General features: G+C 70.4%; 52 protein-coding genes (1 of these 52 running past the window's edge). 18 read left to right on the top strand and 34 right to left on the bottom strand.

The window, feature by feature from the left end; all coding sequences use genetic code 11:
* The 7 genes from D474_RS0107805 to D474_RS0107775 form a co-directional block, all read right to left on the bottom strand.
* Positions 1 to 144: the 5' end (the start) of a GNAT family N-acetyltransferase gene (locus D474_RS0107805; RefSeq protein ID WP_017613027.1), read on the bottom strand. Its footprint begins 444 nt before the window's first position; only the first 144 of its 588 coding nucleotides appear in the window; the start codon lies at positions 142 to 144; its stop codon lies beyond the left edge, outside the window.
* A gap of 228 nt (positions 145 to 372) precedes the next feature.
* On the bottom strand, positions 373 to 2,841 hold the full coding sequence (locus D474_RS0107800) for a PEP/pyruvate-binding domain-containing protein (protein WP_017613026.1): 2,469 nt from the start codon (positions 2,839 to 2,841) through the stop codon (positions 373 to 375).
* Positions 2,842 to 2,908: 67 nt separating this feature from the next.
* A complete protein-coding gene (locus D474_RS0107795; RefSeq protein ID WP_017613025.1) occupies positions 2,909 to 3,574 on the bottom strand; it encodes a class I SAM-dependent methyltransferase in 666 nt (221 codons plus the stop codon).
* Positions 3,571 to 3,942, bottom strand: coding sequence for an STAS domain-containing protein (locus D474_RS0107790; protein ID WP_040703144.1), 372 nt, complete (start codon positions 3,940 to 3,942; stop codon positions 3,571 to 3,573). Before D474_RS0107790 ends, D474_RS0107795 begins: the two co-directional genes overlap by 4 nt.
* 320 nt (positions 3,943 to 4,262) lie before the next feature.
* Entirely contained in the window at positions 4,263 to 5,300 is a 1,038-nt protein-coding gene (gene meaB / locus D474_RS0107785) for a methylmalonyl Co-A mutase-associated GTPase MeaB (RefSeq protein ID WP_040703143.1), read from the bottom strand.
* 73 nt (positions 5,301 to 5,373) lie between these two features.
* Positions 5,374 to 7,596 carry a methylmalonyl-CoA mutase gene (gene scpA / locus D474_RS0107780; RefSeq protein WP_017613022.1) on the bottom strand — a complete coding sequence of 741 codons (2,223 nt, stop codon included), beginning with the start codon at positions 7,594 to 7,596 and terminating at the stop codon, positions 5,374 to 5,376.
* Entirely contained in the window at positions 7,593 to 9,521 is a 1,929-nt protein-coding gene (locus D474_RS0107775; RefSeq protein ID WP_017613021.1) for a methylmalonyl-CoA mutase subunit beta, read from the bottom strand. Before D474_RS0107775 ends, scpA begins: the two co-directional genes overlap by 4 nt.
* A gap of 264 nt (positions 9,522 to 9,785) precedes the next feature.
* Between D474_RS0107775 and D474_RS27950 the strand changes: the two genes are divergently transcribed.
* Positions 9,786 to 10,457 (top strand): hypothetical protein, encoded by a 672-nt coding sequence (locus tag D474_RS27950; protein WP_017613020.1) that lies wholly within the window; start codon positions 9,786 to 9,788, stop codon positions 10,455 to 10,457.
* Between the two features lie 210 nt (positions 10,458 to 10,667).
* On the top strand, positions 10,668 to 11,351 hold the full coding sequence (locus D474_RS0107765) for a hypothetical protein (RefSeq protein ID WP_017613019.1): 684 nt from the start codon (positions 10,668 to 10,670) through the stop codon (positions 11,349 to 11,351).
* 116 nt (positions 11,352 to 11,467) lie between these two features.
* Here D474_RS0107765 and D474_RS0107760 read toward each other — a convergent pair whose 3' ends face one another.
* From D474_RS0107760 to D474_RS0107720, 9 genes are all read right to left on the bottom strand, one after another.
* Entirely contained in the window at positions 11,468 to 11,911 is a 444-nt protein-coding gene (locus tag D474_RS0107760; RefSeq protein WP_017613018.1) for a hypothetical protein, read from the bottom strand.
* Positions 11,908 to 13,398 (bottom strand): serine/threonine-protein kinase, encoded by a 1,491-nt coding sequence (locus D474_RS27945; RefSeq protein ID WP_026118263.1) that lies wholly within the window; start codon positions 13,396 to 13,398, stop codon positions 11,908 to 11,910. Before D474_RS27945 ends, D474_RS0107760 begins: the two co-directional genes overlap by 4 nt.
* Positions 13,399 to 13,557: 159 nt before the next feature.
* On the bottom strand, positions 13,558 to 14,151 hold the full coding sequence (locus D474_RS0107750; protein ID WP_239647016.1) for a hypothetical protein: 594 nt from the start codon (positions 14,149 to 14,151) through the stop codon (positions 13,558 to 13,560).
* 81 nt (positions 14,152 to 14,232) lie between these two features.
* Complete coding sequence (locus tag D474_RS0107745) at positions 14,233 to 15,156, bottom strand: hypothetical protein (RefSeq protein ID WP_017613016.1); 924 nt, start codon at positions 15,154 to 15,156, stop codon at positions 14,233 to 14,235.
* 48 nt (positions 15,157 to 15,204) lie between these two features.
* A complete protein-coding gene (locus D474_RS0107740; RefSeq protein ID WP_017613015.1) occupies positions 15,205 to 15,849 on the bottom strand; it encodes a transposase family protein in 645 nt (214 codons plus the stop codon).
* Between the two features lie 181 nt (positions 15,850 to 16,030).
* Complete coding sequence (locus tag D474_RS0107735) at positions 16,031 to 16,492, bottom strand: hypothetical protein (RefSeq protein ID WP_017613014.1); 462 nt, start codon at positions 16,490 to 16,492, stop codon at positions 16,031 to 16,033.
* A gap of 174 nt (positions 16,493 to 16,666) precedes the next feature.
* Entirely contained in the window at positions 16,667 to 18,124 is a 1,458-nt protein-coding gene (locus D474_RS0107730; RefSeq protein WP_017613013.1) for an outer membrane protein assembly factor BamB family protein, read from the bottom strand.
* Positions 18,125 to 18,264: 140 nt separating this feature from the next.
* On the bottom strand, positions 18,265 to 18,885 hold the full coding sequence (locus D474_RS0107725) for a YigZ family protein (RefSeq protein WP_017613012.1): 621 nt from the start codon (positions 18,883 to 18,885) through the stop codon (positions 18,265 to 18,267).
* A 126-nt stretch (positions 18,886 to 19,011) separates the two neighbouring features.
* Positions 19,012 to 20,616: an SLC13 family permease gene (locus D474_RS0107720; RefSeq protein WP_017613011.1), complete on the bottom strand. Its 1,605-nt coding sequence runs from the start codon at positions 20,614 to 20,616 to the stop codon at positions 19,012 to 19,014.
* Between the two features lie 275 nt (positions 20,617 to 20,891).
* Here D474_RS0107720 and D474_RS0107715 point away from each other — a divergent pair, with 275 nt between their 5' ends.
* Entirely contained in the window at positions 20,892 to 21,506 is a 615-nt protein-coding gene (locus D474_RS0107715) for a superoxide dismutase family protein (protein WP_017613010.1), read from the top strand.
* 84 nt (positions 21,507 to 21,590) lie between these two features.
* On the opposite strand, the gene D474_RS0107710 is transcribed toward D474_RS0107715, so the two are convergent.
* Positions 21,591 to 22,307 carry a YidC/Oxa1 family membrane protein insertase gene (locus tag D474_RS0107710; protein ID WP_017613009.1) on the bottom strand — a complete coding sequence of 239 codons (717 nt, stop codon included), beginning with the start codon at positions 22,305 to 22,307 and terminating at the stop codon, positions 21,591 to 21,593.
* A gap of 155 nt (positions 22,308 to 22,462) precedes the next feature.
* The gene (locus D474_RS0107705; protein ID WP_017613008.1) at positions 22,463 to 22,762 is read right to left on the bottom strand and encodes a DUF6412 domain-containing protein; all 300 of its coding nucleotides are present in this window, start codon (positions 22,760 to 22,762) and stop codon (positions 22,463 to 22,465) included.
* Positions 22,763 to 22,977: 215 nt separating this feature from the next.
* On the opposite strand from D474_RS0107705, the gene D474_RS0107700 reads away from it, so the two are divergent.
* Positions 22,978 to 23,292 carry a hypothetical protein gene (locus D474_RS0107700; protein ID WP_017613007.1) on the top strand — a complete coding sequence of 105 codons (315 nt, stop codon included), beginning with the start codon at positions 22,978 to 22,980 and terminating at the stop codon, positions 23,290 to 23,292.
* A 160-nt stretch (positions 23,293 to 23,452) separates the two neighbouring features.
* Here D474_RS0107700 and D474_RS0107695 read toward each other — a convergent pair whose 3' ends face one another.
* Entirely contained in the window at positions 23,453 to 25,054 is a 1,602-nt protein-coding gene (locus D474_RS0107695; protein ID WP_017613006.1) for an N-acyl-D-amino-acid deacylase family protein, read from the bottom strand.
* A 327-nt stretch (positions 25,055 to 25,381) separates the two neighbouring features.
* Here D474_RS0107695 and D474_RS0107690 point away from each other — a divergent pair, with 327 nt between their 5' ends.
* Entirely contained in the window at positions 25,382 to 25,711 is a 330-nt protein-coding gene (locus tag D474_RS0107690; RefSeq protein ID WP_017613005.1) for a hypothetical protein, read from the top strand.
* Between the two features lie 27 nt (positions 25,712 to 25,738).
* Here D474_RS0107690 and D474_RS0107685 read toward each other — a convergent pair whose 3' ends face one another.
* Positions 25,739 to 26,344, bottom strand: coding sequence for a TetR/AcrR family transcriptional regulator (locus D474_RS0107685; protein WP_040703137.1), 606 nt, complete (start codon positions 26,342 to 26,344; stop codon positions 25,739 to 25,741).
* 407 nt (positions 26,345 to 26,751) lie between these two features.
* Here D474_RS0107685 and D474_RS0107680 point away from each other — a divergent pair, with 407 nt between their 5' ends.
* A complete protein-coding gene (locus D474_RS0107680; protein ID WP_193373979.1) occupies positions 26,752 to 28,266 on the top strand; it encodes an MDR family MFS transporter in 1,515 nt (504 codons plus the stop codon).
* Positions 28,267 to 28,341: 75 nt separating this feature from the next.
* Here D474_RS0107680 and D474_RS0107675 read toward each other — a convergent pair whose 3' ends face one another.
* Together D474_RS0107675 and D474_RS0107670 are read right to left on the bottom strand one after the other, a co-directional pair.
* Entirely contained in the window at positions 28,342 to 28,791 is a 450-nt protein-coding gene (locus tag D474_RS0107675) for a GNAT family N-acetyltransferase (RefSeq protein WP_017613002.1), read from the bottom strand.
* 179 nt (positions 28,792 to 28,970) lie between these two features.
* On the bottom strand, positions 28,971 to 30,230 hold the full coding sequence (locus tag D474_RS0107670; protein ID WP_017613001.1) for an ATP synthase F0 subunit B: 1,260 nt from the start codon (positions 30,228 to 30,230) through the stop codon (positions 28,971 to 28,973).
* A gap of 399 nt (positions 30,231 to 30,629) precedes the next feature.
* Here D474_RS0107670 and D474_RS0107665 point away from each other — a divergent pair, with 399 nt between their 5' ends.
* The 3 genes from D474_RS0107665 (at position 30,630) to D474_RS0107655 (ending at position 32,469) form a co-directional block, all read left to right on the top strand.
* Positions 30,630 to 31,178, top strand: coding sequence for a gamma carbonic anhydrase family protein (locus tag D474_RS0107665; protein WP_017613000.1), 549 nt, complete (start codon positions 30,630 to 30,632; stop codon positions 31,176 to 31,178).
* A gap of 203 nt (positions 31,179 to 31,381) precedes the next feature.
* Positions 31,382 to 31,621, top strand: a complete 240-nt coding sequence (locus D474_RS0107660; RefSeq protein ID WP_017612999.1) for a hypothetical protein — start codon at positions 31,382 to 31,384, stop codon at positions 31,619 to 31,621.
* 107 nt (positions 31,622 to 31,728) lie between these two features.
* Positions 31,729 to 32,469: a hypothetical protein gene (locus tag D474_RS0107655; protein ID WP_017612998.1), complete on the top strand. Its 741-nt coding sequence runs from the start codon at positions 31,729 to 31,731 to the stop codon at positions 32,467 to 32,469.
* 53 nt (positions 32,470 to 32,522) lie between these two features.
* Here D474_RS0107655 and D474_RS0107650 read toward each other — a convergent pair whose 3' ends face one another.
* The 6 genes from D474_RS0107650 to D474_RS0107625 form a co-directional block, all read right to left on the bottom strand.
* On the bottom strand, positions 32,523 to 33,695 hold the full coding sequence (locus tag D474_RS0107650; RefSeq protein ID WP_017612997.1) for a sensor histidine kinase: 1,173 nt from the start codon (positions 33,693 to 33,695) through the stop codon (positions 32,523 to 32,525).
* Positions 33,692 to 34,933 carry a sensor histidine kinase gene (locus D474_RS0107645; protein WP_017612996.1) on the bottom strand — a complete coding sequence of 414 codons (1,242 nt, stop codon included), beginning with the start codon at positions 34,931 to 34,933 and terminating at the stop codon, positions 33,692 to 33,694. Before D474_RS0107645 ends, D474_RS0107650 begins: the two co-directional genes overlap by 4 nt.
* 31 nt (positions 34,934 to 34,964) lie before the next feature.
* Complete coding sequence (locus D474_RS0107640; RefSeq protein ID WP_017612995.1) at positions 34,965 to 35,819, bottom strand: ABC transporter permease; 855 nt, start codon at positions 35,817 to 35,819, stop codon at positions 34,965 to 34,967.
* Between the two features lie 44 nt (positions 35,820 to 35,863).
* A complete protein-coding gene (locus D474_RS0107635) occupies positions 35,864 to 36,862 on the bottom strand; it encodes an ABC transporter ATP-binding protein (RefSeq protein ID WP_017612994.1) in 999 nt (332 codons plus the stop codon).
* A gap of 110 nt (positions 36,863 to 36,972) precedes the next feature.
* Entirely contained in the window at positions 36,973 to 37,275 is a 303-nt protein-coding gene (locus tag D474_RS27940) for a TetR family transcriptional regulator C-terminal domain-containing protein (RefSeq protein WP_161628664.1), read from the bottom strand.
* A 189-nt stretch (positions 37,276 to 37,464) separates the two neighbouring features.
* Complete coding sequence (locus D474_RS0107625) at positions 37,465 to 39,684, bottom strand: (Fe-S)-binding protein (protein ID WP_026118261.1); 2,220 nt, start codon at positions 39,682 to 39,684, stop codon at positions 37,465 to 37,467.
* 554 nt (positions 39,685 to 40,238) lie between these two features.
* Here D474_RS0107625 and dnaK point away from each other — a divergent pair.
* The 5 genes from dnaK to clpB all read left to right on the top strand — a co-directional run bounded on the left by dnaK (position 40,239) and on the right by clpB (position 47,548).
* Positions 40,239 to 42,092, top strand: coding sequence for a molecular chaperone DnaK (gene dnaK / locus D474_RS0107620; RefSeq protein WP_017612991.1), 1,854 nt, complete (start codon positions 40,239 to 40,241; stop codon positions 42,090 to 42,092).
* Positions 42,093 to 42,129: 37 nt separating this feature from the next.
* Positions 42,130 to 42,906 carry a nucleotide exchange factor GrpE gene (grpE, locus tag D474_RS0107615; RefSeq protein ID WP_017612990.1) on the top strand — a complete coding sequence of 259 codons (777 nt, stop codon included), beginning with the start codon at positions 42,130 to 42,132 and terminating at the stop codon, positions 42,904 to 42,906.
* A 189-nt stretch (positions 42,907 to 43,095) separates the two neighbouring features.
* Positions 43,096 to 44,268, top strand: coding sequence for a molecular chaperone DnaJ (dnaJ, locus tag D474_RS0107610; protein ID WP_017612989.1), 1,173 nt, complete (start codon positions 43,096 to 43,098; stop codon positions 44,266 to 44,268).
* A complete protein-coding gene (locus D474_RS0107605; RefSeq protein ID WP_017612988.1) occupies positions 44,265 to 44,759 on the top strand; it encodes a heat shock protein transcriptional repressor HspR in 495 nt (164 codons plus the stop codon). Before dnaJ ends, D474_RS0107605 begins: the two co-directional genes overlap by 4 nt.
* A 110-nt stretch (positions 44,760 to 44,869) precedes the next feature.
* On the top strand, positions 44,870 to 47,548 hold the full coding sequence (gene clpB, locus D474_RS0107600) for an ATP-dependent chaperone ClpB (RefSeq protein WP_017612987.1): 2,679 nt from the start codon (positions 44,870 to 44,872) through the stop codon (positions 47,546 to 47,548).
* Between the two features lie 19 nt (positions 47,549 to 47,567).
* On the opposite strand, the gene D474_RS27935 is transcribed toward clpB, so the two are convergent.
* The 3 genes from D474_RS27935 to D474_RS0107585 all read right to left on the bottom strand — a co-directional run bounded on the left by D474_RS27935 (position 47,568) and on the right by D474_RS0107585 (position 50,843).
* Positions 47,568 to 47,852: a hypothetical protein gene (locus D474_RS27935; protein ID WP_017612986.1), complete on the bottom strand. Its 285-nt coding sequence runs from the start codon at positions 47,850 to 47,852 to the stop codon at positions 47,568 to 47,570.
* Between the two features lie 136 nt (positions 47,853 to 47,988).
* Positions 47,989 to 50,112 carry an acyltransferase family protein gene (locus D474_RS0107590; protein ID WP_017612985.1) on the bottom strand — a complete coding sequence of 708 codons (2,124 nt, stop codon included), beginning with the start codon at positions 50,110 to 50,112 and terminating at the stop codon, positions 47,989 to 47,991.
* Positions 50,113 to 50,222: 110 nt separating this feature from the next.
* On the bottom strand, positions 50,223 to 50,843 hold the full coding sequence (locus D474_RS0107585) for a suppressor of fused domain protein (RefSeq protein WP_026118260.1): 621 nt from the start codon (positions 50,841 to 50,843) through the stop codon (positions 50,223 to 50,225).
* 184 nt (positions 50,844 to 51,027) lie between these two features.
* On the opposite strand from D474_RS0107585, the gene D474_RS0107580 reads away from it, so the two are divergent.
* The 3 genes from D474_RS0107580 (at position 51,028) to D474_RS0107570 (ending at position 55,220) form a co-directional block, all read left to right on the top strand.
* Positions 51,028 to 51,855: an aldo/keto reductase gene (locus D474_RS0107580; protein ID WP_017612983.1), complete on the top strand. Its 828-nt coding sequence runs from the start codon at positions 51,028 to 51,030 to the stop codon at positions 51,853 to 51,855.
* Positions 51,856 to 52,120: 265 nt separating this feature from the next.
* Positions 52,121 to 53,155: a hypothetical protein gene (locus tag D474_RS0107575; protein WP_017612982.1), complete on the top strand. Its 1,035-nt coding sequence runs from the start codon at positions 52,121 to 52,123 to the stop codon at positions 53,153 to 53,155.
* Positions 53,156 to 53,402: 247 nt separating this feature from the next.
* Complete coding sequence (locus D474_RS0107570; protein WP_017612981.1) at positions 53,403 to 55,220, top strand: acyl-CoA dehydrogenase; 1,818 nt, start codon at positions 53,403 to 53,405, stop codon at positions 55,218 to 55,220.
* A 389-nt stretch (positions 55,221 to 55,609) separates the two neighbouring features.
* Here the strand turns inward: D474_RS0107570 and D474_RS0107565 are convergent, their stop codons facing one another.
* The 3 genes from D474_RS0107565 to D474_RS0107555 are packed head-to-tail and all read right to left on the bottom strand — an operon-like array spanning position 55,610 to position 56,655.
* Positions 55,610 to 56,026: a PIN domain nuclease gene (locus D474_RS0107565; protein WP_017612980.1), complete on the bottom strand. Its 417-nt coding sequence runs from the start codon at positions 56,024 to 56,026 to the stop codon at positions 55,610 to 55,612.
* Complete coding sequence (vapB, locus tag D474_RS0107560) at positions 56,014 to 56,244, bottom strand: type II toxin-antitoxin system VapB family antitoxin (protein WP_017612979.1); 231 nt, start codon at positions 56,242 to 56,244, stop codon at positions 56,014 to 56,016. The genes D474_RS0107565 and vapB overlap by 13 nt, the downstream gene beginning before the upstream one ends.
* 15 nt (positions 56,245 to 56,259) lie before the next feature.
* A complete protein-coding gene (locus tag D474_RS0107555) occupies positions 56,260 to 56,655 on the bottom strand; it encodes a hypothetical protein (RefSeq protein WP_017612978.1) in 396 nt (131 codons plus the stop codon).
* 118 nt (positions 56,656 to 56,773) lie between these two features.
* On the opposite strand from D474_RS0107555, the gene D474_RS27930 reads away from it, so the two are divergent.
* On the top strand, positions 56,774 to 57,178 hold the full coding sequence (locus D474_RS27930; RefSeq protein ID WP_239647015.1) for a Scr1 family TA system antitoxin-like transcriptional regulator: 405 nt from the start codon (positions 56,774 to 56,776) through the stop codon (positions 57,176 to 57,178).
* Positions 57,179 to 57,197 lie beyond the last annotated feature (19 nt).

The following is a 57,197-nucleotide window of genomic DNA, read 5'->3' as shown; positions in this document are numbered from 1 at the left end:
GGTGCCGGTCAGGCGGCGCACGCGCGGGTCCATGTCGACGAACTCGCGGACCAGGTGCTCGCCGGTTCGGGCGTCCAACGGTTCCAGCCGCACACGGTTCCCGACGAGGGCCGGTTGGTCACGCAGAGCGTCGGCAGCGATCATGCTCGCATGAGAACAGAAACGGAGGGCCGGGGCAACGGTCATTCGGGGCAGGACGGCGCACCAGAGCGCTCCGCTCGACCGTTGACAGCCGTAGCGGTCCTGGCCAGGCCAAAGGCACTGTTCGCCCATCCGCCCAACTCCCCCTCCGTCCCCGGGAGACCCCATGAGCGACTACCACCCCGGCCTGGAGCACCTCTCGGCACCCGCTGAGCAACACGCCAGGAGCCGTCAGGAGCGGGGCAGGTCCTCGTCGTGGGGCCGGACTGTGCCGGCGTAGCCGTCCACCGTCACCGTCTGCCCGTCGCTCAGGGTCTCGGTGGCCCCGCGCAACGAGATGACGGCGGGGATCCCGTACTCGCGAGCGACCGTGGGACCGTGCGCGACGGTCGATCCGGTCTCGACCACGAGCGCCGACGCGGTCATGAACAGCGGCGTCCACCCGGGATCGGTGGTGGGCGCGACCAGCACGTCGCCCGGGTCGAGGGTGGCGCCCAGCGGATCGTGGATCACACGCACGCGCCCGGTCGCGGTTCCGGGCGCCGCGGGTACGCCGAGCAGTAGCCCGTCCTCCGCCTCGGGCTGCGGCAGCGCGGCTTCCAGGTCGGTCCCGTCGGACAACAGCAGCGGGGGGATGTGGCGGCGCCGCAGTTCGCGGCGGTACTCGGCACGGCGCCGAGCCACCGTCTCCCGCAGGTCCTCCCCCCGGACCGCTCGCCCGGCCTCCGCGAGCTCGAGGAACATGATGTCCTCTGCACCTTCGAGCCTTCCGCGCTCGACCAGGTCGGCGCCGACCCGCAGCAGCTCCCTGCGGGTCTCACCGATCGCGTAAAGCCACACGAACTTCGGGTACTCGCGCAGGCCGCCGATTCTCCGGGACCGGTCGAACAGGAAGTCGGCGACCGCCCCGCGCCACGGGGAACTCCGGCGGGCGCGGGCCACGAGCTCGGCGCGGGTGCGCTCGGCCTCGTGGGCGGCGCGCTCGAATCGCCGGTCCGGTGCCTCGTCGGAGTCGGTGACCCGCAGGTAGTTGGCCAGGAGCCCGAACACCGGTGCCGGGTCCTCGGCCCACCGGGGCACACCGACGTCGACCTCGGCGGCGCTGCGCTGCCCATAACGCTCGAGGAAGCCTTCGAGGCCGATGTCGGGCAAGCGGCCCTCGTGATACCAGGCGGCGAGCTCGTCGGCGTCGTACCCGAGGAAGAGGTCGCTGTGATCGGCCGCGCGCCGCGACACCCGCCACAGGTCGAGGTCCATCTGGGTGGTGACGTTGTGCGGCATGCCGCGCAGGACCGCCTCGACCTCGCCCTCCTCGGCGATCCCGGCGAGCACTGTTCGGGGCAGCTGCGCGACGGCCAGGGCGGTGTAGACAGGGCCGAGCATCCGGATGAGCCTGGCCAGCGCCCGGTGTTGGAGAGCCTCGGCACGGTCGAGGCGGGCCGGCGCGTCCCCAGGCTCGGACGGATCGCGCACGGTCTCGGCCCGCAGTTCCTCCCCCACCTGCAGAAGGTGCTGACGGGCCCCGTCGGGGTCGACGAGGGAGGCCACTGCGCCGCGCACGATCCCGGCCACGCGCGGGAGGCTGCGCACGGCCACCCGCGCCACGGTGGTCGGGGACAGACGCAAGGGCAGGGGCGAGAACCGCGGGTCGGACAGCAGGCGTTCGAACGCGCGCCCGGCCCTGGGTCCGTACAGCTCCATGGAAGCGGGCAGGGAATCACGGATCCAGCGCGTGCGCACCAGGCGGGTCACGTCGAGGTAGATGCGTCCCCCGATGTCGAGGAAAAGGGAGGGGGCGTCCTCGGTGCTGCCGTCACCGAGTCCGACGGTGGCGGCCCAGCGTCCACCGACCGACCTGAGTACGGACATGCCCATCGGGGTGAAGGGCCGGAGCATGCCCTGCATGTGGCCGCCCTCGAAGTACACGCGGGCCCCGTCGTCGGGCCGTGGCGGGATCGGGAAGAGCGTGGTGACGGCACGGGACTGCAGGATCCACCGCGTTCCGTCCGGACCCAGGGCCCACTCGATGTCGCGCGGCCCGTTCTGGGCCTCCTGCAGTCGTTGTCCGGCCTCGTGCAGGGACTCGACCTCGGCACGGGTGAGGCAGCCGTCGTCGGGGCCGGTGGTACTGCCGTCGGGCGCGCGCACGTAGTGGTCGGGCTGAGCGGTGCCGTCGACGACGCCGGTTCCCCGGCCCGGTACGGCGTCGACGACAGTGGTGTCCCGGGTCCCGGTGACGGGGTCGGCGGTGAACAGGACACCGGCCGTGCCGGGTTCGAGCATGCACTGGACGACCACGGCCATGCGCACGGAGTCGTCGGGGATGTCGAAGTCGCGGCGGTAGGAGACCGCGCGTTCGGTCCACAGGGAGTCCCAGCAGCGCCGGATCGCACGCACGATGCCTTCGGTGCCCTCGACATCGAGGTAGGTGTCCTGTTGCCCGGCGAACGAGGCGTCGGGCAGGTCCTCGGCGGTGGCGCTGGAACGCACCGCGACCGGCCCGCCGCCGAGCTGTTCGTAGGCGGCCGCCACGGCATCCTCGGGGATCTCGCGTGCGTGGTGGGCCGCGGTGGTCACACAGAAGCCCGGGGGCACGTTCTCGCCGGCGCGCAGGACCTCGGCGAGCCCGGCGGCCTTGCCTCCGACCAGGCCCCGCATCCCAGGGGTGATTTCGTCCAGGGCGACGACGTACTCGCTCATGCCCCCATGATCCTCGGCGACGTCCGCGATGCCCAGCCCTCGGCCCGGGCGCGTCCGGGCGGCCGGCTCAGGCGGGGCGGGTCCACACGAGGCTGTAGCGCCAGAACAGCAGGCGCCGGACCTGCGCCCCGGGCAGGCGGCGGGCGGCCTCGGCACGGACCTCCGGCAGCGTCAGCACCGGGTCGCACACTCGCATGGGCGCCTCGGGCACGCCGGGCGGGCCGGGCAGTCGGGACGGCGAACCGACCAGACGCAGGGTGGCCCCCATGAACCACTGCGGGAGCAGGGCGGCGCCCGTCGCGGCGAAGTCCGCGGGGTGGGCCTCCCGGTACAGGCCAAGGACGGCGAGGGTCCCGCCCGGTGCGACCGCGTCGGCGAGTCGGTCGAGGGCAGGGCCCAGAGGCATGTGGTGGAGCACGGCCACGGCGGTGACGGCATCGTAGGCGCGATACCCGGTGTCGGCCTCCTCGAGGGGAACCGCACGGTAGCCCACGCCCAGGCGCGCGGGGGTCAGGGCGCGGGCGCGGGCGATGGCGTCGGGATCGGCGTCGAGGGCGTCCACCCGCAGTCCGCGGACGGCGAGAGTGCGGGCCAGGCGCCCCTCACCGCAGCCGACGTCGAGCACGCGGACGGCGTGCTCGGGGAGTCTGCGGATCAGGTGGCCGTGGTAGTGGCTGTTGTGGTCCCAGGCGAGGGGGTCGGCCCGGGCGGAACGGGGAGGCCCGTTGCTCATCCGGCCTGGCTCTTGGCCTCCAACGCGTCCATGGCGCTGACGGCGGTGGCGACGTTCTGGTGGACGGGCACCTGCCGGTGCAGCCCGACCAGGCGCACGACCTTGGTGACCCGTTCGTTGAGTGCGGCCAGCGACAGGGCTCCGCCGGCCTCGCGCACCGAACGGTAGGTGCTGATGATGACGTTGAGTCCGCTGGAGTCCATGAAGTCCAGCGCGGACAGGTCCAGGATCAGCCATGGCCCGTGCGCGTCCATGGCCTGCTGGACGTGTTCCCGGAGGTCGTCGGCGGTCGCGATGTCGAGCTCTCCCTCGATCGCGACGATCACGCTGCGGCTCTCCACCCGCGTGCTCAGTCCGAGCCTGTGCACGTTCACTCCTCCCGGCCCCACGTGGCGATGTTGAGGGGTCCCTTGCTTCACCCTATGCAGACCGGGCGACCACGCCCACCGGGACCGGATTCCACTCCCGCCTCGTCGGCCCCGGTGCGGGGAAGCGCTCGGCGTGCCCGCTCGATCTGGTAGGTCGTCGGACACTCACGGTATAAGCGAACCGCCGCTTCGGGAATGGTGTCCCGGAAGAATTTTTCGCCTCCTGGGCACGAACCCCCGACCGAGGGGTCCGGTATCGCCTGCTCACCGTGGGTCATTTCACGACATGACGCCCGCCCTCGCGGATACCGGACAGTATTTCAGCCCGCTTCGACCTGTCCTGTACCGGCCCCGCCCCCAGCGGTCCCCGACCCCTGTGCACCGTCACGTTGAGTGAAGGCTTCGAGCAGCCGGCGGGCGGCGAGCGTGGCGGTCGTCTCGCCCGAACGCACCTCGTCCTCCGCCCCGGGGATGAGGGCACTCACGTCGGGGTCGCGCAGGAAACCGTCCATGAGCTGGTCGCGAACCTGGTCCCACATCCAGCTCACCCGCTGGCTGCTGCGCCGCCGGTCCAGCTCGCCCGAGGCCGACAGCACGTCGCGGTGCTCCTCCACGGTCGACCACACCCGCTCGNNNCAGTCCGGGTGCAACGGCTGCAGCAACCGCAACGCACGGGAGAGCTCCCGGGCGGCCTTGCGGGCGTCGTCGGCGTGCGGGCCGTCGGCCTTGTTGACCGCCACAACATCCACCAGTTCCAGGACCCCCTTCTTGATCCCCTGGAGCTGGTCGCCGGTGCGGGCGAGGGTGAGGAAGACGAAGCAGTCCACCATGTCGGCGACGGTGATCTCCGACTGACCGACGCCGACCGTCTCCACCAGCACCACGTCGAACCCTGCCGCCTCCATGAGCAGCATCGTCTCCCGGGTCGCGCGTGCCACACCGCCGAGGGTGCCCGCGGTGGGCGAGGGCCGGATGAATGCGTGGGGATCGGTGGCCAGGCGCTCCATCCGGGTCTTGTCGCCGAGGATGCTCCCGCCGGTGCGGCTGGACGAGGGGTCCACAGCGAGCACCGCGACCCGGTGGCCGTCCGCGGTGAGCATCGAGCCGAACGCGTCGATGAACGTGGACTTGCCGACCCCGGGCACCCCGGTGATACCCACTCGCTGCGCCTTGCCCGTGTGCGGCAGCAACCGCACGAGCAAGTCCTGGGCGGCCCGGGTGTGGTCGGGGCGGCGCGATTCGACCAGGGTGATGGCCCTGGCCAGCGTCGGCCGGTGCCCGGACAGCACACCCTCGGCCAGTGCAGGCACGTCCACGGCACGGCGCCGTCGCGGTGTGTTCGGCGTGGAGGCGGCCATGCTCACTCCCCTTCCCTGTCGCTCGCGGCCGGCGGACCCCCGCCCGGACCCCCGGCCTTCGGCCCCGGGGTGTTCAGGCCTGCTCCTCGGCCTGCTGGTCCAGCTGGTCGAGGAGGTCGATCGCGGCCTCGGCGATGACGGTCCCTGGCGGGAACACCGCCGCGGCTCCGGCCTCGTGCAGGGCCTCGACGTCGTCGGGCGGGATCACGCCGCCCACCACGACCATGATGTCGGGCCGGTCCAGCTTCGCCAGCTCCTCGCGCAGGGCCGGAACCAGGGTCAGGTGCCCCGCGGCCAGGGACGAAGCCCCGATCACGTGGACATCGGACTCCACCGCCTGGGTGGCCACCTCCTGCGGGGTCTGGAACAGGGGTCCCACATCGACGTCGAAACCCAGGTCGGCGAAGGCGGTCGCGATGACCTTCTGCCCGCGGTCGTGCCCGTCCTGGCCCATCTTGGCGACCAGGATGCGGGGGCGCCGTCCCTCGGCGTCGGCGAAGTCCGCGACCCGCTGCGTGACCCGGTCCATGAGCCCTGCGGTGTCGCTGCTCTGCGCGGCCTCGTCCTTGTACACACCCTGGATGGTACGGATCTGTCCCGAGTGGCGGCCGAAGACCTTCTCCATGGCATCGGAGATCTCGCCGACCGTGGCCTTGGCGCGCGCGGCGTCCACGGCAGCGGCGAGCAGGTTGGACTCCAGGCTCTCGTCGGCCTTCGACTCGCGCGAGGCCGCCTCGGACAGCGCGTTCAGGGCGGCGGTCACGGCGTTCTCGTCGCGTTCGGCGCGCAGGCGTTCCAGCTTCTCGAGCTGTTCGGCGCGCACCCGCGAGTTGTCTACCTTGAGCACCTCGATGTCGTCGGGGGTGTCGGGAAGGTACTTGTTGACGCCGATCACGGGCTGGCGTCCGGAGTCGATGCGCGCCTGGGTGCGGGCGGCCGCTTCCTCGATGCGCATCTTCGGCAGGCCCGCGTCGATCGCGGCGGCCATACCCCCGGCCTTCTCGACCTCCTGGATGTGCTCCCAGGCCTTGGCGGCCAGCTCCTGGGTGAGGCGCTCGACGTAGTAACTACCGCCCCACGGGTCGACCGTGCGGGTGGTGCCCGATTCCTGCTGCAGCAGGAGCTGGGTGTTGCGGGCGATGCGTGCGGAGAAGTCCGTGGGCAGGGCCAGCGCCTCGTCGAGGGCGTTGGTGTGCAGCGACTGGGTGTGCCCCTGCGTCGCCGCCATCGCCTCCACACACGTACGGGTCACGTTGTTGAACACGTCCTGCGCGGTCAGCGACCACCCGGAGGTCTGCGAGTGGGTGCGCAGGCTCAACGACTTCGGTTTGCTGCCGCCAAGGTCGCGCACGAGTCGCGCCCACAGCAGGCGGGCGGCACGCAGCTTGGCGACCTCCATGAAGAAGTTCATGCCGATCGCCCAGAAGAACGACAGACGCGGCGCGAACACGTCCACGTCCAGGCCCGAGCTCTGCCCGGCGCGGATGTACTCGACCCCGTCGGCAAGGGTGTAGGCGAGCTCTAGGTCGGCTGTGGCCCCGGCCTCCTGCATGTGGTAGCCGGAGATCGAGATGGAGTTGAACCGCGGCATCCGCTGCGAGGTGTAGGCGAAGATGTCGGAGATGATCCGCATCGACGGCTGCGGCGGATAGATGTAGGTGTTACGGACCATGAACTCCTTGAGGATGTCGTTCTGGATGGTCCCCGACAGCTTCTCGGGGGGAACACCCTGCTCCTCGGCGGCGACGATGTAGAGCGCCAGGACCGGCAGCACCGCGCCGTTCATGGTCATGGACACGCTCATGCGGTCCAACGGGATCCCGTCGAACAGCTGGCGCATGTCGTAGATGGAGTCGATGGCCACGCCCGCCATGCCGACGTCGCCGGACACCCGCGGGTGGTCGGAGTCGTAACCGCGGTGTGTGGCCAGGTCGAAGGCGACCGACAGGCCCTTCTGACCGGCGGCGAGGTTGCGCCGGTAGAAGGCGTTGGACTCCTGCGCGGTGGAGAACCCGGCGTACTGGCGGACTGTCCACGGCTGGTTGACGTACATGGTCGGGTACGGACCCCGCAGGTACGGGGCGATACCCGGCAGGCCGTCCACGAAGTCCAGGCCCTCGCGGTCGGCGGGCGTGTAGAGGGGTTTGACACCGATTCCCTCGGGGGTCTCCCATTCGAGGGCATCGGGGGCCTTGCCGGTGCCGGCCTCGACAGCGGTCTTCCAGTCGGCGGTGCTCGCGGCGGAACCGGAGGACTCCGGCGGCTCCGCGGCCACCTGGGACAGGTCCGGGATCATGCCTTCTCCCCCTGTTCACGCACGGGCTGTGCCGGCGGGTCGGTGTGCAGCAGGTCCACGATGTCGGTCAGGAGTTCCACGGCGTCGCAGCCCTGATGGGCGAAACCGTCCACCCCCGCCTGGCGGTACACGTCACGGGGTTTTCCGGCGAGCAGCACCCGGCGCGCCCCGGCGCCCTTGAGTGCCCGGGCGGTGTCCTCGGCGTGCTCGTCGTAGAGATCGTCGGAACCGCACAGGACCGCGATGCGCGCCCCCGACTCGGCGAAGGCGTGTGCAGCGGTCTCCGCCCCCTCCAGCGGACCGGGATCGATCGCGGCCACTCCTCCGGCGGCCAGCAGGTTCGTGGCGAACGAGGCACGGGCGGTGTGCGCGGCGACCGGGCCGAGCGTGGCCAGGAAGGCAGAGGGCCGCTGCCCGGTCGTGCGTTCCTGGGTGTCCGAGCGGTCGCGCAACGATTCGAACTCCTGGGCGTAGCGGCGCTCGGGGAGACCTCCCGGCTCGGGTGTGCGGGACGGGTCGGTGGGGCGTTCCAGCGGGGTCTCGGCGGCATCGGGGAACTCGCTGACGCCGGTGAGCGGGGCGCGGCGGTGGGCGATGTCGTCCCTGCGGCGCTGCCACACGTCCTCGACCCCCGCGCGCAGCACACCCTCGTCGAGGGCGCGGGCGGCGCCCCCGGCTGCCTCGATGCGGCGCAGGAACGCCCAGGCCGCCTCGTAGAGGTCCTTGGTGAGCGCCTCGGCGAAGAAGGAGCCGCCGGCCGGGTCGATGACGCGCGCCAGGTTCGATTCCTCCTGGAGGATCGCCTGGGTGTTGCGGGCGATGCGGCGGGCGAAGTCGTCGGGCAGGCCGACGGCGGAGTCGAAGGGTTCCACGGTGACGGCGTCGGCTCCCCCGATCCCGGCGGCGAAGCAGGCCACGGTGGTGCGCAGCATGTTCACGTGCGGGTCGCGGCGGGTCATCATCGCCTCGGACGTGGTGGCGTGGACGCGCATGGTGCGGTGGCGCGGGTCGAGCCCGCCGGCGGCCAGGACCTGGTTCCACATGGCACGGGCTGCGCGGAGCTTGGCGATGCCGGCGAACTGGTCGGCGCCCACGGCGAGTCGGAACTCGATGCGGCCCGCGGCGTCCTCGGGGCCGACCCCGGCCTCGTGCAGGGCACGCAGGTAGGCGGTTCCGGCGGCGATCGCCCACCCGAGTTCCTGGGCGTCCGATCCCCCGGCGCCGTGCACGGGGGTGCCGTCGGCGACGAGGAGGCCCAGATGGGGGCGCTCTCGCGCGCGGTCGACGGCGAAGCGCACCGGTTCTTCCACGTCGCAGGCCTCACCGGTGCGTGCCGCGGTGCCCAGCGGGTCGATGCCCAGGTGGGAGATGACGCGCCCGTCGGGGACCTCGGCGTCGGCGTGCGCGGTGAGCAGGACGTCGGCGGCCTCGGCGTACTCGTGTCCGGCGGACAACAGCACCGGCGCGAGGTCGAGGTGGACGTCGGTGAGGGCCTCGCCGAGGCGGTCGGCGGGCAGCCCCTGGCCTCCCACTGAGATCCACAGAGACCCGGCGCCGTTCATGAGGTCGGCGAGCACGCGACGGCGCAGGGCCGCCGGGTCCGCGTCGGCGTGGCGAGCGCGCACGTCCCAGCCGGTGGTGACGTTCCCGCCGGCACGGTACCCCCGAGTGAAGGGGGCGGTGCCCGGGAAACCGGGATCGGCAGCGGGCGGCTGCGAGGTGTAGAGGGGGTCGATCCCGAACCCGTCGTAGGAGGTGGCGGCCAGCACCGCCTCCGGCGCGTCGGCGAGCCGTTCCTCGTCCACACCGCTCTTGCGCAGCACACCCGCGACGAGTTCCCGCCACTGCGCGGTCGTGGCTTCGGGGAACCCTTCGGCCAGGTTGGGGGCGCCCGCTGCGGCTGCCCCGCTCTCAGGGAGGTCCATACTCCGGATGGTAGAGAATCACATTCGGTTTCGGGACCGCGGGGTCAGTGCTGACATCGATCCGCAGGCCACCGGTGCGCCACGGGACCCGCGTGTGACCGCCCTGCGGACGCCCCGAGAAGTGGGGTGCGTCATACCGCTTCGCGTCAACCGAACCCCGCGTTCGGGGGTCCCACACCACGCCGCGGGCACGACGAGGCCGCCCCCGCTGCCTCTCTCGGCCCGCCCCCCGGAACACCCCGCGACCGAGAGACGAACACGAGCATGCCGACCCCCGAACACCGTCACCGCCTTCCCCTGGCCCTGGCGGCCGTCGGGACCGCCCTGGCACTGGCCGCCTGCGGCACCGACGAATCCCACGACGAGAACGGCGCCGCCTCCGAAGAGGAACAGCAGGAGGCGAGCGTCGACTCGATCGACTGGCGCAACGCCGAGATCCCCGCCGAAGAACCCGGTGTGCCCGGAGAAGAGCTCCGGGAGCTCCTGCCCGAGAGCGACGACGACCTCGCCGCGTCCCTCGGTGCACGGGCGACCGAGGAACTCACCCGCATGGCCGGCGTCGTGGATCCGGAGGCCGCATCGGAGTGCCCGGACTTCCAGCACGAAGAAGGTGAGGAGTTCACCTGCACCGTCACGTTCCTGGGCGAGGACTTCGACTACGACGTGGTCCTCGGCGAGATCGGGGACTTCACGACCCAGTACGAGAGCGGCCTGTCGGAGATGCCTGTGGTGCGCGAGCACGTGGAGGACTCGATCCGCCACCAGGCCGAGATCGAGGACGTGCACTGCGACATGCGGGAGTTGGAGCGCGTCCCCCAGGACGAGCGCGACGAACTCGGCATCGACTGCCATGCCCTGGTCGATGACGAGGCCGAGGAGTGGGTGGTCGCTCCGCACATGTCCGGCGGGATCGTCGTCGCCCCGGACTACGGCTGAGCACCGGCCGTATCCCGGTTCGGCGGCCCCGCCGCCGAACCGGGGCGCACGCACCCTGCGTAACGCCCCGGTGAGGCCCGGAAACTAATCTGGGTCGTGCGGCAGAACCCGTGACCCGGTCATCGGGTCGGCCGCACACCGGCCACCGCACCCACCACGGTCGCCCCCGGCCGTTCTCCATCCCCTTCACCAGACAACGAGAGGTCCCCCATGATTCAGTCCGCACGCCGACATCGTCTCGCCCTCGGGCTGGCCGCCGCCGGTTCCGCCCTGGCCCTGGCTGCCTGCGGCACCGACGAGTCCGCCGAGCCCGACGACGGCGCCGCCGAGGAGGCCGCGGCCGAGGAGGACGAGGACACCGACGCCGACTCCGGCGGCGACGGGTGGAACACCGCCGAGGTCCCGACGGACCCGCCCCGCCTCGACGAGGACGAGCTGCCCGACGAGGAGCCCGACGGCGAGGACGAGCTCTCCGACCAGATCGCGTGGGAGGCCTTCACGGACGTCGCCGAAATGGCCGTGGTGGTCGACGAGGACGCCGACTGGCAGTGCCCCGACATCGAGAACGACGAGGGCGAGCAGGTCACCTGCACCGTCACCTACTTCGGTGAGGACTACGACTACGAGGTCACCATGGAGGGCAGTGACGGCTTCATGATCAACTACGAGGCGGAGATGCCCGAGGGCCCGCTGGCGCGTGAGGCCGCCGAGGACGCCGTCCGCTACTCCTCCGAGGCCGAGGAGGTGCGCTGCGACATGGACGAGGTCGTGCGCACGCCGCTGGACACCGACGACGTCGCCCGGTGCGAGGCGCGTGACGACGACGGCGAGACTCTCGACTACACCGTCGACGTGACCGTGTACGGGACCGTGACCGCCACGCGCGACCACTGACCCCGGTTTCAACAGCAACGGCCCTGCCACCGCGGCGGGGCCGTTGCTGTTGCAGTCCTGTAGCGGTGTGTTGCGGAGGTCGCCGGAGGTTGCGTGGGACGGGTGCCGCCCCGGGCTCACTCGCCGCAGTTGGTGCCGTTGCGCACGACCCAGTCGTCGCCGATCACGCCGCCCCAGTCGACGCACTCCCCCGCGGCCTCCAGGTACACCGGCCCCGCGTAGGTCGTCCACTGCCCCGGGTCGCGCTCCCACTCGGTCTGCGATCCCACCTTGAGCACGGCGTCCATGGCCATCTCCTCGCCCACGTCCTCCCGGATCACGACCACGCAGTTCTCCCCGTTGTCGTTGTTGTAGGTGAGGTACACGGTTCCACCCGGGACCGCGGCGCTGTTCACCACGCCGTAGCCGTCCCCGCAGACCCCGTTGTACGGGACCGGGGCCTGGTCCTGCGGGGAAGGGGCGTCGGGGGACGGGGCCGCGCCGACCACAGCGGTCACCGCGGCCAGGGCGATACCGGCTCCGGACCACCGGGCGAAGGGCCTGCGCACACGACGGTTCACTGTTCCTCCCAGGGCGGGGTTCCGGTACCGCTGGTCTCATGGTGCTCGACGATCTCGGAGATGCTCGCGGTCCCGTCGGCCTGCTCGGTGTAGGTGACCTCGGCGGAGATGGTGCGCGTCCCGGTGTTGACGTGCTCGGTCAGCGCCGCCGGGTCGGAGGGCACCGTTCCCGCGTCGCCGTTGCCGATGCTGCCGCCCTCCTCCTGGCAGAAACTCCACGCGCACAGCACGGTCGCGTCGTCGGCCACACCGAACTTGCCCTCCCCGTCGGCCGGCCGGAACGCGACCACGTGGGTGCCGTCCGGCGGCGATCCGTCCGCGTCCACACCCGCGCCGACGGTCGCGACGGTGGTGACCGGTTCGGAGTCCTCTCCCCCTCCGCCGAACCACGCGATCGGCGGGGCACCGCCGCCGTCGGACAGCAGACTCGCACCCAGCACGCCCGCCACCACCAGCACCGCCGCCGCGGCGGCCGACACCACCGCCCGGCGCCGCCCACGGGACACATTCCGGGGGCTCGGCGCCACCGTTACCTCGCGCTCCTCGGGCACCTCCACCCCGTGCCACGTGGCCTGCAGCGAGGCGGCCACCGCACTGCCCGCGACGCCCGGCGACTCGATGGGCCCGGCCGGCCGGGCCAGGTTCGCCACCTGCATCACGCCGATGACCAGTGCCATCGCGCTGGGCCGCTGAGCCGCGTCCTTCGACAGCGCCCGCGAAGCCAGATCGGCGAGCGGCCCGGTGAACCCCTCCATGTCCGGTTCCTCGCTCAGCACCCGGTGCGCCACGGCCGACGGGTCCCCCCGCCCGAACGGGGGCCGACCCGTGGCGGCGTAGGTGACCAGGGCGCCCCACGCGAAGATGTCGTCGGCGGTGCTCACCGGCTCGCCCCGGTAGTGCGCCGGACTGATCCACCCCGACGACCCCAGAACGGAACCCGTGCGGGTCAGCGCGGTCTGGTCGAGTGCCCGCGCGATACCGAAGTCCAGTACCCGCGGTCCTTCGGGCGACATCACGACGTTGGCCGGCTTGAGGTCCCGGTGGACCACCCCCGCGGCGTGGATCTGCGCCAGTGCCTCGGCGATCCCCACCGCGACCCCGTGCAGGAGGTCCTCCTGCAAGGGGCCCTTGTTCTCCCGCAGGTAGGCGCTCAGGGTCATCCCCCGAACCAGAGGGGTGGCCAACCACGGGCGCTCGCCCCCGGTGTCGGAGTCCAACAACGGCACAGCGCACGCGCCGCCCACCCGCGAGAGCATCTCGACCTCGCGGGAGAACCGGCTCCGGAAGTCCGGATCCGCGGCGTACTCCGGGTGGATCACCTTGACCGCGACCAGCGACCCGTCACCCGCCTGCGCCCCGTACACGACACCCATGCCTCCCGCACCCAGCCGGTTGACCAGGCGATACGGGCCCATCTCGGCTGGGTCGGCAGGCGTGAGGCCGGTGGCCGTCGCCGGCATCTGCACGGAGGTGTGGACGGGGTTCATGGGTCTCACAGATCCGGTGGATCGTCGGAGTAGGGGACGCGGACCGAGGGGCCGGGCGGCGGGGACCGAATCGTACGCCCCCGCCGCCCCGGGCTCCCCGTCAACCTTCCCCCGGAAGCCGCTCCGGCTCCCGGATGTGGCCGGATCCGGCCCCGCGGCTCAGCCGTTCTGGCCGCGCTGCTCCCGCTGTTCCCGCTGTACCGAGTCGGCATGCTTGTACTTCACGGCGTCGACGGGAAAGGGGACCTGGAGCGCGCGGGCGTCCATGCCCTCCTCGACCAGCGCGGGGAAGAGCTCGTCCATCGTGTCGCACCGTGCCGTGATGTACTTGCGGTCGCCGGTGACGATCTCGATGCCGGTGCCGCGCTTCCCATTGGTGAGGTTCTGGCCGAGGCGCCACACGTCGCGCCGCGTGAACTCGGCACGGCCGATGTAGGCGATCGCGCGGGTCGGGATCTTGAAGGTGCGGCGCCCGTTGCTGACCTCGAGAACGCCGCGCTTCAGTTTCACCTCGACGGCGGTGCAGACCAGCATCACGCCCAGGAGCATCACCGAGACGAAGATGACGAAGAACATGAACCACCAGGGTGCATCGTCGTCGGTGAACACGATGTAGGTGCCGGCCAGGAAGAACAGTGCGGCGACGATCTGCCCACCGAGGCGGTAGATCGGGTTGGTGACGACACTGGCCTGGTGGCGGACGCCGTTGTCGGTCGGCTGGGACTGCTGGGGATTCTGCGCAGGTTGGTTCATCAGGTGTTCCATGGGGATCGAGCAGCGGTGGAGCCGCCCCCGGGACCGCGGCCCGGGGGCGGCTCCGGAGACCGGTCAATCCTAGGGATCCGTAGCGCCGAGGCGGGAATCCGGGCTCAGGTGGACCGGCCCCTGGTGTGCGCACACCATGATGTCCTGTGGCGGACGCATCCGGACCGAGCGCACAGAAGAGGACAGGGTGAGTGCTGAGCCCCTGAGCCTGCCGCGCCGGGAGGCACGGTCACGGCGGTTCCTGATCAACAACTGGGTCCAGGACCGGCCGTACGTGTCGTGGCCACTGGGCATGTTCGCCTTTCTCCTGCCCTTCCTGGCGCTCGCGACGACCCCGATGTGGGAAGGAGTCTTCGCCCGGGACGAGGCGGCCTTCGGCCTGGCGGTCATGCTGCAGCTCCTCGCCGCGTTGGTGCTCATGCCGTTGCTCTGGCGAGTCGGCCACTGCCCGAGGTACGTGGCCACCGGACCGAACCAGAAGTACACCCGGCCGGGGTGGGACTCCGGGCGCATGCTCGGCGAGACGGGCGAGGTGGCCAACACCGGGCCCTCCTCGCGGCCGTCGAGCACGAGGCGGACGCGCCCACGACCGCCGTCCTCGGCCGTGGTGAGGAAGCCCCAGTACGGCTTGCCGCCGGACACGTAGCGTTCCTCGGCCTCGTCCCGGTCGATGCGCCACAGGTGAGTGAAGGCAGGGTGCTCCGGAGGGTCATGGTCACCGAACACCGCCGCATAGGACCCGTTCAGGGTGTCCCGCGACGGTATGGCCCCTTCGGAGACCAGCCGACCGTCGGCATCCCACGTCCGGCGCACCCGGGCCGCATCCGGTTGCGGGTAGAAGGTCTCCTCGCGAAGGTTGCCCTCGCGGTCCCACCCGTGTACACCGCCGAAGAAGATGTTCCCGTAGTGCACAGCCTCGAACTCCCGCAGGACCCCGGTCCACTCGTCGACAATGTACTCAGCACCGATCTTCTGCCCGCGCTCTACGGTCACGACGTCGAAGCCCAGCCCCCGATCGTGGTCGACGCTGCACCCGGAGGCTTATTCATAAGCCTCGAAGTAGCGGGTGTAGAAGTACAGGCCGATGATCACCGCAAGGGCCTCGGAGAACTTGGCCAGCGGAGCGCGGTAGCGGGTCTGGAGCATGCGCCAGGTCTTCAGGTGGGCGACAGCTCGCTCGACTGCGGCCCGCACACTGTCGATCACGGCGTTGGTGGCCTCCTGCTGCTCGGTCAGCTCCCCGTCCTGGGGTTTCTTGGTCGGGCTGATGTCGGCGTGCGCTTGGTAGCCCTTGTCGCCCAGGGTGCTGTCTGAGTCGATGACCAAGTCGTACAGGCCGCTGGCGTAGTAGGCGTGGGCGTCATGGCGTGCGCCGGGCACTGGCGTGGGGCCCACTGCGGCGAAGGCGCCCGCGGGTGTGGCGGCGAGTTGGAGGTTGAACCCGGTGGTCTCGTGCTTGCCCGAGCACATGCCCTCGGCGGTTGTCCAGTCCCAGGTGGGGGCGAGGGTGCCGTCGACCAGGACGGTGCAGGTGCCGGTGATCTCGGCCGGGTCGGGGATGAAGGCCCTCAGTTCGGCGCCGATGGGAGGGCGTAGCAGGTCCCAGCGGCGGCTGACGGTGGCCTGGGAGACGTCGAAGATCGCGCCGGCCAGGTCCTGGGTGAGGTTGTGGCGGTGCAGGGCCACGACAGGGCGATCGATCTGTACAGGCCCAGCGCGCCGGTCGGACTCCGGGCTGGGCGAGGAGCCCGAGCCGGTGGTGGACGCGGGCGGTGAGGTCGGTGAGTTGTTCGCTGGTCAATCCGGTTATACGTTGTAGGTCCAACGGCTCTTCTGCTTCGTCTGGTTGGTCTCTCAACCCCAGATTTCAGCGGAGGAGCCGTTGCTGTGTGGGCAGAACACGGAAACCTGCTCGAATCGTCCCCTTTGACTCTTTCGCGGGATGACTGGATCCCTGCTGTGAACAGGGCTCATGAATAAGCCTCCCGGTGAACGGTTCCCCTTCGAGTTTCGCCGTGAATTCGCCCAGGAAGTCCAGGTCGTCGAACCATTCCCAGCGCATCCTCAGGGGCGGCCGCGCATGCTCCACCCAGGGCGTCGGCATTTCGACGCTCCGGATTCCCCCGTTCCAGGGCAGGAGATGCTCGAAGGCGCACGCTGCCACGGCGGAGAGGCCGGCGTCCCAGAAGCGTTCCAGGATCCGCCCGGTCACGGCGACGTAATGGTCCAGGGCCACACCGTCCGAGCATTCCATCTCGATCTGGAGCGGCCAGAAGAGGAAATCGCCCTGACAGTCCGAGTTCCATTTTTGGTCCTTGTTCTCCCGCACCTCGACGGAGAACCTACCGGTGGTGACAACACCCTCGAGATCCTTCGGAGGAGGTTTTCCTTTGATCCCCCCGCCACGAAGATCTTGACGTAGGTGTCGAATTCGCTGGTCACCGGCGGGCTCCGTGCACCGGCGCCCCGGTCCGGTCGAGATCTGTGACCACGAAAAGGCTTCCTAGCTCGGGTCGTCGTCGGGGGAAGGCTCCTCGTCGCCTCCGTCGGCCTCGTCGTCCTCCGGGGGCGGGCCGACGACGAAGCGCTGGCGGTCCTGGACGAGGATCGCGTGCCCGGTCTCGGTCACGGCCTCCACCCGTGCGGAGAGCTCGTCGTCGACGAGGTCCATGGTGACGGCGTCGAGCACGAGCTGCGGGTTGCCGTTGTCGTCGCCGCGCTGGTCACCGTAGACGAACCCGCCGAAGGCGAAGGCCGGGGAGATCGCGGTGTCGTCGTCCTCCAGCCCCCAGCGCTCCTCGCCCTCGGCGAGGTCGACCGCGATGAGGGAGGCCTCACCGCTGGCCTGCTGCAGCAACAGGGTTCCGGTCTCCTCGTCGTGGAGACTGCCGGTGGCGCCGGGTGACGCGAAGGGTTCCGCGGCCGGGTTGGTGCCGGGTTCCCGCAGGGTCCACACGGTCTCGCCGGTGGCGGGGTCGTGCGCGGAGAGGGTGGAGGGCGCCTCGGGCTGGGCCCACCGGAGAACGAGCAGCCCGTCGCCTGTCTCCTCGGCGCCGACCTCGTCCTCGGTATCCTCCTCGTCATCCGCGTCCTCGCCCTCCTCGGGCAGCGTGTACCGGCCGAGGATCTGCGGGACCGCACCGGCCGCGGTGTCGGGCAGGCCGAGCTCCTCGTCCTGGCCGGTGACCGACCACAGTTCCTCGCCGGTCTCGTCCGTGTCGAGGGAGTGCGCGTACAGGGAGGTCGCACCGTCGCTCAGCAGCACGGTGTCGTCCCAGGCGGCGACCGGAACACCGAGGGGCGGATCCCCGTCCTCGTCCGCAGCGTCCCCTCCGTCGTCCTCCTCGGAGCCGTTCTCGCCGTCGACGTCCGCGTCCTCGGGCGGCTCGAAGTCGTAGCTCCACAGCTCCTCACCGTCGGTGTCGGAGACGGTGAAGGCGCCCCCGGGCTCCTCGTCCGACCAGTCGTCGGGGCGGTCGACGACCAGTCCGTCGAGGTAGGCGTCGTCGGCGTCGTCCGCGGCCCACACCTGTTCGCCGTCGGGTCCGAGCACGAAGGGCACGTCGTCGGTGTCGGCCATGAGCAGGACGGGCTCACCGTCGGAGTCGGAGGCGAAGCCGCGGAACCCGGCCTCCCCCTCCCACAGGGTCTCGCCGGTCGCAGCGTCGTGCAGCAGGTGGCGGTCCTCGCCGTCGGAGCTGATGAGGAACGCGCCCGCGACGGGGCTGATGCGCACGCCCTGCCCGTCGTCGAGCACGGGGTGCACGTCGGCGTCCTCGCCGTGGAGGTGGCGCAGGACCTCGCCCTCGAGGCCCGGGGGAAGGTCGCCCCGGAACTCGGTCGGCGGAGGCGAGGGTTCGGCCTCACCGTTCTGCGGTTCCGCCGGCTCGGGGTCGCCCGTGCAGCCGGTGACCAGCAGCATCGCGATGCCACAGGCGAGGGGCACGCGTGCGCTGCGCATGGACGTCTACTCCCCACGAACGATGACGTAACACGCCAAATCCTAAGCCGCTCGGCGGAGGACGGACACACGCCGGTCCCCACTCGTTACCGCGCCTTCACCGTGGATCCACTGTGCGGCAAAGGATCCGGGGCACGGCCCTAGGGTTCGACCTCCACGACCGTGGTGCCCTTCACCTCGTGGTCGGCCTTTCCCCCGGTGATCTCGGCCAACCACACGGCAAAGCCTTCGAGATCGTCCTCGGGCAGGGCGACCTCGATGCGTACACGCGCTTCGTAGGCGACTTCGCGCACGGTGTAGGAGGAGTCGCGCAGGTCGCTCTCCAAGCGCCCGCCGAGCACGTAGTCGGCGTACACGTCCACCAGCAGCAGAGTGCGGCGTTCCAGCACCCCGAACTCGTCGACAGCGGCCGAGACGGAGTTCCCGTAGGCGCGGATCAGCCCGCCCGCGCCGAGCTTGACCCCTCCGAAGTAACGGGTGACGACGGCGACGGCGTCGGTCAGGGAGCGGTGGCGCAGCACCTCGAGCATCGGCACTCCCGCGGTACCGCCGGGTTCACCGTCGTCGCTGGAACGTTGCACCGAACCGTCGTCACCCAGCACGTAGGCGGTGCAGTTGTGGTTGGCGCTCCAGTGCTCCTTGCGCCGGTCGGCGATGAACGCACGGGCGGCGTCCTCGCTGTCCACCCGTGCCATCGCACAAATGAACCGGGACTTCTTGATCTCGGTCTCGTGTTCGCCGCCGCGTCTGATCGTTCGCATGTCGCCTGTTCAACGTGGGTCGTGGGCCGCGGTCCAGTCTGCCGGATCGCCACCGCCGCACCGTTCCGGCCCGTGGGGGCGGGCAACGGTTCCCCGCCCGCGCACGGGCAGGGAACCGCGGCGGGTTCAGAGGGCGAAACCGAAGACCCAGGACATGGTCGTGTACATGGTTGCCAGGATCAGCAACAGGGAGCAGACGTTGAGCACCAGCCCGGCCTTGATCATCTGCCCGATGCGGATGTAGCCGGTGCCGAACACGATGGCGTTCGGCGGAGTGGCGACCGGCAGCATGAACGCCAGGCTCGCGGCGAGCGCGGCGGGCACGACCAGCGTCAGTACCGGCAGGCCGAGACCGATGGCGACACCGGCCATGACCGGGACGAAGATCGACGCCGTGGCGGTGTTGCTGGTCAGCTCGGTCAGAACCAGCACGATCACGGTGACGAGCAGGATGAACACCCACCCGGGAACATTGCCCAGGCCCTCGACCCGCTCACCCACCCAGAGACTCAGACCGCTGGAGCCGAACTGCGCGGACAGGCTCAGTCCACCGCCGAAGAGCAACAGCACACCCCACGGGAGCTTGACGGCCTGCTCCCAGTCGATGGCGCGCACGCCGCGGCGGCCGTCGACGGGGAGGATGAACAGGATGACGGCCGCGGCGATCGCGATCCCGCCGTCGGTGAAGTTGGCGAGCCAGGGCAGGGCACCGCCGATGCCTTCGGTCTCGGCCAGGAGCGGGATGAAGATCCAGGCCAGGGCGGTGCACACGAACACGGCGAGCACGGTCCACTCCCCGCGCGACATCGGGCCGAGGTCGCGCAGTTCCTGCCGGATGTGGGACCCGGCCTCCCCGAGGTCCTTGGTCGCGGGCCGGTAGATGATCTTGGTCAGCACGATCCAGCAGATGACGAGGAAGACCGCGGCGATCGGGGCGCCCACGAGCATCCATTGGCCGAAGCCGAGGTTGATGTCGTGTTCCTGCGACAGGTAACCGGCCATGAACGCGTTGGGCGGGGTCCCGATGAGTGTCGCGACGGAGCCGATGGAGGCTGCGTAGGCGATGCCCAGCATCAGGGCGGTCGCGAAGTTCGTGTCGGTCCGGCCGTCCCGGAGCTGGGTGACGAGGCCGATGACGGCGAGGCCGATGGGCATCATCATCATGGCGGTCGCGGTGTTGGAGACCCACATGGTGAGGAAGCCGGTGGCGAGCATGAAGCCGCCGATGATGCTGACCGGCCCGGTACCCACAGCCGCGACGATGGCGAGCGCGACCCGTTTGTGCAGGTTCCATCGCTGCATCGCGAGCGCGATCACGAACCCGCCCATGAACAGGAAGATGATCTCGTTGGCATAGGGCGCGGTGACATCGTCGATGGAGGTGTCCTCCAGGACGATGGGGAAGACCGCGAGCGGCAGGAGCGCGGTGGCCGGCAGCGGCAGGGCCTCGGTCATCCACCACACGGCCATGACGACGGCGACAGCGGCGACGAAGGCTGCGTTGGCCGACAGTTCGTCGCTCGGCACCATCGAACCGTCGTCGTCCTCGATGGGCAGCGGGATCTCGGGCATCGCCACGAAGGCGGCCAGGCCGAGCAGAGGGCCGAGGAAGAGACCGATGACGCGACGCACGATGGTGCTGCGTTCGGGTTGTTCAGCGGTGGACGAGGCCCCGGTTCCGGCGGTGTTGTGGGTGTTCTCGGGCGTCGGGGGATCCGATGGCTGACTCACGCTTCGCACCTTTCAATGTGACATCCGTTACATAATTCACCCCCGCTTGCGCAGCGAAACCCGAGCCCGCACCCCGAATCCGAACCGCAACCAGCCCCCCGTGGGGCGCACCGAGTGCGACCGATAGCATCCGGAACGTCGCACCCGAGGGCCTGAATTGGGCACACAGTTCTCCCTCGCAGCCTCTGAGACAGAACTTCCGCACCCATAGTTATCTGATTTCTACTGTGGGTAACATCGCGGACAGCCGTCGAGAAGACACCGGGAGTCCCGCCATGCGCACGATCCAGGTCGCCACCGGCCTCGCCCTGACCGCACTGCTCGCCGCCGGGTGCTCGGAGGGCGACCCCGACGCCGACGGTGCCGCCGGCGAGGAGGAATCGGTCGCCGAGCCCACGAGCTCGCCGAGCGTGACCGCCGCGACCTTCCTTCCGCCCGGCGAGAGCGCCGGAGCGATCACCTACGACGAGACGGCCGTGCCCGAGGGCGCCACCGCCGACGTGCAGGTGCGCGCCGAGGAGGACGCCACACAGATCGAGCTCACCGCCACCGGCCTGGAGGCGGACCGCGACTTCGGCGCCCACGTGCACACCGATCCCTGCGGTGAAGACCCCGAGGACTCCGGCCCCCACTACCAGGACGAGGTCGACCCGGAGGCCGACGAGGACAACCCGTCCGTCGACCCCGAGTACGCCAACCCCGACAACGAGGTCTGGCTGGACTTCACCACCGACGGCGGCGGCAACGGCGACGCGTCGGCGACCGTCCCGTGGGAGTTCCGCGACGGCGAGGCCCAGTCGCTGGTTCTGCACGAGGAGCACACCGCCACCGAGCACGGCGAGGCGGGGCAGGCCGGCGACCGGCTGGGCTGCGTGACCGTGGAATTCTGATCCGCAGGCGGGAGTGTTCCGCCGACGTTTCGACCGGTGCCCGGGGCCGCGCGGCCCCGGGCACCGTCGTTCCTGCAGACCCGGTCAGTCGGGCAGCACCCGGCGCAGCACCAACCGCTCCCCCAGCGCCCACCCTGTGGACGCCAGCAGGTAGAGCCCGGCCGCGAGCGGGACGAACGCGGCGATCACAGCGGTGGCGTAGGGCATGTAGGTGAGGGGCCCCGGAACCTGCGGCTGCCCCTCGACCGCCGTGACGGCGCGCATCGTGGGAAGCACGACGTAACGCCGCTGGGCCCAGGCGACCAGGGCGATGAAGGCGATGAGCACCGCGAAGACCGGTTCCGGTGCGAGCCCCTGGGAGATCGGGACGAGGCTCGCGCCGAGCTCGACCCCGGCGAAGGTGTGGGACAGCAGGGGTTCGTCGTCCCCGGCCGCCCCGATGAAGACGCCGTACAGGGCCAGGACCACCGGCAGCTGCACCAGCGCGGGCAGGCACCCGGCGAACGGCGAGGACCCCGCCTCGGCATGGACCCGGCGCTGTTCGGCGACCATCTTCTGCGGGTCGCCGCGGTACTGAGCCCCGATGCGCGCCAGCTCGGGAGCGATGCGCGCCCGGACCTTCTCGGCGCGCACCTGCAAGACACCCACGGGAACCAGGAGCAGGCGCACACCCACGGTCAGCAGGACGACGGACAGCCCCGCAGCGGCAGCGGGGACGGCGGGGGTGAGCAGTGCGGTGAGCGCCGCAAGAGCGCAGGAGACCAGGCCCATGGCGGCCGCGAAGGGAGCAAGACTGTACAAGGGTGAGGCCCTTCGTCCGAAGCGTTCATGACGGGACGTCAGGCCGCTCGCCGCCCCTCGGAGCGAGGCACGCGGGCGCGCGGCAGTGCCGGGGCACGGCTACGCAGGCACAGCGTGTGCACGGAAAGAACGAGGGACGGTGGAGACTGGCAGGGTCAGCGAGCGGCCGGAAGGGCCGGCCCGGGGGCCCGGGGACGGGGCTTGCCCGCGGTGTCGGGGGCGCGGTAGGTCACGATCGGGAGGCGCTCGGACCTGCGGCGCATCGCTCTGGCGGCGTCCGCGGCTGCCTCACCGGTGGGCCACGGCGCCAAGCGCCGGACGAGGTACAGCGCGAGGAAAGCGGTGGCGGCGGCCGTGACGACGACGAGGGCCCCGGGGGCGAGTGCGACGACGGCGTCGAAGGGCTGGGTCCCCAGGGTCAGGAACTCCATCACGAGGAGGAGCGCGTGGTACACGGTCCCCTCCTTCCGAGAGGTTCAGTTCCTGGCGAGCTCGATTCTATGCGCCCCGGACCGGCCTGCCAACGGGCTGTTACCGGAGAAATTGGCCGACACTCCGCCCGAGCTGCGCCTCTTCCGGTAACCCCTGTAGCTAAATGACACAGAGTAATCAACTCCGTGCGCGCCGGGGGCCTCCGTGCCAGGAAGGCCCGGCAGAAAAGGGGAACCCTGTGCCGATTCGCCCCGCGAACCTCGCCACCATGTCCGCCACCATCGCCGGCGCGATCCCGGGGATGTCGAACAAGGACGACAAGGAGACGGTCCGCATCGTCTTCGAGTCCGGCCACGAGCAGCTCGTGGAGAACGGCGGTTGCCGCCCCCTCGAGACCGGCCAGGGCGGCGTCGTGACGATCGACAGCGACAGCAAGGTGCGTTTCGCGCTGTTCGCCGGGACGAGCTGCCAGGGCAGCCGGGCAATGGCCTCCGGCCACGGCTCCGTCACCTTCGGGGACCCGGTCCTGGCCGGCGCGGTCGTCATCGGGTGATCGGGCTGCGGGCGCGGGGGCGGTCCCGACCGGCTCCGCGCCACCGTCGGCCACGCCTGTGCTGGTTCCCCGACCCGACACTCCTCCCCCGGCCCCTCTTCCCCGTTGACTCCGTTGTCGTACCCGCCTCGGTTCCCCCGTTCCTCACGCATCCGCCCGGTCAGGGGCCGTTGCGGCGCACCGAACGGCCGGGGAGGCTGCCGGTGCGCCGTCCGTCGCGCAGGGTGAACTCCCCGCCGATCAGCACGTGTTCGATGCCCACGGGCGTGCGGCGCGGGTCCGCGAAGGTGGCGCGGGCGGCCACGGTGTCGGGGTCGAAGACCACGAGGTCGGCGATGGCCCCGGACTGCACCGTGCCCCGGCCGGAGAGCCCGAGCCTGGCAGCGGGGCGCGAGGTCAGGTGGCGCACGCACTCCTCCAGCGTGAGGATCCCGAGCTCGCGCACGTAGTGGCCGAGGTAGCGGGGAAAGGTGCCCCAGCCGCGCGGGTGGGGGCGGGCTCCCACGAGGATCCCGTCACTGCCGCCGGTGTGGGCCCCGTGCTGCATGATGGTGCGGATGTTCTCCTCGTTGCCGACGTCGAGCAGGCACCCACTGCGCAGACGGTCGGCCACGAGCAGGTCGGCGTAGAGCTCCCCGGGGCTGCGACCGTCCCCCTGCGTGAGGTCGGCGATGGAGGACCCCACGGTCCAGGAGAGCGCGGGGTCAGTGACGCCGGTGACCACGATGGTCCGCCAGTCCAGGGGGACCCCGTGGTTGCCGTCGGTACCCTCGACCTCGATCTCGTGCAGGATGCGGGCGCGGACGGCCGGGTCGCGCAGGCGTTCCAGGGTCATCTCCGTGCCGCCCGCCTGCGCCCAACTCGGCAGCGGCGCACCCAGATAGGTGGCGCTGGGGCCGTACGGGTAACTGTCGAGGGTGACGTCGAGGCCGTAGCGCACGGTGGCCTCGTCGACCGCGTCGAGGACCTCGGGGGCCCGCCCCCGGTTCTGGCGGAAGTTGACGTGGCAGTGGGCCAGGTGGAGGGGGACCTGGGCGTTTCGGGCCACGTCGAGGCACTCCTGGTAGGACTCCACGACCCTGGAACCGTAGTTGCGGTGGTGCGGGCAGTAGTACCCGCCGGCCTCGCGCACGGGCGCCAGGAGGGCGACGATCTCGTCGTCGGTCGCGTACATGCCGGGTGTGTAGGTGAGCCCGCTGGAGAGCCCGTGTGCACCATCGGACATGCCGCGGCAGACCATGTCGCGCATGCGGTCGAGCTCGCGACGGTTGGGCGGGCGGTCCTCGTTGCCGACCACGGCCGCGCGCACGTTGCCGTGCGGGACGAGGACGGCGGCGTTGACGGCTGCGCCCTCGTCGATGCGGTCGAGGTACTCGCCGATGCCCCGCCAGTCGCGGTCCAGGTCGGGGCTGCCGTTCCACCCCGCGAGACGCTCGAAGAGCTCGGCGGAGGTCGCGTCGGTGACCGGCGCGTACGCGAGCCCGTCCTGACCGAGGACCTCCAGGGTGACCCCCTGCGCAACCTTGGCACTGTGGTCGGGGTCGGCCAGAACGGCGAGGTCGGAATGGGCGTGCATGTCGATGAAGCCGGGCGCGACGACGAGTCCGGTGACGTCGACGACGGAACGGCCCGAGGTCTCGGTCCGGCCCGGAGCTGCGACGTGGGCGATGCGCCCGTCGCGCAGGACGAGGTCGGCGTGGCGGGCTGGTGCACCGGTACCGTCGACGACCAGTCCGCCGGTGAACACGGTCTCGGGCTGCACTGTTCCTCCGTTCGGGTGCGGCACCCGGGGACTGCGGTCGCCGGGGCACGTCACCGCCGCGGGTGCGCACCGCTGTGGGCTCCGACCTGGCCAACATCCTGGTGGAGATCGGCTTCGCGGCCAAGCTCCACGGCTGAGCGTCGCACCGAACGCCCGCGGGGCTGCGTGGCCCCTGCCCCGGGACTCCCACGGCAACGCGACCTACCGCTTTTCAGACACACCAGGATTTCTCCAGGAATCCTTGTCATGTCCGAAACCAACCAGGCGCCCCAGGTGTCAGATGCAGTGTTCCCCGTAACGACGAGCACAGCAGAAGAGGCACGACCCATGATCATCTGGACCGGTTGGGGGATTCTCGTCCCCCTGTTCCTGATTCTCGGCATCGGTATCACGGGAGCGGTCGGGGAGGAGGTCCTCCCGCCGGAGGCCTCCACCTACGGCTTCGTCGTCGGTGCCCTGCTCTCCTCGCTCGCGATCTTCCTCCTCGGCCGCAAGCTCAACAAGCCCGAGCAGGGGTTCCACCCCAAGACCGGGGAACCCGTCGTGTACCGCAACCGGCACACGTTCTTCTTCGTCCCGATGCAGTTCTGGGCAGTGATCGTCCCCACGATCGGCCTGGTCGTCACGGTGGTCACCACGCTCAACGGCACCGCATGAGTCCGGCGGCGGCGCCGCACCCCCCGGCTAGGCCGCGTCGCCGTCCTCGAAGTCCTTCAGGCACAGTTCCAGAAGGTCCTGCACCCGGCGGGTGATGGTCTCCCGCTCCATCTCACACAGCGCCCCGGCGCCCTCGACCAGGCGCACGCGGGCGACACCCAGCAGGACCGAGGCCAGGAGCAGGGCATGCGCACGCTGCTCCGGCCCGCCCAGGTAGGCGGCGAGCGGTTCGATCATCGCGGACGTGATGCGCCCCTGGTAGACCGAGCGCAGGTCGGGGTCGCCGGCGGAGTCGTCGAGCGCCCGCTGCAGCGCGGTGCCCTCCCCGTGCAGGCGGCTGACGGCGTGTTCGGCCAGCCGGCGGGTGAGCTGGTCGCGCGGCCCGTCGACGATGAGCCCCGGGTAGACGCCGTCCTCGCGCAGGAGTTCGGTGAGCAGTCCGCGTTTGGCCCCGAAGTAGCGGTTGATGAGCGCGACGTTGACGCCGGCGTGTGCTGCGATCTTCCGGGAGGAGACCGAGCCGTACCCCTCGTTGGTGAAGAGCTCCTTGGCGCTGGCGAGGATCCGCGCACGGGTCGCCTCGCGGCCCCGGGTGGGTCCGGCGCCGCCCCCGGTCTCGTCCGGACGATCCATCTGCACACCCCTCGGTGGCCGCGATCTGGCTTTCAGGACTCCAGGTTGACACCTGGGGGCGATGTCCGCATACCGGAACCGGTCCAGAGATACCGATTTGACAGGTCAACAGTGTTTACATATACCTGGAAGCGGACGACGCCCCCGGCATCCCCGCCGTGGGGCCTTTCGTGCGTCCGGATTCGGGGGACTCCGTGGACCGACCGACCCAACGCCGACCCGAGACCGACCCCCGTGACGGCGCCGTTCCCGCCCGCGCCGGGGCCCGGTCCTCCGACCACCGGGACACAGGACCCGGAACGGAGGCTCTCGCGGACAGCGCGCCCCCCGCCAACACCCCCGATCACTCGGTCTCCCCCGCGGACGAGGGCCCTCCGCCCATCGCACGCCGAACGATCATCCAGATCATGGTCGGCCTCGTGCTGGCCATGCTGACCTCCATGCTCAGCAACTCGATCGTGGGTACCGCGCTCCCGACGATCGTGGGTGAGCTCGGCGGACAGGACCGCCTGGCCTGGGTCGCCACCGCCGGCCTGCTCACCATGACCGCCTCCACCCCGGTCTGGGGCAAGCTCTCCGACATCTGGGGCCGCAAGCTGCTGTTCCAGGTGGCCCTCGGCATCTTCATCGTCTCGACGGTCGCCGCGGGGCTCGCCCAGGACATGAACACGCTGATCATCGCCCGCGCCTGCCAGGGCCTGGGGATCGGCGGGCTCGCGACACTGCCCAACATCATCCTCGGCGACGTGATCCCGCCCCGTGAGCGCGGGCGCTACAGCGGGTTCATCGGGATGGTCTTCGGCGTCTCGACCGTGCTCGGACCGCTCGTCGGCGGTTTCCTCGTGGACAGCCCGCTGGGCTGGCGCTGGTGCTTCCTCATCACCGTGCCGCTGGCGCTGGTCGCGTTCGTGGTCATCCAGTTCATGCTGAACGTGCCGACCGTGCCCCGACGCGGGACCCCCGTCGACTGGATGGGCGCAGGGTTCATCTTCAGCGCCGCGAGCTCCCTCATCGTGCTCCTCAGCCTCGGCGGGACCCAGATCCCCTGGATCTCCCCGCTCGCGATCGGGCTCGGCATCGGCACCGTCCTGCTCACCGTTGCCGCCGTGCTCGTGGAGCGCCGAGCGAAGGAGCCGATCATCCCCACCCGCCTGTTCGCCAACCGCACATTCGTGCTCGCGGCGTTCGGTTCGGTGTGTGTGGGCGGCATGATGTTCGGCCTCATCATCTACATGCCGCAGTACCTGCAGATGGTGCACGGCATGACGCCCACCGTCTCCGGTCTCATGACCCTGCCGCTGGTGGGGTCGTTCCTGACCACCTCTATCGGTTCCGGGTTCGCCGTCAGCGGCAGCGGGCGCTGGAAGCACTACCCGGTGATCGGCATGGTGCTGTGCGTGCTCGGGTTCACCGCCCTGAGCTTCATCGACGTCACCCCGGGGCTGTCGGCGCTCGTGGCCGGGCAGATGTTGGTCGGCCTCGGCCTGGGCCTGAACATGCAGCTCCTGCTGCTGGCCACCCAGAGCGCGCTGCCGGTACCGGACCTCGCCTCGGGCACCGCGTCGGTGGTCTTCTTCCGCAACCTGGGCGGGGCGACCGGTGTGGCGGCCTTCGGCGCTGTCATGGTCTCCCGGCTGCAGGCGGAGATCGGTTCGGCCTCCGCCTCGCTGCCCGCCGAGGACGAGGGAGGGCCGGACCTGTCGGAGGTCGCCGAGGCCGCGCAGGGATCACCGGAACTGGTGCACTCCCTGCCCGGTCCCGTGCGGGAGGTCGTCGTGCAGGCCTTCGACCACGCGATGCAGGCGGTGTTCCTGCTCGGTGCGCCCATCGCCCTCGCGGGGCTGGTGTGCGTGGCCTGCATCAAGGGGACCCCGCTGCGGGGGCGCGGACCCGCAGCGAAAGCCGCCGAGCACTCGTCCTGACCACCGACACCGGAACATCGTCGGCCACGGCCCGGAGGTGACGCAGCGGGTGGGCTCCGCGGTCCGGGGCCGGGCTCAGAGGTAGCGCCGGAAGCCCTCCGCCGAGTTGTCGAAACCCAGGGAGTGGTAGAAGACGTGCGCACCGCCCCGGGACTCGTGGGAGAGCAGCTCGACCTTGTAGCACCCGGCGCGGGTCGCACGGTCGAGGGCGTCCTCCATGAGCGCCCGCCCGACACCGGCCCCGCGCGCTTCCGGGTCCACGACGAGGTTGTCGACGATCGCCCAGGGCTGGGCGTCGTGGGTGAGGTTGGCGACCACCACGAGATCGAGCGTGCCGATGATCTGCCCGCGCTGCTCGGCGACGAGGACGGTGCGGTCGGGGTCGTTCTCCATCCGGGTCCAGGCACGCACAGCCGCGGAGGACATGCGCACGTGGGCGCTCTGCGTGTGAGTGGAGTCCCCGAGTTCCCGGAGGAGACGCAGGATCGCTCCGAGGTCGGACCGGATGGCCGCGCGAATCATCATGGCTGTCGGCATCGTAGCCGACAGCCTGCGACAAGACGGACGGGGCCCCACATCACCCCCCAAAACGCCACCCTCACGGCGCTTCCCGCACAGCAATCGGCCGCGGACACACGTCGGGGGCGGGACCCCTCGGATCCCGCCCCCGATACCGCCGTGGGTTCCCCTCACGGAACCACGGGCTACTCCTTACGGATCACCCGCACGCCCTCGTCGCCCGCGGGCGGCTGTGCGCCACCGGCCTGCGGACCCGGGGCCGGAGCACCCGCCTGCGGGGCGGCCGGACCGGCCTGCTGCGAACCGCTCTCCGGGCGGCGGTAGATACCGGTGATACCCGGGTCGCCGCTGTCCGCACCGGTGTCCTGGCCGGTCTTCTCCGGGGCCTCGGCACCCTCGGGCGCGGGACCGCTGAAGCGCGCGCCCTGGGGCGGGGCGGCGGCCTGCGGGCCCTTGGATTCACCCTGGCCGCCCTGGCCCTCCCCGGACTGCTGTGCGGGCTTGATGCGCACCGTGGCCTCGTCGGCCTCCTGGGGCGCCGGAGAGAGCTTCGCGGTGGGCTCGTCGCCCTGCTCCCCGTCCGCGTCCTTCCCGGACGGTGCGGTCTTCTCAGCGGCCTGGGCCGCATCCGCCTTCTCAGCGGGCTCGGCCGGCTTCGCCGAATCCGCGGGCTCGGCCGACTCCGCGGGCTTGCCCCGGCCCTGCTCGGGCTTCCCGCTGCCCTCGGCGCCCTTCTTGCTCTGCCCCTTCTCGGAACCGGGCTTCGCGGGGGCCTCCGGCTCGGAGACCGTCTCCTCCCGGGACAGCCCGGTCTCCAGCGCTCCCGCCTTGTCCTCGGCCTCGACCAGGTCGGCGAGCGTGGAGTGCATGTCCTTGAGCCGGCGCAGAGCCTCGGCGTGCGTGGCCGTGAGCGTGGCCAGCCGACGGTCGGCCGTGTCGTGGATCTTCTTCGCCCGCGCCTCGGCCTCGCTCAGACGGCGGTCGCCTTCCTTCTTGGCCTGCTCACGCAGCTGCTCGGCCTCCTTCTTCGCGCCGGCCACCATCTCGGTGGCCTCCTCGCGCGCGGAGGAGACGATGCGCTCGGCGTGCTCCTCGGCCTCCTTGCGGTACTTGGAGACCTCGTCCTTGGCCTTCTTCTCGGCCTCCTCGACCTCGGACTCGACCCGGGAGCGGCGCTCCTTGGCCTCCTCCTCAGCTATACGCAGAATTTCCGCCATGCGTTCGCTGATCTGCTCGTGCTCAGGCTTGACCTGGGCCTTCTCCCGCTCGATCGCGAGGTCCCGCTTGTACTGCTCCAGTTCCTCGTCCATCCGCTGAAGGCGCTCGCGGAGGTCCTTGAACTGGTTGTCCATTCGGACGTAGTAGTCGTCGACGTGCGCCTTGTCGTAGCCGCCCTTGCGCACTGTCGGGAACCTGTCTTGCTGCAGTCCGCCGCCCGGCAACATATCGCTCATGTGCCCTTCATGTCCTAACACCGTTTCGACTGCACGTCGTGGAAGGTGAGAGTGCCCCGTACCCGTCAGTCCAGGGACCACCCGCGAGGTCCGGCCGTGGGAGCTTCCGGGCCGGATGTCCCTGTTTCCGTGTCCCGGCGGCACTGTGGGGGGCACAGTCCGTGGCCGGGACGCAACATGTGAGAACCGTCCGCCGCGACCAAGGTAGGCACGCGCCGCGATACCGCGTCAATGTCCCCGAGGGGTACACCCGCGTGCGGACCCCTGGTCACCTTCTTACTAAGGTATGCGCGATCATCCCCGTATGGGGTCGGAGTGGTCAACTTCTCTCCTGCCCCATGCGTCCCGGGAACCACGAAGCGTACATGCGACGCTGGAGAGGACCAGGCGATGGGCCAGGAATCACACCCCCACCCCGGTGCAATCATCGGCGAGGCCGAGTTCGGCACCCCCGAGATCGACCCCACCTCCTGGATCGCCCCCGGCGCGGTCGTGGTCGGACGCGTGACCCTGGGGGCGCAGAGCAGCGTCTGGTACGGCTGCGTGCTGCGTGCCGACAGCGAGGACATCGTCGTCGGCGAGCGCGTCAACATCCAGGACCAGTGCGGCCTGCACGCCGACCCCGGCGAGCCCGCGGTCCTGCACCAGGACGTCAGCCTCGGCCACCAGGCCATGGTGCACGGCGCGGTCGTGGAGGAGGGCGCACTCATCGGCATCGGGGCGACGGTGCTCGGCGGCGCGCGTGTGGGCAAGGGGGCCCTCGTTGCCGCCGGCGCCCTCGTCCCTCCCGGCAAGGTGGTCCCGGCCGGAACCCTGTGGGCAGGGGTGCCCGGCAAGGTCGTGCGCGAGCTGAACGAGAACGACCGCGCCGTCCTGGAGCACACGCCGACCCACTACGCCGAGCTCGCCCAGCGCCACCGAACCGTCACCTGGCGCTGAACCACAGCTCAAAAGCACTGCACACGCGGTGTTCTGGTCAACCCGGGTGAGGGCCGGCACTGGTCCTCCCGGGTCATGCGCCGGGCGCGGCCGCAGACCTAACCTGGTGAGGAACCGTGCCCCGGCGGGTCCGGGCCCGCGACCGCGCCCGCATTCGGGCCCCGGCCCCTGCGTGGCCCTGTCGTCCCCGGAGGTGAGTGTCCATGCGGTCCTCCGCCGCCGCACACGCCCACCCGTCCGCGCTCCTGCACGACGACGTGGCCCTGGAGGAGATCGAACTGTACGCCGAGGTGCTCGTGGCTGCCGCCCGCACCGACCGCCCCCTCGGCCCGGACGAGCTCGACCGGGTCCTCGGGGTGCGGTGCGACCGTCCGGATCCGCCCTCCGACCGCCACCGACACGGTTTTCCGCCCTTCAACCGTCTTTTCACGGAATCGGCCTGATCCGGCCACGGCCGACCCGCTTGCCCCCACTCCGGACATGGGTATTGCCAACCCGGGGCCCACAGCCCCGACGTGAACGGCTTTCACCCCCTGTCAGGAGTCGACCCATGAACGCACGCTCCGACGAGCCGACCACCCGCACGGCAGGCCGGCCCGGCGAGCGCCCCCGGCATAGCGACACCGGAGAGCCCGACTCCGCCAAGCGCATCACCTTCACCGTTGCGGCCGTTGTGACCTTCCTGTTCCTGTTGGTCACCGCGGGTGGGCTGGGCTGGCTGCTGTCCACGGGCGGCCCCGCCTCCGAGCTCACGTCGGGGTCGGAGGAGACCGCCGAGCCCGACGGCACCGCCGCCGGAAACGAGCCCAGTGACGATGCCCCGGCCCCCGAGGGCACGGTCGCCGACCCCGGCAGCGGGCTGTCGTACGAGCTTCCTGACGGGTGGGAGCGCCTGGGCGACGACGAGGTCCCGCAGGAGTACTCCTCCTACGTCGTGCTCGGCTCGGTCGAGAACCCGGACGCCTTCATCGTGACCGGGTCCCAGCGCTTCGACGGCACGGAGTCGCTGGAGGAGACCGGTCTGCGCCTGGCCGCCGACACTGCGGGCACGCTCGTGACCGGCGGCGGAGTACCCGAGGTCGAACCCGACGCCGAGGAGAGGGTCGACGGCCTGCCGTCCTTCGGCGCCTCGGTCGGTTCCGGCGACGGCGACACCGAGCCCTACGGCCGGTTCGTGCTGGTGGAGATGGACGAGTCGCACGGCGCGTTCGTGCTGGGGCTCAACACCGACGGCGGCTCCGAGGCCTCCGACGCGGTCGACGAGGCTCTGGACTCCGTCGGCACGCTCTGACCGCGGGCCACCACCCGCCCGCTCCCCTGTGCCACGGGGCCACGTTCTCCACGTCAGCCGGGCACGACCGCCCGCAGCAGGAAACCCCCGTCCCGGGTGGAGGAGGCCGACAGGGTCCCTCCACCCAGGGAGACCCGTTCCCGCAGCCCGGCCAGACCGCTGCCCGTCCCCTCCCCCGGATCGGCGCGGGCGCGGTCGTTGGCCACCTCCACGACCACCACATCCGGGCCGACGGAGCTGTCCCGCGCCCGCGTGAACGTGATGCGGCACTCGGTGGCGTCGCTGTGGCGCAGCACGTTGGTCCCGGCCTCGCGCACCACCCACGCCGCGAGCGCCGCCGCATCGAGCGAGGGTTCGATCCGGTCCAGCCCCTCGATCCGCACTCGGACCCCGTCGGCCGCGAGCACACCGCGCACGTTCTCCACCTCCTCGGCCAGGTCGACCTCCCGGTATCCGCGCACGGCCGACCGCACCTGGGACAACGACTCCCGGGCCAGGGCACGCACCTCTGAGATCTCGACGGCCGCGCGTTCCGGGGCGCGTTCGGCCAGACGGGAGGCGAGCTCGGACTTGGTGGCCAGTGCGGAGAGACTGTGCCCGAGCAGGTCGTGCATGTCGCGGGAGAACCGCAGGCGTTCCTCGGTGACCGCGAGCCGCGAGCGGGCGTCCTCGCCGTACACGGCGTCCTGCACGATCTCCCACAGCCACAGAACCATCAGCCACCCGGCCAGGGCGACACCGCCGAAGAGCACCGCGCCCGCCCACATCACCGCGAAGACCGCGGGGTGGATCGGCTCGGGGGTGGTGATCAGCGTGACCCAGGGCAGCACGAGCAGCACGGCGACGGCCGGGACGCTCTGCCGCATCGGAGCCACGAACGCACACGTACCGCCCCAGAGCGCCGCCATCGACAGCGGCAGGGCCGGCGAGGGTGTCAGCAGCGCCATCGCGACCAGGCAGGCGAGGGCGCCCCAGTACCACCACGGGGAAGGGTCCCGGCGTCCTTCCGTCCTCTGCAGGGACAACGGCCAAACCGCCACGGCCACGGGCAGGACCAGCAGACACGCCACGATGGCACGCCCGGGTGCACCGGTGGCGGAGGCGAAGAGCTCCGAGACCGCGACGAGGACGATCATGCACTGCAGGACGACGATCGTCCACAGGGTCAGGCCCCTGATGGTGCGCAGGCGGGGGTCCATCGTGTCCGTCCGCCGCGAGCGCCTCACAGCCGTGCCTCCTCGTGTCCGGACGGGCGGTCGGGGCCCTCGACCGCCCAGGGCACGGCCGCCCGCAGCAGGAACCCGCCCTCCGGTGTGGGCTCCGCGGTCAACCGGCCACCGGCTCCGGCGAGGCGCTCGGCGAGCCCCGTGAGCCCGCTGCCACCGTTGCGTGCGTGTCCGCTCGCCCGGTCGTTGGCCACCTCCACGACGAGCGCGTCGGCCGTGTCCCCTTCGGCGCGGGTGAACGTGATGCGGCACTCGGTGGCGTGGCTGTGGCGCAGCACATTGGTCCCGCCCTCGCGCACCACCCAGGCGGCGGTGGCGGCTGTCCCGGTCGGCAGCCCGTTCCCCGCAACACCGGAGACCTCGGTGCGGATGCCGTTGGCGGCCAGGGCCGTGCGCACCGCCTCGACCTCCTCCTCCAGGTCGATCTCCCGGTATCCCCGCACGGCCGACCGCACCTGCGACAACGATCGGCGGGAGAGCCCCTGGACCTCTGTCATCTCCTGGGCAGCACGAGCGGGATCGCGTTCCAGGACCCGTTCGGCCAGCTCGGACTTGACCACGAGCGCGGACAGGCTGTGCCCGAGCAGGTCGTGCATGTCCCGGGAGAACCGCAGCCGTTCCTCCGAGACCGCCAGCCGGGCGCGGGCACGCTGTTCGAGCAGGGCCTCGTTGGTGACGTCCCACAACCGCACGTAGATGAGTACCGCACCTGCCATGAACAGCGACCACAGCACGAGCACGATCCACAGGACCACGACGCCCACCACGGGTACGTCCAGTTCGAGGGCCTGAACGGTCAGCACCGCGGACAGGGCGAGGGAACCGGCGAGCAGCCACCATCCCCACGACCGGGGGCCGAGGAAGACGGTGACGCCGACCCAACCGCCCAGAAGCAGCATCCCGAAGATCGGGGTCAACGCCCCGAGCGCCACCGCGGCCGCCAGGGCCGACGCGCCCCAGTACGCCCACGGGGAGACCGGGCGCGGCTGACCGAGCCGAACCCGACCGAAGAGCATCCACAGCAGCAGGAACGAGGCCATCAGGGCGGCCGCCAGGTACACCAGGGCGAGGCCGCGGCGTTCGTCCGGGCCCAGCAGCAGGTCCGTGACGGCCGACATGACCAGCGGCAGGACCAGCACGCTCGAGGAGACCACGATGACGACCCGCACGAAGCGGAGTTTGCGGTCCTTGCGGCGTTCGGTCACGACCCCGGTGAGGTCGCGTCGGTCCCGTGCCACCCGTGCCCCCGTTCCCGTTGTGCCGCCGGAGTCACCCCTGCCGGGGATCCCACCGGAAGCAGCGTGCCACGACGAGCCCCAGCACGGCGATCCAACCCCCGAGGACGGCCAGGGACGGCAGGGCGGCGGTCCACAGGCCCAGGGTTCCGACCTCCTCGGCGCCGGCGAACCCGCCGAAGACGTCGTACCCGGTGTAGGCGGCCTGGACGAGCTCGCCGGCGGGCATCGACGGGAGCAGGCCCACGACGGTGCGGGCGGTCTCGGGCAGGAACTCCAGGGGCATGATGCCGCCGCTGGAGAACAGCAGGATCATCATCGGCACCATCGAGGCCATCTGCGCCATCTCGGCGTTGCGCACGAGCGGGGTGACGGCCAGTCCCAGCAACGAGAAGACGATGCTGCCGAGCAGGACCGAGGTGAAGAGCATGACCGGGTCGCGCGGGAGCGCGCCTTCGGGCATGGCCAGGATCAGGCCCGCGATGAACACGGTCAGCAGCAGGGAGAACACGAAGACGACCCCGATGACGCCGCCGAAGATCGCCAGCGGCGGTACCCCGCTGACCCGCAGCCGCTTGAGGACCAGGGACTCGCGCCGGGCGGTGAAGACGTTCGAGGCGTGGCCGACACCGAAGATGAGGCTGATGACGCCGATCATCCCGAACATCGTCATCTCGCCCAGGCCGAAACCGCCCACGACGGGGTCCGGGGGCAGCTGCATCGCTGTGAACAGGAAGAACAGCGGGAGTAGCGCGTAGATCCACGCGGTCTTGTACCGCGCGAAGAGGGTGATCTCGGTGCGTGTGAGCCGCAGGGTCTGCTTGACGGGGCTCACCCTGGGACGGGGCTGCGGTCGGGTCGGCGCCGCGGGTGCGCTGGTGGTGGACATGGTGGCTCCTGTGGATGCGGTGGGGCGGTGCTGGCGGCGGGCGCTCAGTCGCTGATGAGGTCGGCGGCGCCGTCGGCGACCTGGAGGAAGACGTCCTCCAGGGAGGCGCCGCGCACCTGGAGGTTGCGCAGGAGCGTTCCGTGCTCCTCGGCCCAGGCCAGGAGGGCCGAGACGGCGTGGTGGGCACGCTCGTCGACATGCCCGCCCCTGACGGTGTAAGTGGCGCGCAGCTGCCCGCCGCCGTTCTCGACCTCGAGCTCGGCACCGTCGAGCCGGGGCAGGTCGGAGGTGGGCACGTCGGCGGCCAGGGTGAACCCGACCCGGTCGCCCCACCCGGACAGGACGTCCTGAAGCGACCCCTCGACCCCGACGCGGCCACGGTGCATGATCGCGAGCCGGTCGGCCAGGCGCTCGGCCTCCTCGAGGTAGTGGGTGGTGAGCAGGATCGCTGTGCCCTCGTCCTTGAGCCGCTGGATGATGCGCCAGGTGTCGATGCGGCCCTCGGCGTCCATGCCGGTGGTGGGCTCGTCGAGGTAGATCACCTCGGGGCGGGTCAGCAGCGCGAGACCGAGGTCGAGGCGGCGCTTCTGGCCACCGGAGAGCTGGCGGACGTGGGTTCGGGTCTTCTCGGTGAGCCCGACCAGTTCCAGGGTCTCCCCGGCGGTGCGGGGCGTGGAGGCCATGTCGCGGGCGAGGGCGACGGTCTCCTGGACCGTGAGGTCCTCCATGAGGCCGCTGCCCTGCAGGACGGCGTTGACCCGCTCGCGCACACCGGCCGGGTTTCCGTAGGGGTCCTGCCCGAAGACCCGAACCGTGCCCGAGCTGGGCCGACGGAACCCTTCGAGGGTCTCGATGGTGGTGGTCTTACCTGCGCCGTTCGTACCGAGGAGGCCGAAGAGCTCACCGGGGCGGATCTCGAAGGAGACGCCCTTGACGGCCTCGAAGTCGCCGTACTTCTGGTGCAGGTCGCGCACGCTGACCGCCGGTTCGAGGGCGGTGGCCCGGGGGTCCTGGGTGTCCGGAACGGGGTTCGTCGTCGTCATGCCACCAAGCTTCGCCGAGCGCCCGCCGCGGCGGTAGGCACCGCTGTCACCGACCCGCCGTGGTTTTCACCTGGTGCTTCCCATGACAGATGTCATCACCGCCTGTCGGGTCACCCGCGCCTCGGTGCGGGGCGACCGGTCACGGCGGCGAACGCCGCGTCCACGGCGGACCGGGCGTCCTGGTCAGGGGTGCCGGGTGTCTGCGGGGCGACTCGCAGCCGGATCCCGTCGAGGAGGACGAGGACGAGCTCCACGGCCTGCTCGGGTTCCAGGCCGGGTGCGAGCTCTCCCCGTTCATCGGCGTGGGCGACGGCCTGGCGCAGGCCGGCACGCGCCTGTTCGTCGTACTCGGCCGGCACCCGTTCCCGGTCGTCGTCGACGTGCACGGCGGCGCCCGGCGTTCGACGTTCCACAGAACCCTCCCAGCGACGCGAATCGGAACAACAACCGGGGGAGGCTCCCGTCCACCGGGCGGACGGCGCCGGACCGAGCAGTCCCCGGACACGACGGAGGGGCCGGGCACCGACGGGAAATCGGTGCCCGGCCCCTCGCGCGGGTGCCTGTGGCCCACGCGGCCGTGCGGGCGGCCGGGCGAGCGCGCGTCAGGCCTCGGCGGTCTCCTTCGCGTCGCCGCCCTCGGCCGGGTCCTCACCCTTGACCGAGCGCAGCAGCAGCTGGGACACGTCCACGACCTCGAGGGACTCCGCGGCCTCGCCCGCGGACTTCTTCTCGTTGATCGCGTCGCCGAGCATCACCTGGCAGAACGGGCAGGCGGTGGAGACGGTGTCCGGGTTGGTCGTCAGCGCCTCGTCCACACGCTCGGTGTTGATGCGCTTGCCGATCCGCTCCTCCATCCACATGCGGGCGCCGCCGGCACCGCAGCAGAAGCCGCGCTCCTTGTGGCGGTGCATCTCCTGCGTCTTGACGCCGGGGACCTTCGCCATGATGTCGCGCGGGGGCGTGTACACCTTGTTGTGCCGGCCCAGGAAGCACGGGTCGTGGTAGGTGATGTTCTCCTCCACCGAGTCCACCGGGGTCAGCTTGCCCTCGTCCACGAGCTTGGCGAGGAGCTGGCTGTGGTGGATGACCTCGTAGGTACCGCCGAGGTCCGGGTACTCGTTCGCGAGCGTGTTGAAGCAGTGCGGGCAGCTGGCCACGATCTTCGTGACACCGGCCTCGTTGAGCGTCTCCACGTTCTGCTGCGCGAGCATCTGGAAGACGTACTCCATGCCGAGGCGGCGGGCCGGGTCACCGGTGCACGCCTCCATGCCGCCCATGACCGCGAACTTCACGCCCGCGATGTCGAGGAGTTCGGCGATGGCCTTGGTGGTCTTCTTCGCGCGGTCCTCGAGCGCGCCGGCACACCCGACCCAGAACAGGTACTCGGTGTCCTCGGGCATCTTCTCGTCGACGACCGTGACCTCGACCGGGTTCTCCTGCTCGGCCAGCTCCTGGATCCAGTCCATGCGCCGGTCCTCGGCCATCCCCCACGGGTTGGCCTTGTTCTCCAGGTTCTTCAGGAGCGTGTTGGCCTCGGACGGGAAGTTGGACTCGACCATGACCTGGTATCGGCGCATGTCGAGGATGTGGTCGATGTGCTCGATGTCGACCGGGCACTGCTCGACGCACGCACCGCAGTTGGTGCAGGCCCACAGCTCGTCGGGGTGGATGACGCCACCCTCCTCCTCGGTGCCGACGAGCGGCTTGCCCAGGAGCGAGAGGACGTCGACCCCGGCGTGGCTCTCGTCGGGTTGCTCGGAGAGGGTCTCCTCGGTCATGCCCTGGAGCATGTAGGGCGCCTTCTCGTAGGCGTGCTGCTGCAGATCGAGGATGACCTTCTTGGGCGAGAGCGGCTTCCCGGTGTTCCATGCGGGGCACTGGTCCTGGCAGCGACCGCACTCGGTGCAGCTGCTGAAGTCGAGCAGGCCCTTCCAGGTGAAGTCCTCGATCTTGCCGGCACCGAACGGGTCCTCGTCCGGGTCGGCCTCCTCGAAGTCGAGGGGCTTCTTGCCGGAGGCGTCCATCATCTGCTTGGCGCCGCCGTGGGCCGGGCTGCCGTCCTGGTTGCGCTTGAAGTAGATGTTGACCGGCGCGAGGAACCGGTGCCAGCCCACGCCCATGGTGAGCTTCATGGCCAGCACGACGAAGAACATGTAGCTGATGATCAGCTTGAAGGCCGCCACCAGCGCGATCCCGGGCTCGGCGACCGACATCTCTCCGGGCAGCGCGGCGCCGAAGGCGTGGGAGAGCGGGGTCGCCCAGACCGGGAAGGGGAAGGTCTCGGAGGCGGCCTTGAAGCCGCGGATCAGGAAGATCGAGACGAGGAGGCCGATGATGTAGGCCTCGACGTAGTAGGCGGTCCAGTGCTTGGAGTGCATGAACCGCGACTCGCGGCCGCGCCGTGCAGGACTGTTGATGATCCGGTAGGCGGTCAGGCCGAGGATCCCGACGAGGCTGAAGCCGGCGATGATCTCGATCGCCAGACCGTAGATCGTCCAGTCGTAGATGAGCGGCAGAGAGAAGTGCGGGTCGAAGACCTCGCCCTGCGCCTCGACCACAGTCAGGACGAGGAGCGGGAACGAGACCATGACGAACCAGTGCGCGACGCCCACCCACGGGCGCTTGAGCATCCGCGTGTGACCGATGGTCTCGATGAGCGTGGTCGTCAGCCGTTGGCCGAACGGGCCCTTGCGCTCCGGCTCCACCGGACGGCCGATGCTCACGGTGCGCACGATCTGGCGAACGGCCAGAGCGAACACGGCGAGCGCGACCACGGCGAAGACCGAGGTGATGATGCCCAATGTCAAGTACAAAGGCTGCATCGTCCGTGGCCTCCCATCCTGCTGTCGTCATCCGGTGCGCCACACACCGGAGGCCGGGGTACATGTTACTAGCGAGTAATAGCAGGGGCGTCAACGGATCCTCCGCCACGCGACTCTCCGCACGACACGGCCGCGGTAACCGAATCACACTCGCTTTTTGTCAACGCTAGTCAGGTTCCGCGCCACGGAATCACGCGGGCCCCACCGAAGCGCCCCCGTGACACTCCCCTCCCCCTCCCGCACGCGAACCCGCGCACGCCCCGCGACCTCGATGCGCATGCGCACGCCGACCCCGACAGCCCGGGAACCACGGGGATCCCGGACTCCACCCCGAGCCGACCCCGACACCGGGGTCAAGGTTGCTCCCGGGTTGTCCCCGGGGTTCGGCCACCCCACGCCGAACCTCTGCACGATTCGGGAACAATCGGGCCTGGTCGCCCGTTGTCAGACCACGGGAAGTGCATTGAGTCGGTTCGACTCAAGTGACTTGACAACCCTCACTCGACGAAGCAAACTTTCGTCCGAAGGACTCAACTTTCACGGAGGAACCAACCATGGCACGTGCGGTCGGAATCGACCTCGGTACGACGAACTCGTGTGTCGCGGTCCTGGAGGGCGGCGAGCCGACGGTCATCACCAACGCCGAGGGCTCGCGCACCACCCCGTCCGTCGTGGCCTTCGCCAAGAACGGCGAGGTGCTCGTGGGTGAGGTGGCCAAGCGCCAGGCCGTCACCAACGTCGACCGGACCATCCGCTCGGTGAAGCGCCACATCGGCACCGACTGGTCCGTCAAGATCGACGACAAGGACTTCAACCCGCAGCAGATCAGCGCCTTCGTGCTGCAGAAGCTAAAGCGCGACGCCGAGTCCTACCTGGGCGAAGAGGTCACCGACGCGGTCATCACCGTCCCCGCCTACTTCAGCGACGCCCAGCGCCAGGCCACCAAGGAGGCCGGCACGATCGCGGGCCTGAACGTCCTGCGCATCATCAACGAGCCGACCTCGGCCGCGCTCGCCTACCACCTCGAGAAGGAGGACGAAGCCACCATCCTGGTCTACGACCTCGGTGGCGGTACCTTCGACGTCTCCCTCCTCGAGGTCGGCGACGGCGTCGTCGAGGTCAAGGCGACCAACGGCGACAACCTCCTCGGTGGTGACGACTGGGACCAGGCGATCGTCGACTGGCTGGTCGAGCGCTTCAAGAACGCCCAGGGCGTCGACCTGTCCAAGGACAAGATGGCTCTGCAGCGTCTGCGCGAGGCCGCGGAGAAGACCAAGATCGAGCTCTCCAGCTCCAGCGAGTCGCAGATCAACCTGCCCTACATCACGGCCTCCGCCGAGGGCCCGCTGCACCTGGACGAGAAGCTCACGCGCGCCGAGTTCCAGCGCTTGACCTCCGACCTGGTCGACCGGACCAAGGCCCCGTTCCAGCAGGTCATCAAGGACGCCGGCATCCAGCTCAGCGACATCCAGCACGTCGTCATGGTGGGTGGCTCCACCCGCATGCCGGCCGTCGCCGACCTGGTCAAGGAGATGACCGGCAAGGAGCCCAACAAGGGCGTCAACCCCGACGAGGTCGTCGCCATCGGTGCGGCCCTGCAGGCCGGTGTCCTCAAGGGCGAGGTCAAGGACGTCCTCCTGCTGGACGTCACCCCGCTCTCCCTGGGCATCGAGACCAAGGGCGGTGTGTTCACCAAGCTCATCGAGCGCAACACCACCATCCCCACCAAGCGGTCCGAGATCTTCAGCACCGCCGAGGACAACCAGCCCTCCGTGCAGATCCAGGTCTTCCAGGGTGAGCGCGAGATCGCCCAGTACAACAAGAAGCTGGGCGTCTTCGACCTGACCGGCCTGCCCCCGGCGCCGCGCGGCGTCCCGCAGATCGAGGTCACCTTCGACATCGACGCCAACGGCATCGTGAGCGTCACCGCGAAGGACCTCGGCACCGGCAAGGAGCAGTCGGTCACCATCTCCGGCGGTTCGGCGATGTCCAAGGAGGACATCGACAAGATGGTCAGCGAGGCCGAGGAGTACGCGGAGGAGGACCGCAAGCGCCGCGAGGAGGCCGAGGTCCGCAACAACGCCGAGTCCCTCGTCCACCAGACCGAGAAGGTCATCTCCGAGAACGAGGACAAGGTCCCCGCGGACGTCCGTTCCGAGACCGAGTCCGCCATCGCCGAGCTGAAGACCGCTCTCGAGGGCACCGACACCGAGGCGATCCGCCAGGCCAGCGAGAAGGTCGCCATGGCCAGCCAGAAGATCGGCTCGGCCATCTACAGCCAGGGCGAGCAGGGCGGTGAGGCCGGTGGCGAGCAGGCCGCCGGCGCCCAGGACGCCTCCAGCGAGGACGCCGACGTCGTCGACGCCGAGATCGTCGACGATGACAACGGCAAGGGCAACCAGTCCTGATCCGGGATCGAGCCGACGAAGGGAGGGCAGATCTCAGATGGCGCAGTCCGACAACAGCAACTCCGGCACCGGCGACAACGGTGAGGAGGAGACCGAGGGGCCGGTGATCCGGGACCACCGGAGGATCGACCCGGAGACCGGGGAGGCCCGCGAACCCGAGGCCGGTGAGCAGGCCCCCGAGGACCAGCCGCCCGAGGAGGCCGAGGCCGGAGCCGACGAGGAGACCGTCGTCGAGGACGACGCCGAGGAGGCGCCCGAGATCCCGGACACCCCCGAGGACCTCGTCTCGGAGGCGATCAACGCCGACGAGCGGGTCATCGAGCTCACCAACGACATCAAGAGGGTCCAGGCGGAGTACGCCAACTACCGCAAGCGCGTCGAGCGCGACCGAGTGGCGGTCCGTGAGGCGGCCACCGCGAAGGTGGTCGAGGAGCTCCTGCCGATCCTGGACGACGTCGGCCGCGCCCGCGAGCACGACGAGCTCAACGGCGGCTTCAAGGCGGTCGGGGAGGCCCTCGAGGCCACCGCGGCCAAGCTGGGGCTGGAGCGGTACGCCGAGCAGGGCGATGAGTTCGACCCGAACGTGCACGAGGCGCTCACGCTGGTGCCGGTCCCCAACATCTCGGTCCAGACGGTCATCGAGGTGTTCCAGCCGGGGTACCGCATCGGGGAGAAGGTCCTGCGCCCGGCCCGTGTCGTCGTGGGTGACCCCCAGGACGGCGAGGACACCGAGGGCGAGTCGGCCGGGACCGCGGGACCGGAGGACGGCCAGTCCACCGGTTCCGGTGACGGCAAGGCCGACGACGACAAGTAGAGGTCCGGCCCGAGGGCCGGCCGGGTGCACCCGCAGGGCATCACCCGCCGGCCCCCCACCGGCCCCAGAAGGCCTCCGGCCGGGGCACCACCGCGTGTCCCGGCCAGAGGCCGACCCCGGCCGAGGAGCGGACGGGGCGACGTGGAAGCATCGGACGCAACCGGCAGCAGCGGGAGAAGGCTTTAGTCGATGAGCACCAAGGACTACCTGGAGAAGGACTACTACAAGGTCCTCGGAGTCTCAAAGACCGCCTCGAAGGACGAGATCAAGCAGTCCTACCGCAAGCTGGCCAGGGAGAACCACCCCGACGCCAACACCGACGACCCGCAGGCCGCCGAGCGGTTCAAGGAGATCTCCGAGGCCTACAACGTCCTGTCGGACGAGAAGCGCCGCAAGGAGTACGACGAGGCGCGTTCACTCTTCGGCAGCGGCGGTTACAGCCCCGGGGGCGGCAACACCGGTCCGGGCGGGTTCGACATGAGCGACCTGTTCGGCACTCCGGGCGGAACCACCCGCGGCGGAGGCGGTGGCGAGCGCCTCAGCGACCTGTTCGGGGGCCTGTTCGGCAACCGGACCCGCAGCGGCGGCGCCACCCGCAGCCGGCGGGGCTCCGACGTCGAGACCGAGACATCACTGAGTTTCCGCGAGGCAGCCGAAGGCGCGACGCGTTCCTTCCAACTGTCGAGCGATGCGGCGTGTGCGACCTGCAAGGGCACCGGTGCCAAGGCCGGCACCGCCCCCCGTATGTGCCCGAAGTGTTCGGGCACCGGTCACGCGAACCAGAACCTGGGGGGCTTCTCCCTCTCCGAGCCGTGCGACGAGTGCCGCGGCCGGGGCCTGGTCGTCGACGACCCCTGCCCCACCTGCAGCGGGAGCGGTCGCGGCAAGAGTACTCGCACGATTCAGACCCGGATCCCCGGAGGCGTGCACGACGGGCAGAAGATCCGGCTCAAGGGCAAGGGCGCCCCGGGTGAGAACGGCGGCCCGGCCGGTGACCTGTACGTCGTCGTTCATGTGAAGGAGCACGCGGTGTTCGGCCGCCACGGCGACAACGTCACCCTCACCGTCCCCGTGACCGTTCCCGAGGCCGCGCTCGGCGCGGACGTCCGGGTGCCCACCCTCGGCGGCTTCCCGGTGACCGTGAAGGTTCCGCCGGGCACGCAGAACGGGCGCAAGCTGCGGGTCCGCGGCAAGGGCGCCACGCGCAAGGACGGCACCCCCGGCGACATGATCGTCACGTTCGAGGTCAAGGTGCCGCAGACGCTCAACGGCGACGCGCGCGAGGCTCTGGAGAAGTTCCGCGCAGCGACCTCCGACTACGACCCGCGTGACGGGCTCGAAGCGCGAGCGAAGGGTGCGTGAACGACGTGAACGATTCCTTCGGTGCTGACGCACCGGTCTATGTGATCTCGGTGGCGGCCGAGCTGGCCGGTATGCACCCGCAGACTCTGCGGCAGTACGACCGACTGGGGATCGTCTCGCCCGGCCGTGCGTCCGGCCGGGGCCGTCGCTACTCCATGCGCGACGTGCAGATGCTGCGTGAGGTGGCACGTCTGTCGCAGGAGGAGGGCATCAACCTGGCGGGGATCAAGCGGATCCTGGAACTCGAGCACGAGGTGCAGGACCTGCGGGAGGAGCTCTTCCACCTCGCGAACGAACTGGAGGCGGCGCGCCGCGCGGTGTCCCGTAGGGGGCGCCCCGCAGGACACGAGCCGGGGACCTCGCGGGGGGAACTGGTGCGCCGCACACGCGTGACCATCTTCAACACGGCCGAGCAGCCCGGTGACGGCCCGGGCCGTGGCGAGGGGACGGACGGCCCGGGGAGGGGCCGCCCGGAGGACGACCGGGGCTGACACCACCTCCAGGGCCCGGCCCGAAGGGGCTCCGGCACGGGTGTCATGCGGCGTGGTCGACCGCGATCAATCACTCCGAGTGACTTTATTTGCGAAAGGAGTCACTGCGCATGAACTACAAGCTCACCCAGAAGAGCCAGGAGGCTCTGTCGGTGGCGATTCGGCGCGCGACCACCGACGGCAACCCGCAGACGGAACCTGTGCACCTGCTGGCCGCGCTGCTGGACCAGGCCGAGGGGATCACGCGCCCGCTGCTGAAGGAGGTCGGGGCCGACCCCGACCGGCTCAAGGACCGCACCGACGCCGCCGTGGCCGAACTGCCCAAGGCACAGGGTTCCACGGTCGGTTCCCCCAGCGCCTCACGGCAGCTGACCATCGTCATCAACACCGCCGCCCAGCGCGCCCAGCAGATGGAGGACGAGTACGTCTCCACCGAACACCTGCTGGTGGGGCTGGCCGCCGACGGCGGTGAGGCCTCCCGCCTGCTCAAGGAGACCGGGGCGACCCCCGACACACTCCTGGAGGCCTTCGAACAGGTCCGCGGCAAAGGCCGGGTGACCTCGGAGAACCCCGAGGACACCTACCAGTCGCTGGAGAAGTTCGGGGTGGATCTGACCGAGCGCGCCCGCGAGGGCAAGGTCGACCCGGTCATCGGACGCGACGGGGAGATCCGCCGCGTGGTGCAGGTGCTCAGCCGCCGCACGAAGAACAACCCGGTGCTCATCGGCGAACCCGGTGTCGGCAAGACCGCCGTCGTCGAGGGCCTGGCCCAGCGCATCGTCGCCGGCGACGTCCCGCAGTCCCTGCTCGGCAAGCGCCTGGTGAGCCTGGACCTGTCGGCGATGGTCGCGGGCGCCAAGTACCGCGGTGAGTTCGAGGAACGCCTCAAGGCCGTCCTGCAGGAGATCAAGGACTCCGAGGGCCAGGTCATCACCTTCATCGACGAACTGCACACCATGGTCGGCGCCGGCGGGGCCGAGGGCGCCATGGACGCGGGCAACATGCTCAAGCCGATGCTCGCCCGCGGTGAGCTGCGCATGGTCGGCGCGACCACCCTGAACGAGTACCGGGAGAAGATCGAGAAGGACGCGGCCCTGGAACGCCGTTTCCAGCAGGTCATGGTGGGCGAGCCCTCGGCCGCCGACACCATCGCGATCCTGCGCGGGCTCAAGGGGCGCTACGAGGCCCACCACAAGGTCCAGATCGCCGACTCCGCCCTCGTGGCCGCGGCAACCCTGTCGGACCGCTACATCACCGCCCGGTTCCTTCCGGACAAGGCCATCGACCTCATCGACGAGGCGGCGTCGCGCCTGCGTATGGAGATCGACTCCAGCCCCGTGGAGATCGACGAGCTCCGGCGTATCGTCGACCGCCTGAAGATGGAGGAGATGGCGCTCGACAAGGAGTCCGACCCGGCCAGCGTGCAGCGCCTGGAACGGCTGCGCGGTGAGCTCGCCGACAAGCAGGAACGCCTCAACGGGCTCGTGGCCAGGTGGGAGCAGGAGAAGGAGGGCCTGAACCGGGTCGGTGACCTCAAAGGGCGCCTGGACGACCTGCGCACCCGCGCCGAGCTGGCCGAACGCGAGGGCAATTTTGGTGAGGCCTCCCGCCTGATGTACGGGGAGATCCCCGAACTCGAGCAGCAGGTCGAGGAGGCCAGCCGCGCCGAGGAGGAGGCCACCGAACGCGACGGCGACACCATGGTCAAGGAGGAGGTCGGCGCGGACGAGGTCGCCGACGTCGTCTCGTCCTGGACCGGGATCCCCGTCGGGCGGCTCATGGAGGGCGAGACCTCCAAGCTGCTGCGCATGGAGGACGAGCTCGGGCAGCGCCTGATCGGCCAGCGCGCCGCCGTCACCGCGGTGTCCGACGCGGTGCGCCGTGCGCGGGCGGGGATCTCCGACCCCGACCGGCCGACCGGGTCGTTCCTGTTCCTGGGCCCGACCGGTGTGGGCAAGACCGAGCTGGCCAAGGCGCTGGCGGAGTTCCTGTTCGACGACGAGCGCGCGATCGTGCGCATCGACATGAGCGAGTACTCCGAGAAGCACTCGGTCTCGCGCCTGGTCGGCGCCCCTCCCGGTTACGTGGGGTACGAGGAGGGCGGCCAGCTGACCGAGGCCGTGCGTCGCCGCCCGTACACCGTGGTGCTGCTCGACGAGGTGGAGAAGGCGCACCTGGAGGTCTTCGACACCCTGCTGCAGGTGCTCGACGACGGGCGGCTGACCGATGGGCAGGGCCGCCACGTGGACTTCCGGAACACGATCCTGATCCTGACGTCGAACCTGGGGTCGCAGTTCCTGGTGGACCAGTCCCTGGAGGAGTCGGTGCGGCGCGACCGGGTCCTGGACGTGGTGCGGGCGACGTTCAAGCCCGAGTTCCTCAACCGGCTCGACGACGTGATCATGTTCGAGGCGCTCTCGACCGAGGACCTCACGAGCATCGTGGACCTGCAGATCGACAAGCTCGGCCGGCGCCTGGCCGACCGGCGCCTGTCCCTGGAGGTCACCGACGGTGCCCGCGAGTGGCTGGCGCTGACGGGTTACGACCCGAACTACGGCGCGCGGCCGCTGCGGCGCCTGGTGCAGTCCTCCATCGGCGACCCGCTCGCCAAGGAGCTGTTGTCGGGTGAGCTTGCCGAGGGCGACGGGATCGTCGTCGACGTNGGCCCCCCGCCGTGCGGCGGCCGAACCCGAGCTCACAACCTGACACCGCCCGTGACGAGGGCCGGGCGCAACATCGCGCCCGGCCCTTTCGTGTGTCCGGGCCGGTTCCGTTGTTCGGACCGGTAGCGCGTGACCGGGTTCCGGGTCAGACGAAGGAGATCCAGAGCAGCAGGAGCAGGAGGGGGATCAACACCACAGCCATGCCGGCCCAGATGCCGATCCAGGCGTACTTGGTGAACCGGTCCTTCTCGTAGGGGTTGTCCTGGCCCAGGGCCACCGCGGCGAAGATCGTGCCGAGGACCCCGCTGATGAGATTGCAGCAGATCAGGGTCGCGATAGCCACACCCAGGGCGAGACCGGGGTTGCTGGACCCCGGCGGCGCCCCGTCCGAGGGGTACTGGGGGCCGTGTGCGGGGTTCGGGTCGTACATCCGGGCTCTCCAGGGTCGGGGGACACTCCACAGGGTCCGATGGGACGTGCGTGCCGAAAGTTCACCGTAGGCGCTCGTGGAACGGGGGGCCGCTCACGCGTCGGGCACCGGAACACACCCGCGGGCGCGGCGCTCGTCACCACCCGGTGGCAGCGAGGAGGCGCTCTTCCAGGACGGGGACGAGGGTGCGCATGTACGCGGCGGTGACGTGGCCGTCGTCCCAGTGCACGAGCACGTTGCCGACGATCGGACGGCACACCCCCGGTTCGCAGAACTGGTCGGTGAGGTCGAGGGTGCTCACGTGTTCGGGCAGGTCGACCCCTTCCAGCGGCGAGGTGTCGGCCATGGAGTCCGCCGGTTCCGAGGTGCACTCGTCGGGTCCAGTGCCAGGCCCGGTGCCGGTGCCGGACTCGGACCCGGCCAGACACTCGGGCACGTCGAACCCGGGCCGCGGGGTGTCGCGCACGGCGACGACCTCGATGCCGAGCTCGCCCAGCTCCCGCCAGCGTTCCGGGTACCCGTCCACGACCTGCTCCTCCCCGTAACCGGCGGAGGTGTCGTGGCTGGTGGTGGTGCCGGTGGTGAAGACGGCGTCGGGGCGCAGCTCGGCGAGTTCGGCCATCACCCCGTCGTTCCACTCGGCGCACGCGGTGTAGGGGTCGCCCTTGTAGGTCTGCGGGGCGTCGGTGAACAGGCACGCGCCCTTGACGATGTTGAGCACGCGCCACCCGCGGTCCTCGGCGATCTCCTCCAGCGCGGGGAACCAGTGCGCGGCGTGCGACCCTCCGACCAGCGCGATCGTGCGTTCGGGGTCGTCGGCGCCGTACTCGCACACGATGACGTCGGTCCCGGCGGTGTCCTGGTTGCAGTCGTCGTCGTAGGTCACCGGGAGGTCGTCGGCGGCGTTCGCGGGGTCGGGGTGGACGGGGTCGGGGTACTCGCCGTGGTCGCTGCGGCCGTCGGCGAGGGCGAGCGCGCCGGGGTAGCGCTCGGTGTCGGCGACCTGTTCCTCCAGGTGGCGCTGTTCGGCGTCCATGCGCGCCGTCCACGTGCCGGCGGTGAGCAGGAGCGGGAGCACGCAGGCCAGCGCCAGGGCGGGCCCGCGCACCGTTCGGCCGCGCTTTCCGAAGTCGGCGATCCGGTCGGAGAGGGGTGTGGTCGCCGCCGCCAGCGCCACCGACAGGGCCAGGACCGCAGCGCCGCCGAGCGGGCTCGCCAGGGTGCGTTCGGTCGCGGCCAGGTAGAAGGCCAGCACCGGCCAGTGCCACAGGTACAGGGCGTAGGAGACGGACCCCAGGTAACGCATGGCACGCAGAGTCAGAATGCGGTCGGCACCCCACGGCGATCCGGTGGTGCCGGCGACCACGACCGCGACCGCCGCGAGCGTGGGCCACAGCGCCGCGTACCCGGGGAAGGCGGTGGACACCTGGAGCAGGACCCCGCAGAGCACCAGCGCCACGAGCCCGCCCCACCCCAGCAGCAGGCGCAGGGCACGCGGCGGGTTCAGCCACGGGAGTGCGAGTGCGAGCAGGCCGCCGAGCGCGAACTCCCAGAGCCGGGCGCCGGTGTCGAAGTAGGCCCAGGGCTGGTCGGCGCGCGTGATGTACACGGAGTAGGCGAGGGAGAGCGCGAACACGCCGGCGAGGGCGAGGGCGACCGTCCGGCGGATCCCGGGTTCGCGGTCGGTCGCCGCGGGCCCGCCCCGCGCACCCGAACGGCTCCGGGTCGCCCACCACACGGCCGCGCCGATCACCAGCGGCCACAAGAGGTAGAACTGCCCCTGGATCGACAGCGACCAGAAGTGCTGGAACGCGCTGGTCGACTCGTCACGTGCCAGGTAGTCGGCGGAGTCGAGGGCGAGCTGCCAGTTCAGGTGGTACAGCGCGGAGGCGACCGCCTGTCCGGAGGCGTCCTGCCACGCGGTCTCGGGGAGCAGGAGGCGCGCGCCGACGAGGGTGACGGCGATGACCAGGACCGCGGTCGGTACGAGGCGGACGGCCAACCGGCTGAGGAAGGCGCCGTACCGGATCCCCGGGCCCCCTCCGCGCTCGCACGCCCGCACCAGCGACCCGGTGATGAGGAACCCGGTGAGCAGGAGGAAGACGTCGACGCCGCCGGAGACCCGGCCGAACCAGATGTGGTAGCCGGCGACCAGCAGGACGGCGACGGCGCGGAGCCCGTCGATCTCGGGCCGGTGTCCGCCCCCGACCCGCGGCGGGGGCGCTGCCGAGCGTTGCCTGGGCGGGGAGAGGGCGATCATGCCCGCTCATGGTGGAGGTGCTCGGTGACGTCCGGGGATATGCAGGGCTACACCCGGCCCACCACCCGGCGAACCCGTCCCGTGCGCCTCAGTGTCGTCGCATCGGGCGCCTACAACCGCACGGCCTCGCGCGCGGGGTCCGAGACCAGCTTCGGGTCGCGGTCGCGCAACACCGCGACCAGCGGCGACGACGTCCCTGCCTCCTGCACGTCCTGCCCCTCGCCGGACATCAACCCGACGAGCTGGAAGAACAGCACGATCCCGTTCGGCGTGGTGATGTGGGCGATGTCGACGTCCGGCACGATCACGAGCGAGGTCATGTCCCCGTTCGCGGGCTCACCGCCCAGCGGGGACGGCGTCAGGATCCAGTGCCCCACGTCGAGGTCGGTCCCGGCGAGGAAGTTGTCGGCGACGGCGTGCAGCACGCGCAGGATCCACGCGGGAACCGCCGTCTCCTCCGGCCCGCGCGGGATCCGGCAGGAGAATTCGAACCCGGAGCCCGACACCCGCGGCTCCTCGCTCGTCTTCTCCCCCAGCTCGGTGAGGCCGAACGTCACCAGCAGCCAGTGCCCCTCCAGCGGGTACGCGAGCACCCCGTCGAGCCCGCCCCTGTCCTCGCCCTCGCCGTCGCTCTCGCGGGCGGGGAACTGGATGGTGAGGGGCTGCACGTCGGGGTACTTCTCCGCCCACTCCTCGTAGATCCGGGTGAGCCCCGGCAGCAGCTCCAGCATCGCGTCCACGCCCCTCCGCGTCGTCGTTCGTCCTGTTCGAGGATAGGAGCGTCGGGGAGGCGCCCGATCCGCGCGCGTGCCCGCGCGCCTGTCCGCCCACCGCCCCTCCCTCTTGTTTCGTGTGGGGCGCCAGTGGCGACAGCACACTCTAGAGGTCACGAACACCGCAATAGGAGGCTGTGTCATGAGAGGTCTGCGTCTGCCGTCGGGCGCCGAGTTGCCGGTGCTGGGGCAGGGAACGTGGGGCATGGGCGAGGACGACTCCAAGCGCGACTCGGAGGTCGCGGCGCTGCGGCACGGGCTGGACCTGGGCCTGGGGCTGATCGACACCGCGGAGATGTACGCCGACTCCGAGGTGGTCGTGGGCGAGGCGATCCAGGGCCGCCGGGACGAGGTGTTCCTGGTGAGCAAGGTCCTGCCGAGCAACTCCTCGTACAGCGGCACGGTCGAGGCGTGCGAACGCAGTCTGCGCCGCACGCGCACCGACCACCTCGACCTGTTCCTGCTGCACTGGCGGGGCGGGGTGCCGCTGCAGGAGACGGTCTCGGCGCTGATCGAGCTGCGCGACGCCGGCAAGATCCGAGACTTCGGGGTGAGCAACCTCGACACCGACGACATGAAGGAGCTCTGGGGTGTCGACGGTGCACGCGACTGTGCCGCGAACCAGATCCTGTTCAATCTGACCCGGCGCGGCCCGGAGTACGACCTGATCCCGTGGTGCCGGGAGCAGGGCGTTCCGGTGATGGCCTACTCCCCCATCGAGCAGGGCCGTCTGCTGAAGGACCCGGTGCTGGCGGAGGTCGCCGAACGACACGACGCCACGCCTGCCCAGGTCGCGATCGCGTGGGTGCTCGCGGGTGAGGGCCTGTGCGCGATCCCGAAGGCGAGCCGCCCCGAGCACGTGGAACTGAACCGCGGGGCGCTCGGCATCACGCTCACCGAGCAGGACCTTGCGACGTTGGACGAACGATTCCCGGCACCGGACCGCCCGACCCCGCTGGAAGTCATCTGATGCTCTGATCCCGCAGTTCATTCGCCGGGGCCCGGTGGCGACGTCGCCACCGGGCCCCGGCCTCGTGGACGACGTCCCTCTCCGACGCGACCCCGGGCCCGCCCCGAACGGGGTCCTGCCTTCCACGACAGACCTTTGCTACCGCCCCGCGACCACTCTTGTCCGGGCTTGCCCGCAATTGTAGCTTTCCTCCAGTTTCGTCCTCTCGGGTGAAAGTTCCTGTCCCGAGATCCCCGCTCGGTTTCGTAGGAGAGGCAGTACCCCCATGTCCGGATCCACCCCCGGCCCGCTGCGGCGCGTGACCGCCGTGCTGGCCGCGGCCGCCCTGGCCGCCACCCTCCCCCAGTCCGCGCACGCAACCAACACGTCCGCCGATGGCCCGCCCGACGCCCCGACCACGACCGCCCCCTCCGACCGCGCCACCGAGGACCGCCTGGCCGCGGAGGCCTCCCTCGAGAACGCAGAGATCCCGCCAGGCCCCCTGACCTTCGGCGCCGAGGCCCTGTCCGCCGTCGAGGACGCTGCCGCGGAAGCCGCCGGGTCGGCCTCGTGCAGCGTCTCCGCCGAGGAAGCCACCGCCCTGTCCGTGGCCCCGATCTGGCCGGAGATCGTCACCGGCGAGATGGCCACGCCCTCCCCCATGACGCTGTCCCGCTTCGACAACCAGGAGGGCCTGTACGACCCCGCCGGCCGCGACGGTCTGTTCTTCAGCCCGGGCGTGGGCCTGTGGCAGATGGACTCGGCCGGGTTCGGCAGCGACAACACCGCGGGTGAGGCCATCGACAGCGAATGGGTGTCGGGCGTGGCCGTGCCCTACATCGTCGACGAGTACTGCGACGCCCTCAACGGCGGCTCCGACGCGCCCGCGGCCCGGGCGAGCTCCTGGAGCGACTGGAACGCCTGCTCCGACGGCGACTGCGACGACGCCTACTGGCGCGCGATCAACGGCGGCATCACCGCCGACCCCGACGTGGACCGCTATGGCGGCGCCCAGCCGCGCACTTGCGAGTTCGAGGGCGGAACCCACGACTGCCTGTTCGTGGACGTCGCCGACGTGCAGGGCGCGGACTGGTGGACAGCGCCGGACGCGGGCCGCTCGCCGCTCCCGCACCCGTTCTACGTGCTGCGCGACGACTCCGGCGACAGCACCCAGGAGGTACGGGTCTTCCTGGGCGAGGACTCCGGCCACGGCACGGACGTCACGGTGACCCGCCCGTTCGGCGGTGACGCGCGCGATTTCCTGACCTGGACCGACGATCTGGGCCTATGCGACACGACCGAGGGCCGCGGCGCCTGCTGACCCTGCTCACCTCCCCCGGGGATCTTGCTACCAGAGCCCACTTCGGCGCTGAACCCGGCTCCAGTAGCAAGATCCCCGCAGCTGTATCCCGCCCTGAGCTGCACGTTCGCCGAACGACCCTGTCGCGTGGGACAGAGTCCCGTACCCCTACTGGCGTTCTGCGCTACTCGGCAGTAACATTGACTTGTTACTAGTCGGTAGATCCGCGTGTACAGACACCGCGGCCAGGGACACAGCGGAGCTGTCCATGACGCATTACAAGAGCAACCTGCGGGACATCGAGTTCAACCTCTTCGAGGTGTTCCGCCGCCAGGACGTGCTGGGCCAGGGCCCCTTCGAGGACCTCGACGAGGAGACCGCCCGTACCATCCTCGACGAGGTCAACCGCCTCGCGACCGGCGTGCTCGCCGAGTCCTTCGAGGACGGCGACCGCAACCCCCCGGTCTTCGACCCCAAGACCAAGACGGTCCAGATGCCCGAGAGCATCAAGAAGTCCTACCAGGCCTACATGGACGCCGGCTGGTACAACCTCGACCTCCCCACGGAGCTCGACGGGCTCGGCGCCCCCCGCTCGCTGGTCTGGTCGGCCGCCGAGCTGATCCTCGGCTCGAACCCCTCCATCCACATGTACTCGGCCGGTCCGGGCTTCGCGAGCATCCTCCACGCCGAGGGCAACGAGAAGCAGAAGGAGTTCGCCAAGCTCGCCATCGAGCGCGGCTGGGGCGCCACCATGGTGCTGACCGAGCCGGACGCGGGCTCCGACGTCGGCGCGGGCCGCACGAAGGCCACCGACCAGGGTGACGGCACCTGGCACATCGATGGTGTCAAGCGCTTCATCACCTCGGCCGAGCAGGACATGACCGAGAACATCTTCCACCTGGTGCTCGCGCGCCCCGAGGGTGCCGGCCCCGGCACCAAGGGTCTGTCGCTGTACCTGGTGCCGAAGTTCCTGGTGAACGAGGACGGTTCCCTCGGCGAGCGCAACGGCGCCTACGTCACCAACGTCGAGCACAAGATGGGCCTGAAGGCCTCCACCACGTGTGAGCTGACCTTCGGCGAGGACCACCCCGCCGTGGGTTACCTGGTCGGTGACAAGCACGACGGCATCCGCCAGATGTTCCTGGTCATCGAGTACGCCCGCATGATGGTCGGCACGAAGGCCATCGCTACGCTCTCGACCGGTTACCTCAACGCGCTCGAGTACGCCAAGGAGCGCAAGCAGGGCAACGACCTCGCCGGTTCCAAGAAGGACCCGAAGGTCGCCATCACCCGCCACCCCGACGTGCGCCGCAGCCTCATGACACAGAAGTCCTACGTCGAGGCCATGCGCGCCCTGGTGCTCTACACCGCCGTCCAGCAGGACGAGATCCAGATCGGTGAGGCCGCGGGTGAGGACGTCTCCGCCAAGGAGGCGATGAACGACCTCCTCCTGCCGATCGTCAAGGGCGTGGGCTCGGAGCGTTCCTACGACCTGCTCTCCGAGTCCCTGCAGACCCTGGGCGGCTCCGGGTTCCTGCAGGAGTACCCGATCGAGCAGTACATCCGCGACGCCAAGATCGACACCCTGTACGAGGGCACGACCGCGATCCAGGCGCAGGACTTCTTCTTCCGCAAGATCGTCAAGAACGGCGGCGCGGCCATCGGCCAGCTCGCCGGCGAGATCAAGGAGTTCGCGAACTCCGAGGCCGGCAACGGCCAGTTGAAGGAGGAGCGCAAGCAGCTCCTGGAGGGCATCGAGCACGTCGAGAAGATCGTCGAGCTCATGGTCGGCCACACGATGGGCGCCGCCGAGGACCAGCGCGAGCTGTACAAGGTGGGCCAGAACGCGACCCGCCTGCTCATGGCCTTCGGTGACGTGGTGCTGTCCTGGCTGCTGCTGCGCCAGGCAGAGGTGGCCCTCAACAGCATCGACGGCGCCGAGGGGGCGGACAAGGACTTCTACACCGGCAAGATCGCCGCCGCGCGTTTCTTCACCGAGCAGTTCCTGCCGCGCATCGCCGCCGAGCGCCAGATCGCCGAGGGCGTCACCAACGACCTCATGGACGTGCCCGAGGCCGCGTTCTGAGAGTTCTGAGAGGCTGTGGAGCGCCCTCGCGGCGCACACTCTCCGCCTGGGGCGGGGTGGTCCGGTGGACCGCCCCGCCCTTCGTCGTGTCCGAGGGCGGGTGTCTGGCGGTGTCTGGCGCCCGGCCGGTCCGGCCCGGACGCCGGGGGCCGGTCCTGCCTCGGGTGGACGGCCGGCCCGTTCGGCACGGCGCGGATCAGGTGGCCCGGGTGGTTCCTGACCAGGCCGGGAACTGATATGTTCGTACACGTGTTCGCTTCGAGGCTGGGGAAGGCCTCGATACGCACACACGGGGCGCCTCCACTCTCGGCGGGAGTGGGGGCGCCCTTCGTTCTGTCCGGGCCCCCTCTGACGCCCGGGGCCCGACCTCCCCCGGCGCCGTTTCCTCTTCAGGCGATGCGCAACCGTTCCACGGGTTGGCCGGTGACCTCGGCGATCAGCTCGAAATCCTTGTCCGGACCCTGACCCAGGTGGAGCACGGTCAAGCCGGCCACTTCAGCTACGGCAGCCATGAGGAGGTCAGGGACGCTCGGAGACCGGTGGTGCCCCCTGTCGGCCAAGGTCGCCAGGACCTCCAAAGCACGGCTCTCGCTCACCGGGGTCTGGTTCTCGACCGGCATGACCGACAGAGGAGGGCGTTCGAGGAACGACCGGAGTTGGTACCCCGATCTCGCGGAGGCCCCGAGCTGCAACAGCGTGGTCGTGGACACCCGAACGAGCCCGCGTTCGATGCGCGCGGCCCATGCCCCGGCGTCCGGGCTGGAAGCCAGGCGTACGAACGCGGACTTGTCGATCAGCCAGGCCATTCCCACGCCCGCTTCATCACTTCGGGCTCCTCCAGGTCGGCGAAGGCTTCGGAGAAGGCTTCGAGGTCGGCCACCGTGACGGTCGCCCCTGCGGTGCGCGCGGTGTTCTCGAGGACGCGGCGCAGGAACTCGGAGCGGGACAGGCCCCGGCTGGAGGCGGCGACGGCGAGCACGCAGAGGGCGTGGTCGGAGACGTCGCGGATCAGGACATCGGTCATGGTGTTCGTCCCTCTTCAGAGCTTGAGCCGGCCGAGTTCGAGGATGGCGAGGAGGCGTCGGGAGAGTTCCCATTCCTGGCCGATCGGGAGCACGGGTTCGATCCTCGGGCCGGGGGCCTCGCCGGGGGCCTCGGCCTCCCAGACCATGCACCAGCGTGCGTCGGCCGCCACACCACGGAGCACCACAGCTTGAGTGGCGTGGTCGAGTTTCGCGGTGATCAGGAGGCGCGGAACGTCGAGCTCGAAGCGCATGCCCCGGGTCTTGAGGCAGACGATGAGGTCACGTGCGGCTTCCTTGCGGGTGAGGGCACGGACGTGTTCCGCGTCCTCCGAGTTGGGTCGGGCTTCCACGGAACCGCGCTGGTGTTCCCGCTGGCTGATTCCGGCTGTGTGCGTCGTCGGTATCTCCATGAGCCGAATATGACGCCACAGAGATCTCCGGGGCCATAGACACAGTTCAAGTGGAGAACAGCGAAAGGGAATCGCAGAACCTGTGGTCGGGTCGGCGCTCCCGTGGTTTCCTATGGCCATGGCCAAGAAGGTTCCCGCTGCGGAGAATCAGACATTGCGGCAGTTCGGCACCGAGTTGGCTCGGCTGCGCAGTTTGTCGGAGACCTCGCAGAGAACCGTGGCCGGGCATACCCAGATATCACCCCAGCTCGCGGGGGCCATCGAGCGCGGGGAACGTTATCCGAGCCTGGAGTTCTCGCAGAAGGCGGATGAACTGCTCAACGGGGGCGGACTGCTCGCATCGCTCTGGCGCAAGATGCAGAACGATGCGTACCCGCACTTCATCGGGGAGCTCGTCGACGTGGAGCCGCTTGCATCCTTGGTCCGGACATATCAGCCCCAGCTGGTCCCCGGCCTGTTGCAGACGGAATCGTACGTCCAGGCGACCCTCACCGCCAGGGCTGTTTCAAAGTCGGGGTTGTGAGACATCAGCACTGATCACG

The organism is Nocardiopsis salina YIM 90010, assembly GCF_000341025.1.
Classification (GTDB): Bacteria; Actinomycetota; Actinomycetes; order Streptosporangiales; family Streptosporangiaceae; genus Nocardiopsis; species Nocardiopsis salina.
The sequence above is the reverse complement of the archived record's forward strand: the minus strand, read 5'-3'. Positions and strand labels throughout refer to the sequence as shown.

Excerpts from the sequence above, each read along its gene's own strand:
- D474_RS0107800 (WP_017613026.1), bottom strand. The coding sequence starts at position 2,841 with ATGAGCGAGTACGTCGTCGCCCTGGACGAAATCACCCCTGGGATGCGG.
- D474_RS0107795 (WP_017613025.1), bottom strand. The coding sequence starts at position 3,574 with ATGAGCAACGGGCCTCCCCGTTCCGCCCGGGCCGACCCCCTCGCCTGG.
- scpA (WP_017613022.1), bottom strand. The coding sequence starts at position 7,596 with ATGATCCCGGACCTGTCCCAGGTGGCCGCGGAGCCGCCGGAGTCCTCC.
- D474_RS0107775 (WP_017613021.1), bottom strand. The coding sequence starts at position 9,521 with ATGGACCTCCCTGAGAGCGGGGCAGCCGCAGCGGGCGCCCCCAACCTG.
- D474_RS27950 (WP_017613020.1), top strand. The coding sequence starts at position 9,786 with ATGCCGACCCCCGAACACCGTCACCGCCTTCCCCTGGCCCTGGCGGCC.
- D474_RS0107765 (WP_017613019.1), top strand. The coding sequence starts at position 10,668 with ATGATTCAGTCCGCACGCCGACATCGTCTCGCCCTCGGGCTGGCCGCC.
- D474_RS27945 (WP_026118263.1), bottom strand. The coding sequence starts at position 13,398 with ATGAACCCCGTCCACACCTCCGTGCAGATGCCGGCGACGGCCACCGGC.
- D474_RS0107750 (WP_239647016.1), bottom strand. The coding sequence starts at position 14,151 with ATGAACCAACCTGCGCAGAATCCCCAGCAGTCCCAGCCGACCGACAAC.
- D474_RS0107730 (WP_017613013.1), bottom strand. The coding sequence starts at position 18,124 with ATGCGCAGCGCACGCGTGCCCCTCGCCTGTGGCATCGCGATGCTGCTG.
- D474_RS0107725 (WP_017613012.1), bottom strand. The coding sequence starts at position 18,885 with ATGCGAACGATCAGACGCGGCGGCGAACACGAGACCGAGATCAAGAAG.
- D474_RS0107715 (WP_017613010.1), top strand. The coding sequence starts at position 20,892 with ATGCGCACGATCCAGGTCGCCACCGGCCTCGCCCTGACCGCACTGCTC.
- D474_RS0107690 (WP_017613005.1), top strand. The coding sequence starts at position 25,382 with ATGATCATCTGGACCGGTTGGGGGATTCTCGTCCCCCTGTTCCTGATT.
- D474_RS0107685 (WP_040703137.1), bottom strand. The coding sequence starts at position 26,344 with ATGGATCGTCCGGACGAGACCGGGGGCGGCGCCGGACCCACCCGGGGC.
- D474_RS0107680 (WP_193373979.1), top strand. The coding sequence starts at position 26,752 with ATGGTCGGCCTCGTGCTGGCCATGCTGACCTCCATGCTCAGCAACTCG.
- D474_RS0107675 (WP_017613002.1), bottom strand. The coding sequence starts at position 28,791 with ATGATGATTCGCGCGGCCATCCGGTCCGACCTCGGAGCGATCCTGCGT.
- D474_RS0107670 (WP_017613001.1), bottom strand. The coding sequence starts at position 30,230 with ATGTTGCCGGGCGGCGGACTGCAGCAAGACAGGTTCCCGACAGTGCGC.
- D474_RS0107665 (WP_017613000.1), top strand. The coding sequence starts at position 30,630 with ATGGGCCAGGAATCACACCCCCACCCCGGTGCAATCATCGGCGAGGCC.
- D474_RS0107660 (WP_017612999.1), top strand. The coding sequence starts at position 31,382 with ATGCGGTCCTCCGCCGCCGCACACGCCCACCCGTCCGCGCTCCTGCAC.
- D474_RS0107655 (WP_017612998.1), top strand. The coding sequence starts at position 31,729 with ATGAACGCACGCTCCGACGAGCCGACCACCCGCACGGCAGGCCGGCCC.
- D474_RS0107640 (WP_017612995.1), bottom strand. The coding sequence starts at position 35,819 with ATGTCCACCACCAGCGCACCCGCGGCGCCGACCCGACCGCAGCCCCGT.
- D474_RS0107635 (WP_017612994.1), bottom strand. The coding sequence starts at position 36,862 with ATGACGACGACGAACCCCGTTCCGGACACCCAGGACCCCCGGGCCACC.
- D474_RS0107625 (WP_026118261.1), bottom strand. The coding sequence starts at position 39,684 with ATGCAGCCTTTGTACTTGACATTGGGCATCATCACCTCGGTCTTCGCC.
- dnaK (WP_017612991.1), top strand. The coding sequence starts at position 40,239 with ATGGCACGTGCGGTCGGAATCGACCTCGGTACGACGAACTCGTGTGTC.
- grpE (WP_017612990.1), top strand. The coding sequence starts at position 42,130 with ATGGCGCAGTCCGACAACAGCAACTCCGGCACCGGCGACAACGGTGAG.
- dnaJ (WP_017612989.1), top strand. The coding sequence starts at position 43,096 with ATGAGCACCAAGGACTACCTGGAGAAGGACTACTACAAGGTCCTCGGA.
- D474_RS27935 (WP_017612986.1), bottom strand. The coding sequence starts at position 47,852 with ATGTACGACCCGAACCCCGCACACGGCCCCCAGTACCCCTCGGACGGG.
- D474_RS0107590 (WP_017612985.1), bottom strand. The coding sequence starts at position 50,112 with ATGATCGCCCTCTCCCCGCCCAGGCAACGCTCGGCAGCGCCCCCGCCG.
- D474_RS0107585 (WP_026118260.1), bottom strand. The coding sequence starts at position 50,843 with ATGCTGGAGCTGCTGCCGGGGCTCACCCGGATCTACGAGGAGTGGGCG.
- D474_RS0107580 (WP_017612983.1), top strand. The coding sequence starts at position 51,028 with ATGAGAGGTCTGCGTCTGCCGTCGGGCGCCGAGTTGCCGGTGCTGGGG.
- D474_RS0107575 (WP_017612982.1), top strand. The coding sequence starts at position 52,121 with ATGTCCGGATCCACCCCCGGCCCGCTGCGGCGCGTGACCGCCGTGCTG.
- D474_RS0107570 (WP_017612981.1), top strand. The coding sequence starts at position 53,403 with ATGACGCATTACAAGAGCAACCTGCGGGACATCGAGTTCAACCTCTTC.
- D474_RS0107565 (WP_017612980.1), bottom strand. The coding sequence starts at position 56,026 with ATGGCCTGGCTGATCGACAAGTCCGCGTTCGTACGCCTGGCTTCCAGC.
- vapB (WP_017612979.1), bottom strand. The coding sequence starts at position 56,244 with ATGACCGATGTCCTGATCCGCGACGTCTCCGACCACGCCCTCTGCGTG.
- D474_RS0107555 (WP_017612978.1), bottom strand. The coding sequence starts at position 56,655 with ATGGAGATACCGACGACGCACACAGCCGGAATCAGCCAGCGGGAACAC.
- D474_RS27930 (WP_239647015.1), top strand. The coding sequence starts at position 56,774 with ATGGCCAAGAAGGTTCCCGCTGCGGAGAATCAGACATTGCGGCAGTTC.